57 protein-coding genes and 1 tRNA gene (2 of these 58 only partly in view) are annotated in these 54,807 nt (G+C 68.5%); 33 read left to right on the plus strand and 25 right to left on the minus strand.

The annotated features are described in order from the left end of the window. Positions 1-1,750: the 5' portion of a phosphoenolpyruvate carboxylase gene (locus tag MRBLWO12_RS02625; RefSeq protein ID WP_363552416.1), read on the minus strand. Its footprint begins 986 nt before the window's first position; 1,750 of the gene's 2,736 nt are visible here — the first part of the coding sequence; the start codon lies at positions 1,748-1,750; its stop codon lies off the left edge, out of view. Positions 1,751-1,891: 141 nt separating this feature from the next. Between MRBLWO12_RS02625 and MRBLWO12_RS02630 the strand changes: the two genes are divergently transcribed. The 4 genes from MRBLWO12_RS02630 (at position 1,892) to MRBLWO12_RS02645 (ending at position 6,166) form a co-directional block, all read left to right on the plus strand. Continuing rightward, complete coding sequence (locus MRBLWO12_RS02630; protein WP_363552418.1) at positions 1,892-3,058, plus strand: Na+/H+ antiporter NhaA; 1,167 nt, start codon at positions 1,892-1,894, stop codon at positions 3,056-3,058. A 134-nt stretch (positions 3,059-3,192) separates the two neighbouring features. Further along, entirely contained in the window at positions 3,193-3,798 is a 606-nt protein-coding gene (locus MRBLWO12_RS02635) for a MazG family protein (RefSeq protein ID WP_363558500.1), read from the plus strand. Between the two features lie 70 nt (positions 3,799-3,868). Beyond that, a complete protein-coding gene (gene hisS, locus MRBLWO12_RS02640; RefSeq protein ID WP_363558502.1) occupies positions 3,869-5,119 on the plus strand; it encodes a histidine--tRNA ligase in 1,251 nt (416 codons plus the stop codon). A 237-nt stretch (positions 5,120-5,356) separates the two neighbouring features. After that, entirely contained in the window at positions 5,357-6,166 is an 810-nt protein-coding gene (locus MRBLWO12_RS02645) for an SGNH/GDSL hydrolase family protein (protein ID WP_363552420.1), read from the plus strand. Here the strand turns inward: MRBLWO12_RS02645 and MRBLWO12_RS02650 are convergent. After that, positions 6,135-6,662, minus strand: a complete 528-nt coding sequence (locus MRBLWO12_RS02650; protein WP_363552422.1) for a VOC family protein — start codon at positions 6,660-6,662, stop codon at positions 6,135-6,137. The genes MRBLWO12_RS02645 and MRBLWO12_RS02650 overlap by 32 nt on opposite strands. Before the next feature lie 105 nt (positions 6,663-6,767). Here MRBLWO12_RS02650 and MRBLWO12_RS02655 point away from each other — a divergent pair, with 105 nt between their 5' ends. Continuing rightward, positions 6,768-7,547, plus strand: coding sequence for an AraC family transcriptional regulator (locus tag MRBLWO12_RS02655; protein ID WP_363552424.1), 780 nt, complete (start codon positions 6,768-6,770; stop codon positions 7,545-7,547). 2 nt (positions 7,548-7,549) lie between these two features. Here the strand turns inward: MRBLWO12_RS02655 and MRBLWO12_RS02660 are convergent, their stop codons facing one another. Next, entirely contained in the window at positions 7,550-8,785 is a 1,236-nt protein-coding gene (locus tag MRBLWO12_RS02660; RefSeq protein ID WP_363552426.1) for an APC family permease, read from the minus strand. Between the two features lie 37 nt (positions 8,786-8,822). Continuing rightward, entirely contained in the window at positions 8,823-9,293 is a 471-nt protein-coding gene (locus MRBLWO12_RS02665; RefSeq protein WP_363552428.1) for a PaaI family thioesterase, read from the minus strand. Between the two features lie 100 nt (positions 9,294-9,393). Here MRBLWO12_RS02665 and MRBLWO12_RS02670 point away from each other — a divergent pair, with 100 nt between their 5' ends. From MRBLWO12_RS02670 to MRBLWO12_RS02720, 11 genes are all read left to right on the plus strand, one after another. Further along, on the plus strand, positions 9,394-9,744 hold the full coding sequence (locus MRBLWO12_RS02670; protein WP_363552430.1) for a GntR family transcriptional regulator: 351 nt from the start codon (positions 9,394-9,396) through the stop codon (positions 9,742-9,744). Further along, positions 9,741-10,766, plus strand: a complete 1,026-nt coding sequence (locus tag MRBLWO12_RS02675) for a DUF1648 domain-containing protein (protein WP_363552432.1) — start codon at positions 9,741-9,743, stop codon at positions 10,764-10,766. The genes MRBLWO12_RS02670 and MRBLWO12_RS02675 overlap by 4 nt, the downstream gene beginning before the upstream one ends. 3 nt (positions 10,767-10,769) lie before the next feature. Continuing rightward, the gene (locus MRBLWO12_RS02680) at positions 10,770-11,723 is read left to right on the plus strand and encodes a CPBP family intramembrane glutamic endopeptidase (protein ID WP_363552434.1); all 954 of its coding nucleotides are present in this window, start codon (positions 10,770-10,772) and stop codon (positions 11,721-11,723) included. Positions 11,724-11,777: 54 nt separating this feature from the next. Beyond that, entirely contained in the window at positions 11,778-12,437 is a 660-nt protein-coding gene (locus MRBLWO12_RS02685) for an O-methyltransferase (RefSeq protein WP_363552436.1), read from the plus strand. Between the two features lie 195 nt (positions 12,438-12,632). Beyond that, complete coding sequence (gene eno, locus MRBLWO12_RS02690; protein WP_363552438.1) at positions 12,633-13,913, plus strand: phosphopyruvate hydratase; 1,281 nt, start codon at positions 12,633-12,635, stop codon at positions 13,911-13,913. Between the two features lie 151 nt (positions 13,914-14,064). After that, entirely contained in the window at positions 14,065-14,577 is a 513-nt protein-coding gene (locus MRBLWO12_RS02695) for an FtsB family cell division protein (RefSeq protein ID WP_363552440.1), read from the plus strand. A 47-nt stretch (positions 14,578-14,624) separates the two neighbouring features. Beyond that, positions 14,625-15,161, plus strand: coding sequence for a DUF501 domain-containing protein (locus MRBLWO12_RS02700; protein WP_363552442.1), 537 nt, complete (start codon positions 14,625-14,627; stop codon positions 15,159-15,161). Next, positions 15,158-16,453 (plus strand): S8 family peptidase, encoded by a 1,296-nt coding sequence (locus MRBLWO12_RS02705; RefSeq protein WP_363552444.1) that lies wholly within the window; start codon positions 15,158-15,160, stop codon positions 16,451-16,453. The genes MRBLWO12_RS02700 and MRBLWO12_RS02705 overlap by 4 nt, the downstream gene beginning before the upstream one ends. Before the next feature lie 20 nt (positions 16,454-16,473). Continuing rightward, on the plus strand, positions 16,474-17,994 hold the full coding sequence (locus MRBLWO12_RS02710; protein WP_363552446.1) for an NAD(P)/FAD-dependent oxidoreductase: 1,521 nt from the start codon (positions 16,474-16,476) through the stop codon (positions 17,992-17,994). Positions 17,995-18,286: 292 nt separating this feature from the next. After that, on the plus strand, positions 18,287-19,150 hold the full coding sequence (locus MRBLWO12_RS02715) for a cation-transporting ATPase (RefSeq protein ID WP_363552448.1): 864 nt from the start codon (positions 18,287-18,289) through the stop codon (positions 19,148-19,150). 68 nt (positions 19,151-19,218) lie between these two features. Further along, positions 19,219-19,920 (plus strand): DedA family protein, encoded by a 702-nt coding sequence (locus MRBLWO12_RS02720; protein WP_363552450.1) that lies wholly within the window; start codon positions 19,219-19,221, stop codon positions 19,918-19,920. Between the two features lie 2 nt (positions 19,921-19,922). Here the strand turns inward: MRBLWO12_RS02720 and MRBLWO12_RS02725 are convergent. Continuing rightward, positions 19,923-19,995 (minus strand) — tRNA-Leu (locus MRBLWO12_RS02725). A 91-nt stretch (positions 19,996-20,086) separates the two neighbouring features. Between MRBLWO12_RS02725 and MRBLWO12_RS02730 the strand changes: the two genes are divergently transcribed. From MRBLWO12_RS02730 to MRBLWO12_RS02740, 3 genes are all read left to right on the plus strand, one after another. Beyond that, on the plus strand, positions 20,087-21,334 hold the full coding sequence (locus MRBLWO12_RS02730) for an amino acid deaminase/aldolase (protein ID WP_363552452.1): 1,248 nt from the start codon (positions 20,087-20,089) through the stop codon (positions 21,332-21,334). Further along, entirely contained in the window at positions 21,331-22,644 is a 1,314-nt protein-coding gene (locus tag MRBLWO12_RS02735) for a D-arabinono-1,4-lactone oxidase (protein ID WP_363552454.1), read from the plus strand. The genes MRBLWO12_RS02730 and MRBLWO12_RS02735 overlap by 4 nt, the downstream gene beginning before the upstream one ends. 91 nt (positions 22,645-22,735) lie before the next feature. Continuing rightward, the gene (locus tag MRBLWO12_RS02740) at positions 22,736-23,302 is read left to right on the plus strand and encodes a LemA family protein (protein ID WP_141872626.1); all 567 of its coding nucleotides are present in this window, start codon (positions 22,736-22,738) and stop codon (positions 23,300-23,302) included. A 15-nt stretch (positions 23,303-23,317) separates the two neighbouring features. Here the strand turns inward: MRBLWO12_RS02740 and MRBLWO12_RS02745 are convergent, their stop codons facing one another. Both MRBLWO12_RS02745 and MRBLWO12_RS02750 read right to left on the minus strand, forming a co-directional pair. Continuing rightward, positions 23,318-24,220 (minus strand): hypothetical protein, encoded by a 903-nt coding sequence (locus tag MRBLWO12_RS02745; protein WP_363552456.1) that lies wholly within the window; start codon positions 24,218-24,220, stop codon positions 23,318-23,320. Continuing rightward, positions 24,217-25,476, minus strand: a complete 1,260-nt coding sequence (locus tag MRBLWO12_RS02750) for a winged helix-turn-helix domain-containing protein (RefSeq protein WP_363552458.1) — start codon at positions 25,474-25,476, stop codon at positions 24,217-24,219. Before MRBLWO12_RS02750 ends, MRBLWO12_RS02745 begins: the two co-directional genes overlap by 4 nt. A 76-nt stretch (positions 25,477-25,552) precedes the next feature. On the opposite strand from MRBLWO12_RS02750, the gene MRBLWO12_RS02755 reads away from it, so the two are divergent. Both MRBLWO12_RS02755 and ilvA read left to right on the plus strand, forming a co-directional pair. After that, entirely contained in the window at positions 25,553-26,749 is a 1,197-nt protein-coding gene (locus tag MRBLWO12_RS02755; RefSeq protein WP_363552460.1) for an AI-2E family transporter, read from the plus strand. Beyond that, complete coding sequence (gene ilvA / locus MRBLWO12_RS02760) at positions 26,746-27,975, plus strand: threonine ammonia-lyase (RefSeq protein WP_363552462.1); 1,230 nt, start codon at positions 26,746-26,748, stop codon at positions 27,973-27,975. The genes MRBLWO12_RS02755 and ilvA overlap by 4 nt, the downstream gene beginning before the upstream one ends. Positions 27,976-28,050: 75 nt before the next feature. Here ilvA and greA read toward each other — a convergent pair whose 3' ends face one another. Beyond that, positions 28,051-28,539 (minus strand): transcription elongation factor GreA, encoded by a 489-nt coding sequence (greA, locus tag MRBLWO12_RS02765; RefSeq protein ID WP_363552464.1) that lies wholly within the window; start codon positions 28,537-28,539, stop codon positions 28,051-28,053. A gap of 96 nt (positions 28,540-28,635) precedes the next feature. Beyond that, complete coding sequence (locus MRBLWO12_RS02770; RefSeq protein WP_363552466.1) at positions 28,636-29,022, minus strand: DUF4307 domain-containing protein; 387 nt, start codon at positions 29,020-29,022, stop codon at positions 28,636-28,638. Between the two features lie 68 nt (positions 29,023-29,090). Here MRBLWO12_RS02770 and MRBLWO12_RS02775 point away from each other — a divergent pair, with 68 nt between their 5' ends. Then, on the plus strand, positions 29,091-29,375 hold the full coding sequence (locus tag MRBLWO12_RS02775) for a hypothetical protein (RefSeq protein ID WP_363552468.1): 285 nt from the start codon (positions 29,091-29,093) through the stop codon (positions 29,373-29,375). A 25-nt stretch (positions 29,376-29,400) separates the two neighbouring features. Here MRBLWO12_RS02775 and MRBLWO12_RS02780 read toward each other — a convergent pair whose 3' ends face one another. The 8 genes from MRBLWO12_RS02780 to trhA form a co-directional block, all read right to left on the minus strand. After that, positions 29,401-30,198, minus strand: coding sequence for an SDR family NAD(P)-dependent oxidoreductase (locus tag MRBLWO12_RS02780; RefSeq protein WP_363552470.1), 798 nt, complete (start codon positions 30,196-30,198; stop codon positions 29,401-29,403). Beyond that, positions 30,173-30,646 (minus strand): S-ribosylhomocysteine lyase, encoded by a 474-nt coding sequence (locus tag MRBLWO12_RS02785; protein WP_363552472.1) that lies wholly within the window; start codon positions 30,644-30,646, stop codon positions 30,173-30,175. Before MRBLWO12_RS02785 ends, MRBLWO12_RS02780 begins: the two co-directional genes overlap by 26 nt. A gap of 12 nt (positions 30,647-30,658) precedes the next feature. After that, a complete protein-coding gene (locus MRBLWO12_RS02790; RefSeq protein ID WP_363552474.1) occupies positions 30,659-31,789 on the minus strand; it encodes an iron-containing alcohol dehydrogenase family protein in 1,131 nt (376 codons plus the stop codon). Beyond that, positions 31,786-32,946: an aminotransferase class I/II-fold pyridoxal phosphate-dependent enzyme gene (locus tag MRBLWO12_RS02795; protein ID WP_363552476.1), complete on the minus strand. Its 1,161-nt coding sequence runs from the start codon at positions 32,944-32,946 to the stop codon at positions 31,786-31,788. The genes MRBLWO12_RS02790 and MRBLWO12_RS02795 overlap by 4 nt, the downstream gene beginning before the upstream one ends. Beyond that, positions 32,943-33,602: a methionine ABC transporter permease gene (locus tag MRBLWO12_RS02800; RefSeq protein WP_363552478.1), complete on the minus strand. Its 660-nt coding sequence runs from the start codon at positions 33,600-33,602 to the stop codon at positions 32,943-32,945. The genes MRBLWO12_RS02795 and MRBLWO12_RS02800 overlap by 4 nt, the downstream gene beginning before the upstream one ends. Then, positions 33,599-34,663, minus strand: coding sequence for a methionine ABC transporter ATP-binding protein (locus MRBLWO12_RS02805; protein ID WP_363552480.1), 1,065 nt, complete (start codon positions 34,661-34,663; stop codon positions 33,599-33,601). The genes MRBLWO12_RS02800 and MRBLWO12_RS02805 overlap by 4 nt, the downstream gene beginning before the upstream one ends. Beyond that, positions 34,663-35,520, minus strand: a complete 858-nt coding sequence (locus tag MRBLWO12_RS02810) for a MetQ/NlpA family ABC transporter substrate-binding protein (protein WP_363552482.1) — start codon at positions 35,518-35,520, stop codon at positions 34,663-34,665. Before MRBLWO12_RS02810 ends, MRBLWO12_RS02805 begins: the two co-directional genes overlap by 1 nt. Before the next feature lie 128 nt (positions 35,521-35,648). After that, on the minus strand, positions 35,649-36,386 hold the full coding sequence (gene trhA / locus MRBLWO12_RS02815) for a PAQR family membrane homeostasis protein TrhA (RefSeq protein WP_363552484.1): 738 nt from the start codon (positions 36,384-36,386) through the stop codon (positions 35,649-35,651). Between the two features lie 84 nt (positions 36,387-36,470). On the opposite strand from trhA, the gene MRBLWO12_RS02820 reads away from it, so the two are divergent. The 4 genes from MRBLWO12_RS02820 (at position 36,471) to MRBLWO12_RS02835 (ending at position 40,919) form a co-directional block, all read left to right on the plus strand. Next, positions 36,471-37,250: an isoprenyl transferase gene (locus MRBLWO12_RS02820; protein ID WP_363558504.1), complete on the plus strand. Its 780-nt coding sequence runs from the start codon at positions 36,471-36,473 to the stop codon at positions 37,248-37,250. Between the two features lie 51 nt (positions 37,251-37,301). Next, positions 37,302-38,432, plus strand: coding sequence for an aminotransferase class V-fold PLP-dependent enzyme (locus tag MRBLWO12_RS02825; RefSeq protein WP_363552486.1), 1,131 nt, complete (start codon positions 37,302-37,304; stop codon positions 38,430-38,432). Positions 38,433-38,592: 160 nt separating this feature from the next. Continuing rightward, positions 38,593-39,978 carry a PhoH family protein gene (locus tag MRBLWO12_RS02830; protein ID WP_414685436.1) on the plus strand — a complete coding sequence of 462 codons (1,386 nt, stop codon included), beginning with the start codon at positions 38,593-38,595 and terminating at the stop codon, positions 39,976-39,978. 326 nt (positions 39,979-40,304) lie between these two features. Further along, the gene (locus tag MRBLWO12_RS02835; protein ID WP_363552488.1) at positions 40,305-40,919 is read left to right on the plus strand and encodes a hypothetical protein; all 615 of its coding nucleotides are present in this window, start codon (positions 40,305-40,307) and stop codon (positions 40,917-40,919) included. Positions 40,920-41,161: 242 nt separating this feature from the next. Here the strand turns inward: MRBLWO12_RS02835 and MRBLWO12_RS02840 are convergent, their stop codons facing one another. The 5 genes from MRBLWO12_RS02840 to xseA all read right to left on the minus strand — a co-directional run bounded on the left by MRBLWO12_RS02840 (position 41,162) and on the right by xseA (position 45,443). Further along, positions 41,162-42,580: a class II fumarate hydratase gene (locus tag MRBLWO12_RS02840; protein ID WP_363552490.1), complete on the minus strand. Its 1,419-nt coding sequence runs from the start codon at positions 42,578-42,580 to the stop codon at positions 41,162-41,164. After that, complete coding sequence (locus MRBLWO12_RS02845; RefSeq protein WP_363552492.1) at positions 42,577-43,236, minus strand: carbonic anhydrase; 660 nt, start codon at positions 43,234-43,236, stop codon at positions 42,577-42,579. The genes MRBLWO12_RS02840 and MRBLWO12_RS02845 overlap by 4 nt, the downstream gene beginning before the upstream one ends. Beyond that, positions 43,233-43,877 (minus strand): DUF4245 family protein, encoded by a 645-nt coding sequence (locus MRBLWO12_RS02850; RefSeq protein WP_363552494.1) that lies wholly within the window; start codon positions 43,875-43,877, stop codon positions 43,233-43,235. Before MRBLWO12_RS02850 ends, MRBLWO12_RS02845 begins: the two co-directional genes overlap by 4 nt. Further along, positions 43,874-44,104 (minus strand): exodeoxyribonuclease VII small subunit, encoded by a 231-nt coding sequence (locus MRBLWO12_RS02855; protein WP_363552496.1) that lies wholly within the window; start codon positions 44,102-44,104, stop codon positions 43,874-43,876. Before MRBLWO12_RS02855 ends, MRBLWO12_RS02850 begins: the two co-directional genes overlap by 4 nt. A 61-nt stretch (positions 44,105-44,165) precedes the next feature. Beyond that, positions 44,166-45,443, minus strand: a complete 1,278-nt coding sequence (gene xseA / locus MRBLWO12_RS02860) for an exodeoxyribonuclease VII large subunit (RefSeq protein WP_363552498.1) — start codon at positions 45,441-45,443, stop codon at positions 44,166-44,168. Positions 45,444-45,543: 100 nt separating this feature from the next. Here xseA and MRBLWO12_RS02865 point away from each other — a divergent pair, with 100 nt between their 5' ends. The 4 genes from MRBLWO12_RS02865 to MRBLWO12_RS02880 all read left to right on the plus strand — a co-directional run bounded on the left by MRBLWO12_RS02865 (position 45,544) and on the right by MRBLWO12_RS02880 (position 49,462). Next, a complete protein-coding gene (locus MRBLWO12_RS02865) occupies positions 45,544-46,623 on the plus strand; it encodes a 4-hydroxy-3-methylbut-2-enyl diphosphate reductase (protein WP_363552500.1) in 1,080 nt (359 codons plus the stop codon). Positions 46,624-46,625: 2 nt separating this feature from the next. Beyond that, complete coding sequence (locus tag MRBLWO12_RS02870) at positions 46,626-47,417, plus strand: IclR family transcriptional regulator (protein ID WP_363552502.1); 792 nt, start codon at positions 46,626-46,628, stop codon at positions 47,415-47,417. Positions 47,418-47,654: 237 nt separating this feature from the next. Further along, on the plus strand, positions 47,655-48,173 hold the full coding sequence (locus tag MRBLWO12_RS02875; protein ID WP_363552504.1) for a DUF6264 family protein: 519 nt from the start codon (positions 47,655-47,657) through the stop codon (positions 48,171-48,173). A 29-nt stretch (positions 48,174-48,202) separates the two neighbouring features. Next, positions 48,203-49,462 carry a hypothetical protein gene (locus MRBLWO12_RS02880; protein WP_363552506.1) on the plus strand — a complete coding sequence of 420 codons (1,260 nt, stop codon included), beginning with the start codon at positions 48,203-48,205 and terminating at the stop codon, positions 49,460-49,462. Between the two features lie 89 nt (positions 49,463-49,551). Here MRBLWO12_RS02880 and fbaA read toward each other — a convergent pair whose 3' ends face one another. Beyond that, complete coding sequence (gene fbaA, locus MRBLWO12_RS02885) at positions 49,552-50,580, minus strand: class II fructose-bisphosphate aldolase (protein WP_363552508.1); 1,029 nt, start codon at positions 50,578-50,580, stop codon at positions 49,552-49,554. Positions 50,581-50,764: 184 nt separating this feature from the next. Between fbaA and glpX the strand changes: the two genes are divergently transcribed. Further along, on the plus strand, positions 50,765-51,751 hold the full coding sequence (gene glpX / locus MRBLWO12_RS02890; protein WP_141872599.1) for a class II fructose-bisphosphatase: 987 nt from the start codon (positions 50,765-50,767) through the stop codon (positions 51,749-51,751). A gap of 225 nt (positions 51,752-51,976) precedes the next feature. Further along, entirely contained in the window at positions 51,977-52,270 is a 294-nt protein-coding gene (locus tag MRBLWO12_RS02895) for a hypothetical protein (protein WP_363552510.1), read from the plus strand. A gap of 50 nt (positions 52,271-52,320) precedes the next feature. On the opposite strand, the gene MRBLWO12_RS02900 is transcribed toward MRBLWO12_RS02895, so the two are convergent. Both MRBLWO12_RS02900 and MRBLWO12_RS02905 read right to left on the minus strand, forming a co-directional pair. Then, positions 52,321-53,574: a DNA recombination protein RmuC gene (locus MRBLWO12_RS02900; RefSeq protein ID WP_363552512.1), complete on the minus strand. Its 1,254-nt coding sequence runs from the start codon at positions 53,572-53,574 to the stop codon at positions 52,321-52,323. Positions 53,575-53,633: 59 nt separating this feature from the next. After that, the gene (locus MRBLWO12_RS02905; protein WP_363552514.1) at positions 53,634-54,227 is read right to left on the minus strand and encodes a 3'-5' exonuclease; all 594 of its coding nucleotides are present in this window, start codon (positions 54,225-54,227) and stop codon (positions 53,634-53,636) included. 60 nt (positions 54,228-54,287) lie between these two features. Between MRBLWO12_RS02905 and MRBLWO12_RS02910 the strand changes: the two genes are divergently transcribed. Further along, on the plus strand, positions 54,288-54,807 hold the 5' portion of the coding sequence (locus tag MRBLWO12_RS02910) for a class I SAM-dependent methyltransferase (protein WP_363552516.1). 221 nt of this gene lie beyond the right edge of the window; only the first 520 of its 741 coding nucleotides appear in the window; it begins with the start codon at positions 54,288-54,290; its stop codon lies off the right edge, out of view.

Below are 54,807 nucleotides of genomic sequence, written 5' to 3' on the forward strand. Positions count from 1 at the left end.
GCGCGAGGTTCGCGGCGACCGGGCCGACGTCCTTCGACGAGTCGGAGTATCCGAGCATGACTTCGAGCTTGTTGCCGGTCTCGGCCATGCGAGCCCGGAACTCGGGGAACGTCACGGCCTCGGCCAGGATCTCCGGCGCCGCCTGCAGGTCCGCGAAGGTCTCGAACAGCGGGACGACGTCGAGCACGGGTGCGTCGTCGCCCAGCGCGTACTTCGCGAGGCGGTGCACGTTGGCCAGGTCGGAGGCCGCCTGCGTGAACGACACCACATAGCGTCCGGCGGCGCGCAGGCCGCGCTCGCGCTGGATGTCGGCGATCACGCGGAAGACCTCCAGCACCTCCTCGGTCTGCGCGCTGATCGCCGCACCCGCATCGAGCTCGGCGAGAGCCTTCGCGTGCACCTGGGAGTGCTGGCGCACCTCGAGCTCGGTGAGGTGGAAACCGTAGGTCTCGACCTGCCAGATGAGGTGCTGCACGCCGCCGAAGGCATGACGCTTCGCGCCGCCGGCCGCGAGCGACGACTGCACGCTCCGCAGATCGGACAGCAGCTCCTCCGGGCGTGTGTAGCGCAGTTCTCCTTCGCCGTGCCTGGTCGCGGCGACGCGGCGCGCGAGCACGAGGAGCACGCGGCGGTGCGGTTCGTCGGGGGAGCGGGTGGCGAGTTCTCCGGCGACGCCCGGCTCTGCGGCGGCGAAGCGCTCCCACAGGGCGATCACCTCGGGGCTCGGAGGCGTGCCTTCCGCGTCGAGCGTCAGCGTGCGGCCGATGCGCTCGAGTGCACGCTCGAGTCCACGGAGCACGTGGTCGGCCGCGATGTCCGACGCCTCGCGGGTCACCGACGCCGTCACGAACGGGTTTCCGTCACGATCGCCGCCGACCCAGGAACCGACGCGCACGAACGCCGGGACGATCGGTGCGCTGGAGCCGGAGTCGTCACCGCGGAGTGCGTCGTCGATGCGGCGGTACACGTGGGGGACGGTGGTGAAGAGCGTCTCGTCGAAGACACCCATGACGGTACGCACCTCATCCGTCGGAGACGGCTTCTGAGAGCGCAGCGGGGCGGTGCGCCAGAGCGTGTCGATCTCCTCGAGCATGCGGCGGTGGGCGCGGTGCGCCTCGGCTCCACCCGTGCTCGCCGCGTCATGCTGGGTCAGCAGCTCTGACAGGCGGCGGATGCTCGACGAGACCGCACGACGGCGGGCCTCGGTCGGGTGTGCGGTGAAGACCGGGTGGAAGCGGAGGCCCTCGAGGCGACGGCGCGCCTCGTCTTCTCCGACCTCGCTCTTCAGCTGGGCGTATGCGGTGGCGACGGTGTCTGCCATCCGGCCGGGGACGTCTGGCCGGCCCTGGGCCCCTGAGCCTGTCGAAGGGTCCGGCTGCCCCGCCCGCTCGCGAAGCACCCGCACCCGCTGGTGCTCCTCGGCGAGGTTGACCAGGTGGAAGTAGCACGTGAAGGCGCGGGCGACCTCGTCTGCCCGTGCGACGGTGAACGACTCCGCGATCGCCGCAGCCCGGTCGAAGGCGTCGGGCGTCTCTTCGTCGTAGGCCTGGATCGTCGCGAGGCGCAGGCGCTCGACGTCTTCGAACAGGGCGTCGCCGCCGGCTTCGCGCAGCACCTGTCCGAGCAGGACGCCGAGCATCCTGACGTCATTGCGCATCGCATCGGGAATGCCGCGGCCGGCCTCGAAGCGGCCGATCACGCGGATGGCCTCGGTGTTCGTGGGCTCGGGGAAGGTGTGTTCGGGGGTCACGATTCGAGCGTATCCCGGCTCGGAAGCATGGATGACACGCATGACAGGACGTGACGCGGGGCGACCGGCCTCCGGCACCGCGCGGTGCGCGAATCGCCAGGGGCCGCCCGTGCCGACGTCCACCGACCTAGCATGGAGGCGATGCGCATCTCAGCGAACCCTCTTCGCGGGCAACAGTTCCCCGCCGTCCTCCTGCTCGTGGCAGCGGGGCTCGGCCTCCTGCTCGCCAACCTGCCGACGCACGATGCGGTCGCTGCCGTCCTCGACTTCCACATCGCGGTGCCGGGCACCGGGCTCGACCTCTCGATCGCGCACTGGGTCTCGGATGGGCTCCTCGCCCTCTTCTTCCTCATGGTGGCGATCGAGCTGCGGCACGAACTGACGCACGGCGAGCTCGATTCCGTGCGGAAGGCCGTGCAACCGGCGATCGCGGCGGCGGGCGGTGTGATCGCGCCTATCATCGTGTATCTGCTGATCGCGGGCGACGGCGCCACGGCAACCGGCTGGCCGATCCCGACAGCGACGGACATCGCCTTCGCGTTGGGCGTGCTCGCGATGTTCGGGCGCGGGTTGCCCTCGACCGTGCGCGTCTTCCTCTTGGCGCTCGCGATCCTCGACGACATCATCGGGATCGTCTTCATCGCCGTGCTCTTCGCCAACGATGTCCAGTGGTTGCTCATCGGCATCGCAGGCGTCGGCGTGGTGGTCTTCTGGTTCCTCAGCAGGATGCTTCATGAGCGAGGCCACGTACTGATCGCCGTTGCGATGGTCGTGGTGGGGGTCACCACCTGGGGTGTGGTCGCGGCATCGGGTATTCACGCCACGATCGCCGGAGTGCTGCTGGGCCTGGTGATGTCGCCTGTGCCCGCCGGTCGTGCGCGGCACGCACTGGAACCGACGGTGAACGGAGCGGTGCTTCCGCTGTTCGCTTTCGTGGCGGCGTTCGTGATGATCCCTGCCGTGTCTCCCTCGCAGCTCTCCCCGGCGTTCTGGGCCATCGTCGTGGCTCTGCCCGTCGGAAAGATCATCGGTATCTCACTCTTCGGTTTCATCGCGATGCGCATCCGCCCTCGTGGCGCCGCCCCCGCCCTGCCGTTCTTGGACATCCTGGCCGCCGGTGCCTTGGGCGGCATCGGCTTCACGGTTTCGCTGCTGCTCGCCAACCTCGCATTCGCCGCCGATGACGTCGTCCGCGACCAGGCCATCCTGGGCGTGTTGGTCGGTTCGTTGATCGCACTCGTCCTGTCCGGGGTCCTCGTCTCGTTGCGCGCGCGCTGGTACCGTCGGGTCGCGTCCGCGTCGTCGTGAGCCCGCCTCTCCGCGAGGACGACAGCGTCGACGAGTTCTCGGCCGGCGATCTCTGATCAAGCGAAGGAACAACCGTGAGCACTGGCGACACCGCCCGCGAAGAACATGATCCGCTGCGTGCGGCGGCCGAGACCATGCAGGCCGTGCGAGAGCGGTGCGTGTGGTCGCAGCGCATCACCCACCGCGACCTGGTGCCCTACCTGATCGAGGAATCCCACGAGGTGATCGACGCTGTCGAGAGCGGCACGCGCGCCGATCTGCGGGAGGAGCTCGGCGACCTGCTCTGGCAGGTGCTGTTCCATTCCGCGATCGCCGCGCAGGACCCGGATGACCCTTTCGACATCGACGACGTGGCCCGCACACTGACCGAGAAGATGGTGCGGCGGCACCCGCACGTCTTCGCGGATGCCGTGGCGCGCACTCCGGAGGAGGTGCTGGTGCACTGGAACGCCGCGAAGGCGGCCGAGAAGCGCATGCGCAACAGCGTCCTCGACGGCGTGCCGCGGGGGATGCCTGCCCTCGCTCTCGCGCAGAAGCTCGTCGGGCGCGCCGCCGGCGTGGGCGTGGTCGTGCCCGTTTCCGCGGCGATGGATGCGCCGAAGACCGAAGCCGAGCTCGGCGATGCGCTGCTCGCGTTGGTCGATGGCGCTCGGGCGAACGGCTGGGATGCCGAGCGCGCCCTGCGTGAACGGCTGCGCGTCGTGGAAGCCGATGTGCGCGCGGCGGAGTCCGGCACCTGACCGCACGACACGGTGGTGCCGACAGACCTGGGAAGATGGTTCCGTGGCTACTGTGAACCCGCCGCGCGGCATGCGCGACATCCTCCCCGCCGACAAGGCCCGCCGCGAGCGTGTGCTCTCCGTCATCCGTGAGCGCTACCTCGCCCATGGCTTCGACGAGATCGAGACTCCGGTCGTCGAGGAGTACAGCCGTCTGCACGCCGGGATCGGCGGCGACAACGAGAAGCTCGCCTACAACGTGCTGCGTCGCGGGCTCGATGCCGAGGCGATCCGGAATGCCGCCGATGACCCCGCCGCGCTCTCCGATCTCGGGCTGCGCTACGACCTGACTGTTCCACTCGCCCGCTTCTACGCCAGCAACCGCGGACAGCTGCCTGCGGTGTTCCGCTCGATCCAGATCGGACCCGTGTGGCGGGCCGAGCGTCCGCAGAAGGGCCGCTACCGCCAGTTCGTGCAGTGCGACATCGACATCATGGGCGACGACTCCTCACGCGCCGAGGCCGAGCTCATGGTCGCCTCTCTCGATGCGGTCGACGCGCTCGGGCTCGAAGGTGCGACGGTGCGGATCAACGACAGGCGCGTGCTGGACTGGATGCTCGACAGCTTCGGCTTCGCTGCCGAGGAGCGGCCCGGCGTGCTCATCACGATCGACAAGCTCGACAAGATCGGACCGGACGGCGTGGCTGCCGAACTGCGCGAGCGGGGTGCCGCGGCATCCGCCGTCGACGCGTTCGAGGCCTTCCTCCGCCGCCCCCAGACCATGGAGTACAACCCGTTCGGGGAACGCCAGATCCGCAAGGCTCTGCCCGAGGACGCGCCGGACGTGATCGTCTCGCACCTGGTCGGCATCGGCGAGGCCGTCGCAGCGGGCCGCGCGCAGTCCGACATCCCGCTGGTCTTCGACCCGTTCCTCGTGCGCGGCATGGGCTACTACACCGGCACGATCTTCGAGCTCGCGCACCCTTCCGTCGACTACTCGCTCGGTGGTGGCGGGCGCTACGACGGCATGATCGGCCGGTTCCTCGGGCAGCAGGTTCCCGCGGTCGGGTTCTCGCTCGGCTTCGAACGGCTGGTCGACCTGGTCACCGCGGGCGCGGATGCCGAGGCGCAGGCGATCGTGCTGATCCACGACGCCGATGTGCCGGTCGCCGAGCTGCTGGCTCACAAGACGGCGCTGATCGGTACGGGAGCCCGGGTGCGCCTGGAGCGCCGCACCAAGAACCTCAAGGCGCTGCTCGAGCGGGCATCCGCCGAGGGCTACACCGGATTCGCGACCGTCATGGCCGGCGCGACGGAGCTCGAGGTCAAGCTCCTCGGCTGACCGATGCCGGTGCGCGGCTCGTGTGCCGCGCCGAATGCAGGAGATCGTGCGGCCTGCAGGATCATCTGACGGCGTTTCCTCCTGCATTCGGCACTATCTCCTGCACGTCGCGCCGGGTTCCGGATGCAGGGTGCGGGGTGCGGGGTGCGGGGTGCGGGGTGCCGGGTGCCGGGTCCCGGACGCCAGACGAGGGATGCCGTTCACGGCGCGTTCACGCGGACGCGATCGAATCGGGGCATGGGTCGAACGCGCCTCGTGGTCGCCGGAGCGGTCGCCGCGGTCTCCGGGCTGCTGGTCGGTGGGCGGATGCTGCTCACCCGACAGGCGGCGATCGCACGCCGCAGGATCGGGAAGCCGCTCGGTGAGGACTCGCTCGACGCCGACCGGGTGTGGCGTGGCTCTCTCGAGGGCGAGCCGGTCGAGCTGCTGCTGCTCGGCGATTCACTGGCCGCGGGACTCGGGGCTGCGAGGCGCAAGGAGACGCTCGGCGGCCGCCTCGCCAAGGGGCTCGGCCAGCGGATGCATCGCCCCGTGCGGCTGCGTACCGTCGCGGTCGTCGGCTCCGAGTCGCCTGACCTCGACGGCCAGATCGACGCGCTCGCTGCGCAGGCCCGCGTCCACGTCGCTGTGATCGTGGTCGGCGGCAACGACGTGACGCACCGGCTGCCCGTCTCGGTCTCGGCGAGTCATCTGCACACCGCGATCGGTCGGCTGCGGGAACGCGGCGCGCAGGTCGTGGTCGGCACCTGTCCCGATCTCGGAGCGCTGCGGGCGGTGCCGCAACCGCTGCGGCGCCTGGCGTCGAGCCTGTCCCGGCGTCTGGCCGGCGTTCAGGCAGAGACGGCCCGGCAGGCAGGCGCGGAAGCGGTCGATCTGCGCCGGGCCGTGGGACCCCTCTTCTTCGACGAACCGGAGGAGATGTTCAGCATGGACCGGTTCCACCCGAGCCCGCTCGGCTACCGGCGCACCGCCGAGGCGCTGCTCCCGGCGGTGCACCGTGCGGCACAGGCGGCGCTCAGCTCGTCGCGTCAGACGGAGCAGAGCTGAACGAGGCCGCCCACTCGGCGACGCGTCTGGCGCTCTCCTCGGCGGACAGGTCCTCGACGCGGGTCATGATCGACCAGCGCACCCCGAACGGGTCGCGGATACTCGCGTAGCGGTCGCCCGAGACGAAGTGCGATGGTGCTTCACGCACGGTCGCACCGGCCTGGACCGCCCGATCCACTACCGCGTCGACATCCGAGACATACAGCCCCATCGAGTAGCAGTCGTCGTCGCCCGGGGGAGAGGGCACGAGGTGGTACTGCGGATTCGGTTCGCCGAGTTGCAGCATGCCGCTGCCGAAGTCGAGGTCGGCGTGGGCGACGACGCCACCGAACTCGGTCACATCCACGACGCGGGCGCCGAACACGTCGCGGTAGAACTCGATGGCGCGGGCTGCGTCGGGGATCGCGAGGAACGGCGTCAGCGACGTGGCGCTGTGCGGGCGTCCTGCGGTCGTGTGGGTGCCGGTGACTCCGGTGGTGGGGATCTCGTCGGTCATGAGCCCACGGTAGGTCGGTGAGGACGGCGGTGGCTTGAAGATCCGCGACAGGCTTCGCTCGCCTGTATGTGAGGCGATGTCGTCGGGGAACTCTACGCTGAGCGCATGGTGGACTCGTCGGGCGGTGTGCTGTATCCGGCACGCTTGCCGGAGTTCCACCGTCTTCCTGCGACCGGTGCCGCTGCGGATCTCGCGGCGTGGTTCTGGATCCCGGAGTGGGACATCGCGCCTGGCTGCTCCTCCCGGCAGGAGATCGTCGGCTACCCCGCGCTCAATCTGGTGGTCGAGCAGAGCGGCGTCACCGTGTCGGGGCCGACCACGCGGGCTTCGCACCGCGACCTCCGCGGCCGAGGCTGGGCGGTCGGTGCTCTCCTGCGCCCCGCGGCGGTGGCGGCTCTGGTCGACGACCCCGCCGCGCTGGTCGATACGGTGCGCACGCTGGCGGAGCCGTCGCTCCAGGCCGAGGTGGCGGCGGCGATGGCGTCGGGCGCGGGGCATCGGGACCGTGCGGTCGAGACGTTCTCGCGATGGCTCGTCGAGCGCGTCGGTCCTCTCGACGAGTCCGCCCATCAGGCGAATGCGCTCGTCGAGGTTCTCGGGGGAGCGGGGGCCGCGCTCACACCGGTCGAAGCGGCGTCGAGACTGGCCGTGTCGGTGCGCACGCTGCAGCGCATGGCGCATCGCTATGTCGGTGTCTCTCCGGCCGCGATGATCCGACGGCGGCGCCTCCAGGAGGCGGCACAGCTGGTGCGTGAGGATCCGGGGGCCGACCTCGCGGCGATCGCCGCCGAGCTCGGCTACGCCGACCACGCGCACCTCACCCGCGACTTCCAGGCGGTACTGGGCCTGGCGCCGCGCACCTACCGCGCCGGACTGAGCGGGTGAGGTCAGGAGTGGGGGCGCTGCATGCGGATCCGGACGAGACGGTACGCGACTCCGACGGCGAGCACCGCGGCGCCGACGAGTGAGGCGACGACGGGCAGCGTGTTCACCAGCAGCAGGCACCCGAGCGCGCCGACCACCTGCATCATGCGCGGGTACCTGCGGGCCGCGCCCTCCTGCCGGAAGGCTGCCGCGTTCGCGATCAGGTAGTACGTGAGCACGCCGAATGAGGAGAACCCGATGGCTCCCCGCAGATCCGCCACCAGAACGATGGCGACCACGATCAGCGCGATGGTGATCTCCGCGCGACGCGGCACCTGCCAGCGTTCGTCGACCTTCGCGAAGAACGTCGGTACGTCGCGCTCTCGCGCCATCGCGAGGGTCGTGCGTCCGATCCCCGTGAGCAGGGCGAGCAGCGCACCGAGCGAGGCAGCAGCGGCCGACACCCGCACGAGAGGTTCGAGCGGCGCCCATCCCACCGCGGCGACGACGTCGGCCAGCGGAGCAGTGCTTGTGGCGGCGCTTTCGCCGAGCACTGTCACGACGGTGATCCCGACCAGCGCGTAGACGACCACGGCGCCCGTGAGCGCAAGGGTGATCGCCCGCGGGATGGTCCTCGCCGGATCGACGACCTCCTCGCCCATCGTGGCGATGCGGGCGTATCCGGCGAACGCGAAGAACAGCAGTCCCGCGCCCTGCAGCACGCCGTACGCCGTGGCGCTCTGCAGGCTGATCGGCGTCGTGACGGGCGAGCCCGCGAGGCCGAACGCGACGACGACCGCGAGCCCGAGCAGGGAGCCAGTGACGAGGATGCGGGTGAGCAGAGCCGTTCGTGTGACTCCGAAGCAGTTCACCGCGGCGAGCGCCGCGACGGCCGCCACGGCGACGGTGGGCTGCCACTCGGCGGGCGCGGCGTACGCGGCGAACGTCATGGCCATTGCGGCGCAGCTCGCGATCTTGCCGATCACGAAGCTCCACCCCGCGATGAATCCCCACCACGGTCCGATCTCCGCTCTGGCATACGCGTAGGTGCCGCCCGCGACCGGATATGCGGCGGCGAGCTGGGCTGATGCGGTGGCGTTGCAGTAGGCGACCACTGCGGCGATGGCGAGAGCGATCAGCACGCCGCTGCCCGCCACGCCGATCGCCGGCGCCCACACGGAGAAGACCCCGGCGCCGATCATCGACCCGAGTCCGATGGCGACCGCATCACCGGTCTTCAATCGTCGCGCGAGGGGCATCCCGCTATCGTGGCACGCGCCGGTGAACGGGAGATGATCAGCTCCGTGCGGCGGTGACGCGTTTCTTCTCGCGGATGTAGACCTCGCGTCGCACCTTCGCGACGACGTCGCCGTCGCGGTCGGTGATCACGGTCTCGAACCATTCGAGTACCTTGGCTCCGCCGCGTGCGCGCTCGCGGATCTCCGCGGCCTTCTCCTTCGTCACCTCGAACTCCGCCGTGAGTACTCCGCGTCCCGGCTTGAGGAACTCGATCTCTCCTCGCGTGTCCCACACCACATGGTCCCGCCCGAGCTGGTGCATCACGAGCATGAAGAAGTACGGGTCGGTCATGGCCGACATCGACCCGCCGAATGCGGTCTTGACGTAGTTGCGGGTGAACACGTTCACGTGCAGCTCGACGGTCGCGTGCGTCCAGTCCTCGCTGAAACGGCGGACCCGGATGCCGCTGAACAGGTTCGGGATCCACAGGCTCATGCCCATGGCGAGGCGGCGAGGAGTGATGCGCATGGCGCCAGTGTGGCCGAACGTATCGCCGTCACGTAGTCGGATGGAGAATTGCGACAATAATTCTAGTTTCACTAGAATTAAGCCAACTAGTGGAGGACGCATGCTGATCAAGGTCGACATGAGCAGTGGGGCCCCGCTCTACGAGCAGGTCGCTGCATCTGTGCGGGCTGACATCGTGGCAGGACGCGTCGCTCCCGGCGATCGCCTCCCGTCTGCGCGTGATCTCTCCGACGCCTTGGAGATCAACCTGCACACGGTTCTCCGCGCCTATCAGCAGCTCCGCGACGAGAGCCTGATCGACCTGCGTCGCGGTCGGGGTGCGGTGATCTCCGCATCCGCCGCCCCGCTGGCGGAGTTGTCGCAGGACATCTCCGCACTCGTCGCACGTGCCGCAGCCCTCGGGCTTTCCTCCGCCACCCTCGCCGCCCTGATCAAGGAGACCGCAGTATGAACGCCGACATCCGCCGTGCCCGTCGCGCCTTCTGGTGGGTGGGCGTGATCGTCCCTTCTGCCATGATCGCCCTGTCGGCCGTCGTCGTCCTGGCCTGGCTGCCGGAGATCCCGGATCCGTCGGCCATCCACTGGGGGTCCGACGGCGTCAACGGCTACGGCCCGCGCTGGATCCACCTGGTCATCCTCATCGGCATCGGCGGCGGAATGGTCGCCCTGTTCGCATTCATCGCCCTGCTCGCGCACAAGATGCCGCGGGGCGGTGGAGAGCCGGCGCCGGATGGTCCGCAGTGGTCGGCGACCGCGCGATTCCTCGGTGCGGCGAACCTCGCCACCGCCGGCTTGATGTCGCTCACCGCGCTGGTCTCTGTCGGTGTGCAGCGGGGGCTCGCGGATGCCGCGGATGCTCCCGACATCACTGCGTGGGTCTTCCTCGGTTTCGTCGTCATGATCGCGCTGGGGGTCCTGGGATGGTTCCTCCAGCCGCTGTTCGCTCCGTCCGCTGGTCCGTCCGACGCTCCGGCGACGCCCATGCCGCTGGCGGATCATGAGCGCGCGGTGTGGATCAAGAGCGTGACGATCGCGCGCTCCGGCCAGATCGTCCTGGGCGTCGGCGTCTTCATCAGCATCGCCATGGCCGTGTTGTTGCTGGCTCAGGGTATCCCCGCGTGGTGGATCACCGCGGCGGTGGCCCTGTTGCTGGTGGGTGCAGTCGTGACCACGCTGAGCTTCCGGGTCCGTGCGAGCACGACCGGGCTGCAGGTGCGATCCGCTGTGGGCTGGCCGAAGATCGAGATCCCCGCGACGAGCATCTCGAGCGCGCGGGCGATCCAGATCGACCCCTTCGCCGAGTTCGGCGGCTGGGGATACCGCATCAGTGCCGACGGCCGCCGTGGGGTCGTGCTCCGGGGTGGGTCCGCCCTCGAGGTGACCCGCACGGACGGACGTCGATTCGTGGTCACCGTCGACGACGCAGAGACAGCGGCCGCGGTCCTCGCGACCGCGGCCCGGAAGGAAGGCTGACGCATGACCGATTCCCCCGAGAACGCCACTCGCCGTGTCCCCTGGCTGGCCGTGATCGCGTTCGTCGTGCTCGCGTGCGGTCTCGCCTGGCTCGTCGCGCTTCCGCTCTGGCTCGGGAACGGGCTGGCTGAGCCCTTCACCGCCGTGCTGCTTCCGGTCATGATGTGGACTCCGGCGGTCGCCGCACTCATCGTCACTTTCGCGATGCGCGTTCCTGCGCGGGGCGACCGGGTGCGGTTCCTGGGCCTCTGGCCCTTGCGTCCGGCCAAGCGCGTCGTCTGGATGCTCGTGCTCGCGTGGCTCGTGCCCCCACTGCTGGTCGGCGCGAGCATCCTGGTGGCTGCGGCGCTCGGCTTCGTGACGCTCGACCCCACGTTCGTGGGTCTGTCTGCCCAGCTGGCGCAGGCGCTTCCCGAGGGGACTCCGATGCCGCCCATCGAGGTCGTCGTGGTCGCGCAGCTTGCGATCATCCCCGTCGGCGCACTCTTCAACAGCATCTTCGCCTTCGGTGAGGAGCTGGGGTGGCGCGGATGGCTCGTTCCGGCGCTGCGACCCCTCGGCACTTGGCCGACGCTGCTCCTCAGCGGAGCGATCTGGGGCTTCTGGCACAGCCCGGTGATCCTCCTCGGCTACAACTTCGGCCGCACCGACATCACGGGCGTGCTGTTCATGATCGGCGGCTGCGTGGCCTGGGGCATCCTGCTCGGCTGGCTGCGTCTGCGCTCGGCATCCGTCTGGCCTGCGGTCATCGCCCATGGATCTCTGAATGCGGCCGGGGGGCTCGTCCTGCTCTTCGCGGCGTCGCAGCCCGATCTCGCCCTCGCCGGACCGCTCGGCGTCGCCGCATGGATCGTGATCGCGGTCGTCGTCGTGGTGCTGGTGCTGACCGGTCAGTTCCGCCAGCAGCCCGAACTCGCGGGGACCCGCGGCCGTCTGCTGTCGCCGCCGCGCTCCTGACCGCGCCGTGGGAGGGGCCTTGACGCCCCTCCCACGGCGGGGTTTGCTGGGCAGATGGAACCCACCGCTGAAGCCTGGTCCCTCACCGACGCCTATCTGACCGAAGTCCTGGTCGGTCATGATCCCGCCCTCGAGGCCGCGCTCGCCGCGCAGCGCAACGCGGGGATGCCCGCCATCGAAGTCGCGCCGGTCGCCGGAAAACTGCTGCAGCTGCTCGCGCGCATCAGCGGTGCGCGCCGTGTGCTCGAGATCGGCACCCTCGGCGGATACTCGACGATCTGGCTCGCCCGCGCAGTGGGGCCGGGAGGGAAGGTCGTGACGGTCGAGGCGGAGGCCGCCAACGCCGCTGTCGCGCGGGCGAGCATCGATGCGGCCGGCGTCGGTGATCGCGTCGACATCCGCATCGGACGAGGAGCCGACGTCCTGCCCACACTGGTCGGCGGATTCGACCTGGTCTTCATCGACGCCGACAAGGAATCCAACACGATCTACCTCGACTGGGCGGCGAAGCTCGGACACCCCGGGACCGTGGTCGTGCTCGACAACATCGGCAGGGAAGGAGAGATCGTGCGCGACGACTCCGACGATTCGAAGGTGATCGGCACGAGGGACGGCCTGCGGATGCTGGGGGAGGACCCGCGCTTCGACGCCACCGCCCTGCAGACCGTCGGTGCGAAGGGATGGGACGGCGTCGCGCTCGCCGTCGTCCTCTGAGTACCCGATCGCTGCGGTGCAGGCCCCTCGCTTCCCCGGATAGGTCCGTCGCCTCCCCGGATGGGTCCGTCGCCTCCCCGGACGGGTCCGTCGCCTCCCCGGGATGGGTCCCTGAGCCTGTCGAAGGGTCGGGCTAGACTGGGCGCGGATCGACGACGCTCCACACAACGTTTTCCCTGAGCAAGGAGCACATCAGTGGCATTGATCGAGGCTGTAGGCGCACGCGAGATTCTGGACTCGCGCGGCAACCCGACCGTTGAGGTGGAGGTGCTCCTCGACGATGGCATCGTCCAGCGGGCGGCCGTCCCGTCCGGCGCGTCCACGGGCGCGTTCGAGGCGTACGAGCTGCGCGACGGCGACAAGAGCCGTTACGGCGGCAAGGGCGTGCTCAAGGCCGTCGAGGCCGTCATCGACGAGCTCGGCCCGGCACTCGAGGGCGTCGAGGCGAGCGAGCAGCGCATCGTCGACGAGATCCTCAACGAGGTCGATGGCACGGAGAACAAGAAGCGCGTCGGCGCCAACGCGATCCTCGGCGTCAGCCTCGCGGTTGCCAAGGCCGCTGCGGACTCCGCCGACCTGCCGCTGTTCCGCTACCTCGGTGGCCCGAACGCCCACGTGCTGCCCGTTCCGCTGTTCAACGTCATCAACGGTGGCGAGCACGCCGACAACGGCATCGACATGCAGGAGTTCTTCCTCGCCCCGATCGGCGCGGAGACCTACTCCGAGGCCCTGCGCTGGGGCGTCGAGACGTACCACGTGCTGCGTGCGGAGCTCAAGGCGGCCGGCTACGCGACCGGCCTCGGCGACGAGGGTGGATTCGCCCCCGACCTGCCCAGCAACCGCGAGGGTCTCGACTTCCTCGTCAAGGCGATCGAGAAGGCGGGCTTCACGCCCGGTACCGACATCGCACTGGGTCTCGACGTCGCCGCCACCGAGTTCTTCAAGGACGGCGTCTACCGCCTCGACAACAAGGACTGGGACGCCGCGGCGCTCACCGAGTACTACGTCGGCCTGGTCAACGACTTCCCGATCGTCACGATCGAGGATGCACTGGCCGAGGACGACTGGGACAGCTGGAAGCTGCTCACCGATGCCCTGGGCTCCAAGGTGCAGCTGGTCGGTGACGACCTGTTCGTCACCAACCCGCAGCGTCTCGCCGACGGAATCAAGCGCGGCGTGGCCAACTCGCTGCTGGTGAAGGTCAACCAGATCGGCACCCTGACCGAGACGTTCGACGCGGTCAGCCTTGCGCAGCGTTCGGGCTACACGGCGATGCTCTCGCACCGTTCGGGTGAGACCGAGGACACCACGATCGCCGATCTGGCCGTCGCCACGAACGCGGGTCAGATCAAGGCGGGTGCGCCGGCACGCAGCGAGCGCGTCGCGAAGTACAACCAGCTTCTGCGTATCGAGGAAGAGCTCGGCGACGCCGCGGTCTTCGCCGGTCGCTCGGCGTTCCCGCGCTCCCAGGCCTGAGCGCAGCTGAGACAGAAGTAGCCGCGCAGCGGCTTGACCGAGTCGCCCCACGGGCGACGTGACCAAGCCGCCAGCGCAGCGGCAGAACGAAGGAGGGGCCGTGGCACGACGACCGGCTCCTCCTTCGTCGTCTCCGGCGAAAGCGTCTCCGGTGAAGACTCCCGCGGCGAAACCTGCCTCCTCGTCATCGCCACGGAGGTCCCGGCCGGCCGGCAAGGGGGCAGAGAGTCCCCGCGTCGATGTACGCGAATGGGCGTCCGGCATCCGCCTCTCGGCGTTCTCGGTCATCATGCTCTCGTTGGTCGTTCTGGGCGCGTGGGTGCTCGTGCCGACGCTGGGCACGTTCATCGACCAGCGTCAGAAGATAGCTGCCCTCGAGGCGTCCGTGCAGGTGAGCGAAAGTCAGATCGCTGCTCTCGAGCAGGAGCGCGAACGGTGGCAGGATCCGGCCTACATCACCACTCAGGCGCGTGAGCGGCTGTACTACGTCAAGCCTGGCGAGGTCGTCTACCTCATCGACAACGACCTCGACCCCGCAGCTCTCCCGCGGGAGCAGGATCCGGTGAGTGACACGCTCGAGGAGAAGCCCGCCGACTGGATGCCCCAGTTGCTGCGCACCCTCACCTCTGCGGGGCTCAGCGAGACCGCCGCGGTCGCGCCCTGACCGCGCGCTCGGAGCATCCTCTCGGCAGCCTCCCCTACGCTGGAGGGGTGACCACGCCGCCTTTCCCTGCCCCGACCTCCGCCGAGCTCGCCGTCGTCTCCGCTCAGCTCGGACGCACGGCCCGTGGCGTCGTCGGGATCGCCGCGCGATGCGTGTGCGGTAATCCGACCGTGGTCGCGACCACCCCGCGGCTGCCTGACGGCACGCCGTTCCCCACGTTCTACTATCTGACGCACCCGGCGGCCACTGCGGCGATGTCGACGCTCGAGGCGACGCAGATCATGCCAGAGCTCGCCGCGCTCCTCGCTGAGGATGAGTCGGTCGCGGCCGCATACCTCGCCGCGCACCAGGCGTATCTCGCCGACCGCGCGCAGTTCGGCGACGTCTCCGAGATCGACGGCATCTCCGCGGGCGGCATGCCGACCCGCGTGAAGTGCCTGCACGCACTCGCCGGCCACGCCCTTGCGGCAGGTCCCGGAGTGAACCCGATCGGCGATGAGGCGCTTGCGCGCGCATCCTGGTCGCCCGAACGCTGCGGGTGCGACGACCCCGGTGCGGCCACGCGCGACGAGCCGGACGCATGATCCGGCGGCGGATGCTGCGCAGCGTCGTCGCCATCGCGGCGGTGACGGCATCCGTCCTGCTGCTCGGGGCGACGGCGACACCGGGACCCGTCGCGGATGATCCGACCGACCCCGTGCGCGCGTCGGAGTACTGGCTCGACGGCGCTCGCATCCGAGAGGCCTGGCAGACCACGCGCGGCGAGGGTGTCACGATTGCCGTCATCGACACCGGCATCGGAATCGTCCCCTCGACATTCGGCGACGCTGTGGTCGGCGGAACCGATGTCTCGGGAGCCGGAACGCCGGATGGCCGTACCCCGCTCGGAGCGATCGACGGCAACCATGGCTCCTGGGTGGCGTCCCTCGCTGCCGGACGCGGTGCAGCGGACGGCACCGGCATGATCGGTGTGGCACCGGAGGCGAACCTGCTCTCCATCTCGGTCGGTTTCGGCTCGGCTGCTGCCGTCCCCTTCACCGAGCAGGTCGCCAAGGGTATGCGCTGGGCCGTGGACAACGGCGCCGACGTCATCAACCTCTCCTTCACCACGAACACGCTCGACTGGGATGAGAGCTGGGACGACGCGTTCCTCTACGCCTTCGAGCATGACGTCGTGGTGGTCGTCGCGGCGGGGAACCGGGGGAGCGGTACGAGCATCATCGGCGCCCCGGCCACGATCCCCGGTGTGCTCACGGTCGCCGGCGTCGACCAGACGGGGACGGCGAGCATCGAAGCGTCGACCCAGGGCATCGCGATCGGGATCTCCGCGCCCAGCGAAGGGTTGCTGGGGGTGTCCGCCGACGGCAAGCTGGCCTCGTGGAGCGGCACCAGTGGTGCGGCTCCGATCGTCGCGGGTATTGCGGCGCTCATCCGCTCCGCGCACCCCGACATCAAGGCCATCGACGTCATCAATCGCATCATCAAGACGGCGATCCCGGTGGACGGTGCCGAGAAGCCCAGCGATCCGCTCTACGGCTACGGGCTGGTGGACGCGGCAGCCGCGATCGACGCGAACCTTCCCGCCGTCGACAAGAACCCGATGGGCGACCTCGCCGAATGGGTGCGGCTCTTCCGTCGCGCCGAGGCCGAGCCGCTGCCGGAACAGACCATCGCGCCGGTGCAGATACCGCCTCTGCCGGATGCCGATGCGCCGACCGAAGCCGGTTCACCGCTGCTTCCCAGTGCTGATTCACTGCGCTACGGTACCCTGCCGCTCGTCGCGCTCACAGTCCCTGGTATCCTGATAGCGCTTGGCGTCACCGCTGCTGCCCGGCGCATCCGATCGGCGCGCTCTCTTCGCACGCCAAAACCCTGACTCCAAGGAGTTGTCCCCCTGTGCCCAAGATTCTGATTGTCGGTGGCGGCTACGCCGGTTTCTACACCGCATGGAAGCTCGAGAAGCACCTCCGCAAGGGTGAGGCCGAGGTCACCATGGTCGACCCGCTGCCGTACATGACGTACCAGCCCTTCCTGCCTGAGGTCGCCGCCGGTTCGATCGAAGCCCGCCACTCCGTGGTCGCGCACCGTCGTCACCTGAAGCGCACCAACGTGCTCACGGCGAAGGTGACGAACATCAATCACGCCGAGAAGACGGCGACGATCACGCCGCCGGTGGGGGACCCGTACGAGTTCTCGTACGACCAGATCGTCGTGACCGCCGGTGCGGTCTCGCGCACGTTCCCGATCCCGGGCATCGCCGACAACGCGATCGGCCTGAAGACGATCGAAGAGGCCGTCGCGATCCGCGACCGCGTCATGTCGAACTTCGACAAGGCGGCGTCGCTGCCGGCCGGTCCGGAGCGCGACCGTCTGCTCACCGTCGTCGTCGTCGGCGGTGGCTTCGCCGGCATCGAGGTGTTCGCCGAGCTCCGCTCGCTGGCCTCCGCGCTGGTGGGTAAGTACCCGCAGCTGCGCTTCGAGGACACGCACTTCCACCTGATCGAGGCCATGGGGCGCATCATGCCCGAGGTCTCGCTGCAGACGAGCGAGTGGGTCCTCAAGGACCTCGCCAAGCGGGGCGCCAATGTGCACCTCGACACGCAGCTGACCAGCGCGGTCGACGGCAACGTCGAGCTCTCGACGGGCGAGGTCATCCCGACCGACGTCATCGTCTGGACTGCGGGTGTCATGGCCAACCCGACCGTCGTGCGCGGCGGAGATCTGCCGGTCGAAGAGCGTGGTCGCATCCAGACCCGCGCCGACCTGCGCGTCGGAACGCCTGAGGCCTTCGTCGAGGGCGCCTGGGCCGCCGGTGACGTCTCGGCCGTCCCTGACCTGTCGGGTGGTGGCGTCGGCGGCTTCTGCGTGCCGAACGCCCAGCACGCCGTGCGTCAGGCGAAGCTGCTCGCGAAGAACATCGTCGCTGTGCTCCGTGGAGAGAACCCCAAGGAGTACTTCCACAAGAACATGGGCGCTGTCGCCGGTCTCGGCCTGTACAACGGCGTCTTCCAGTCCGGCAAGATCGCGCTCAAGGGCTTCGTCGCCTGGGTCGCGCACCGTGGTTACCACGGTCTCGCGATGCCGACGTGGGAGCGCAAGTTCCGCGTGATCTGGGGCTGGTGGAACAACCTGTGGCTCGGCCGCGATCTCGTGAACCTCGAGACCGTGCAGAACCCGCGTTACGTCTTCGAGGAGTTCGCCGCCCGTCCGCGTCCGGCCGCTGACGCAGCGCCCGCCGCCGCACCGGCTGCCGCGAAGGCTCCGGCCGCCGCGAAGAAGGCTCCCGCGAAGGCCTCCGCTGCCGACAAGGCTGCCGCCGACACGGCCGAGGTCGCTGAGAAGGCGCCGGCCAAGAAGGCTCCGGCGAAGAAGGCTCCGGCCAAGAAGCCCGTCGCGGAGAAGGCTGCCGCCAAGTAATCTCCTGCGCTTCACATCGAAAGGCCCTTCCCGCTCGGGGAGGGCCTTTCGTGTTCCCTGGCGTGCTCGGAGGAGATGCATAACTCTGACCGATAGTCTCGGCCGAGCAAGGGGAGTACTCCCGTCTGCGGCGCAGTCGTCACTACGGACATGTCATCGTGTCCCGGCCCGCCGGCCCGAGAGGGTGGAGGAGACCTTGGCGTCCGCCTCGCGGACCGCCGTGGTCACCCCTGCCGTCGTGCCGACGTGGAGGCTCCCCGCTGGTCCGCTTCGCTCCACGAAGGGATCACCCATGGGAAAGCTCTCCCGCCTCCTCGGCCTGGCCACAGAGGCCCTCGACAAGACCACCGGTTCGACGCGTGCTCAGGGCGGTGGGGCATCGCGCTCGACCGATTGGGGCGACCTGGGACGTCGGGCGGCCGACGTCGTGCGGGGTTCCTCCGAGACGCCTCCCGGTCGGGACGCGACTCAGGGAGTGCGTCCGATGGCGGCCGACCCGTACGCGCCCCCGCCCGCCGCCGGTGCGCCTGCGACCGTGAGCCGGGTGAGCGCGGGTGCATCGGTGTCAGAGGCGGACCGCGCGGCGATCGCGCGCTACGACTACCTTCTCCGCACGGCCGATCCTGCACAGGTCGAGCGGATCCATCGTGATGCCTTCGCGCGGTTGACTCCGCAGCAGCGCGAGCACATCGCGGCCAGGATGCGTGAGGAACTCGCACCGGGCGAGCGTCCGCCCTCCTCGTCGTCGGAGGATCTGGCGCGTGCCGCCGGGCGTTCGGAAGCCATGAACCCCGGGCGCATGCGCGGGCTCCTCTCACGTGTCCGTGGTGGGGGCGCCGGCGGTGCGATGCTCGCGGGAGGCGCCGCCGTCGGAGTGCTCGGCGCGGTCGCCGGTGGGGCTGCGCTCAGCGCCGTCGCCGCTCCGCTCCTGGAGCAGGCGGCGGGCTTCGGAGTCGACTTCGAATCGCTCGCCGCCGGAGTGGATGTCGAGGCGCTGGCCGGCGGAATCGATGTCGAGTCCCTCGCAGGCGGAGCGGAGGGACTGGCCGGATCCGTCGGGGATACCGTGACAAGTCTCGGCGAGACCGCCTCCGGCTGGGGCGAGCAGCTGGGGAACCTCGGGATTCCCGGGATCGGCGACCTGTTCGGCAGGTGAATGCTGAGCCGGTGACTCAGCCGAGTCTTTTACCATGTCCCCACAGCCCCTGACAGAGACGAGCCCTCATGAGCCCCGCCGCTGCCATCGCGACAGCCACCGAACACGGTTTCACCGGTCTGACCGGTTTCGCCGCCGATGTCCTCACCGCCCTCGGAGACATCGGCGTCGGCGTGCTGGTGTTCATCGAGGTGCTGATCCCGCCCATCCCGAGCGAGGTGATCCTGCCGTTCGCGGGGTACCTGAGCCAGAGCGGCGAGCTGCACCTCGGCTGGCTCATCTTCTGGAGCACCCTCGCCTCGTGGATCGGCGCGCTGCTGCTCTACGGCCTGGGACGCGCCATCGGGATGGAACGGGCGGTGCGGTTTCTCGCGGCCACACGACTGGTGAGCAGGTCTGATCTCGACCGCGGTGCGCACTGGTTCGCGCGCAGCGGCGGCTGGACGGTGCTGGTCGGTCGCATGGTCCCCGGCGTCCGGAGCCTGATCTCGATACCGGCCGGCGCATCGCGCATGGGGCTGGTGCGCTTCAGCATCTACACCATCGTCGGCAGCGGCCTCTGGAACGCGATGCTCATCGGTGTCGGAGCCGCCCTCGGCACCCAGCACGAGAAGCTCGAGAGCTACCTCGGCTATCTCGACTACGTCGTGTACACGGCGATCGCCGTGGCGCTCGTCGTGCTGGTCATCCGCCGCATCCGCGAAGCGACCACACCACGTTCGCTTGCGGCCCGTGCCGACGCGGCCGCGATCGACGCCGCGGGAGAGTGAAGTACCCCCGGTCGGACTCGAACCGACACTGAAGCGATTTTAAGTCGCCTGCCTCTGCCATTGGGCTACGGGGGCGTCGTCCTCGCCAGCCTATCGGGGCAGCGTCCGCTGCGACGGGGTGTCGTGAGACGTGATCCCGGGTACGGTCAGGCCGTAGGGTGGGGGAGTGCTCGATCTCACCGATGAACTGAGCCCCGTCGAGGGCACCCTCGCTGTCGCCCCGGAGTGGGAGGATCCCGCCCGCTATTGGCCGCGACTCTCCGCCGCGACCGGCCATCTTCCCGCCCCGGTGGCGGTGATCGATCGGGAGGCGCTGCGCTATAACGCGATGGATCTGCTCGTCCGATCGGGTGGCCTTCCCATCCGTGTCGCATCCAAGTCGGTGCGCGTGCGCGCCGTGCTGGATGCGGTGCTGCGGCTGCCGGGATACCGCGGCATCCTCGCCTTCACCCTCGCTGAGGCACTCTGGCTCTCCGAGGACCATGACGACATCATGCTGGGCTACCCCACGGTCGACCGTGCCGGCCTCGAACAGCTCTTCGCTGATGAGCGTGCCGCACAGCGGATCACCCTCATGATCGACGACCCCGTGCATCTCGACTTCATCGACAGCGTGGCAGGACCGGGGGAGCGCCCGGAGATCCGCGTCGCGATCGATGTGGACGCCTCCTGGCGGTCGGCCGTCCTCGGCCATATCGGCGTGCGCCGCTCCGCACTGTTCAGCGCGGGCGAGGTCGTCGCCTTCGCGCGCAAGGTCGTGGCACGACCCGGGTTCCGTCTCGTCGGCCTCCAGATGTACGACGCGCAGATCGCCGGCCAGGGCGATGATGCCGGCCCGGATGCGCCCCTGATCCGTCTCGTGCAGGCGCGGTCGCGTGCGGAGCTGCGAGAGCGGCGCGCGGCCATCGTCGATGCGGTGAGCGGTGTCGCGGCGCTGGAGATCATCAACGGCGGCGGCACGGGTTCGCTCGAGTTCACCGGCAGCGACGAGTCGTTGACCGAAGCCAGCGCCGGGAGCGGTCTACTCGGTGGCCATCTGTTCGACGGCTACCGCTCATTCCAGCCGGCACCCGCGTCGGCCTTCGCGTTCGATGTCGTCAGACGCCCGGCCGCAGACATCGCAACCGTGCTCGGCGGCGGCTGGATCGCCTCGGGTCCTCCCGTCGCGTCGCGCCAGCCGCTCCCGGCGTGGCCGCAGGGATTGCACACCCTTCCGCGAGAGGCGGCGGGCGAGGTGCAGACTCCGCTCCAGGGCAAGGCCGCGTCGAGCCTGGGGGTGGGCGATCGCGTCTGGTTCCGGCACTCCAAGAGCGGTGAGCCGGCCGAGCGCGTCGAGCAGTATCACCTGGTGTCCGGGGACGAGGTCATCGACGAACTGCCCACATACCGCGGCGAGGGAAAGGCGTTCCTGTGACGAGGATCGGCGGCACGTGGCAGAACTGGGGACGGTCGGCGTCGGTCCGGCCGGTGAGGGTGGAACGCCCGAGAAGCCCGGAGGGGGTCCAGCGGGCCGTTCAGGCCGCGGCGTCTCAGGGCCTCGCCATCAAGGCGGTCGGTGCCGGACACAGCTTCACAGGGATCGCGGTCGCGCCCGGAGTCCTGCTCGAGCTCGACGACCTGCAGGGCCTGGTCGCGGCGGATGCCGTCACCGGTCGGGTCACTCTCCTCGCCGGCACGAGGCTGCACCGCATCCCCGCGCTGCTGGCGCGCTACGGCCTGGCGATGCAGAACCTCGGCGACATCGACCGGCAGTCGATCTCGGGCGCCATCTCCACGGGAACGCATGGGACCGGCACCGGATTCGGGGGCCTCGCGACACAGGTCGTCGGTATCACCCTGGTCACCGCGGCGGGTGAGTTCCTGCGCATCGATGAGGAGCAGAACAGCGAGCTGCTGCCGGCCGTCGCTCTCGGCCTCGGCGCGTTGGGCATCATCGTGGAGGTGACGCTGCAGTGCGTGCCCGCATTCGTCATGCACGCGATCGACGAGCCCGCACCTCTGGAAGACGTGCTGGCGACGCTCGGCGAGCGGGCAGCGGCATCCGATCATTTCGAGTTCTACTGGTTCCCCCACACCGAGGTCGCCCTCACCAAGCGTCAGACACGGATGCCGGAGTCCACGGTGCGCCGGCCGCTCCCCGTCATCGGCAGGTGGATCGACGAGACGCTGCTCTCCAACGGCGTGTACCGGGTGGTCTGCGCAGCCGGACAGGTGGTTCCTGCAGTGACGCCGCCGTTCAGCCGTCTGGCGGTGAAGCTCACGGGGAACCGCGAGTACACCGATCTATCGAACCGCGTGCTGACCCAGAGCCGAACGGTGCGCTTCCGGGAGATGGAGTACGCGCTGCCTGCCGAGAACGTCGTGTCGGCCTTCCGGGCCGTGCAGGCGCTGATCACGCAGCGCGGCTGGCGGATCGAGTTCCCGATCGAGGTACGTTTCGCCGCAGAGGACGACAGGTGGCTGTCGACCGCGCACGGACGAGCGACGGGCTACATCGCCGTTCACCGCTACTGGCGTGCCGACCCCACGGCGTACTTCGAAGCCGTGGAGGAGATCATGCTGGCGCACGGTGGTCGTCCGCACTGGGGCAAGCTCCACACGCTCGACGCGGAGAGGCTCCGAGAGCGGTACCCGCGCTTCGATGACTTCCTGGCATTGCGGGACCGATTGGACCCGGAGCGTCGTTTCGGCAACCGTTATCTCGAGCGCGTGCTCGGAGCCTGAGGCGGATTCACAGCCGCGGCGGGCGCCGTGCCCAGTACACGTGCAGACAGCGCCGATAGGATGAGACAAAACGAGGAAGGGTGGGCCTCTGATGGAATGGCTTGTGCCAGTACTGATCGTCGTAGGCGTGATTCTGCTGGTCGGGATCTATCTGTGGGCGACGTACAACTCGCTGGTGCAGCTGAACGTCAGAGTCGACGAAGCGTGGAGCGGCATCACGGTGCAGCTCAAGCGACGAGCCGATCTCATCCCCAACCTCATCGAGACCGTCAAGGGCTATGCCTCGCACGAAAAGGCGGTCTTCGAGAACGTCACTCGTGCGCGCGCCGAGACGCTGAACGCCGGCAGTCCCGGTGCGGCCGGTATCGCTGAAGGACATCTACAGCAGGCCCTGCGCAGTCTGTTCGCGGTCGCTGAGGCGTACCCGCAGCTGCAGGCCAGCCAGAACTTCCTCCAGGTGCAGCAGGCCCTGGTCGACACCGAGGACAAGATCCAGGCGGCGCGTCGTTTCTACAACGGCGGCGTGCGGGAGCTGAACACCAAGATCAAGGTGTTCCCGAACAACCTCTTCGCCAAGGGGCTCGGTTTCACGGAGCGCGAGTTCTTCGAGGTCGCCGACAGCGGTGCCATCTCGGAGCCTCCGCGCGTTCAGTTCTGACGTCGGCCTTCGCCGTCACCAGACCGAGAGTTCCACTCCCGTCTCTGTGAAGGCGATGTCGCCGCGGAGATTCCAGGACTCGGTCCGATAGGTCGTGGTGCGGGTGACGCCGTCCTGCCCTGTGCCGGTGACGGTCGCGACCAACACGCCTTTCGCGGCGTCGAATCCGGTCGCGTTCAGCGTGAGCACGGGTGACGAGTCGACGCGATAACGGATGTCGCTGACCTCCCGGAACTCCGTGCCCCAGGGAATGCGGATGCCGCACCCGGACGGGATGACGTCCCCGCCCTCCGTGCATTGGGCGAGGTGCTCGTCCAATGCGGACTGCGCGGCCTCCGTCGCCGCCGGGAGGAGCGTCACGTCGAGTGCGGCCCGCACCGATTCTCCCGGGAGCACGATCGCGTCGGTCTCGCCGTCGAGCAACCCCCTCGGCGCGACCGTGATCGAGTAGACGGCGGGGAAGAGGGCGATCTCCTCGCCGAGTGCGAAGGTCGCGTCGCCGATAGCGACGAAGCCGCCCGCTGAGGCCTCGGCACGCACGCTGCCGAGACCGGACGCGTCCACTCTCCAGCGTCCACCGGTGTGCGACAGCGACAGCGACGCGGCGTGCTGCTCGCCGCCGAGCACGAACAAGACCTCAGCAGTCGCGGTGTCCCCGCTCTGGTCCACGGAGGTCAGCGCAACCTCCTGGATGCGTGCGTCCGCCGCCGCGAACGCGGTGAGGGCGGCCTTCGACGCCGCCGCGCTCACCGCGGTGAGTGCTTCGGCGTCGCCGGACTCGAGCGCGTGCAGGTAGGCGAGCGCCGTGTCCTCCGTCGATGCGGGCCGACTCGTGGAGTGCCAGATCCACAGACCCGCCCCGACGATCAGCACCAGCGCGACGGCGCCGGCGAGCAGCCACACCGCGCGGCGTGTCATCCGGAATGCTCCCTGGCATGAGTATGGCGGCGCACGGATGCCGCAGCGTCGCCGCGGAGGGCGCCGTGGATCGCATCGGCGGCGTCGCCCCAGCCCGATACGGAGACGTGCTCCAACCCCTGCCAGGTCGCTGCGAGGGCGATCTCGCAGGCGATCCGCTCCGCATCCTCCGGTTTCGCCTGCGGCTCCCACCAGGCCGACTGCACCTGAAGGGTCGATGCGGGACGGTCGGCCTTGAGGTCGACGCGGGCGACGATGCGGTCGCCGACGAGCACGGGGAGCGAGTAGTAGCCGTAGCGACGCTTCTCGGCCGGTACGTAGATCTCGATGCGGTAGTCGAGGTGGAAGGCGCGCAGCGCCCGGTCGCGGAACCAGACGACCGGGTCGAAAGGCGTGAGAACAGCTGCCGCGTCGACACGGCGGGGGAGGACGGCATCACGGTGGCGCCAGGCGGGCAGCGGACGTCCGCCACGCTCCCACCCGCGTACCTGCACGGGAAGCAGCTCGCCGGAATCGGTGAGGTCCGCGATCGCCTGAGTGACTGCTGCGCGATCGCGGATCCGGTAGTAGTCGGCCAGATCGGACTGCGTGGCGACACCGGAGGAGCGTGCTGCGCGGGCGACCAACGTGCGGATGGCCTCGCTTCGGGGAATCTCCTGCCGCCGGATGTGCTCCGGGATCACCTGCGCTGCGAGCGCGTACGTGCGCTCGAACCCCTTGCGCCCACTGATCGCCACATCACCCGTGCGCCACAGGTGCTCGAGCGCGAGCTTGACGTCATCCCAGTCCCACCAGGTGCCGCGTTCGCGCGGGGCATCGGCGCGGAGATCGGCGGGTCGGAGCGGTCCACGTGTGCGCAGCTCGTCCTGCACCCACTGCAGCGTGCGGGCGTTGCTGCTCGCCCAGGAGTCCTCGGCCGACCACCGGCGGCGGAAGTCGTCCATCCTGAACTGCCAGAGCGGCCAGTCCTCGATCGGGATGAAGGTGGCCTCGTGCGCCAGGTACTCCACATAGTGCGTCGTCCGCGACAGGAAGACCTTGTCGAGCAGCGCAGGATCGTAGGCTCCGAGCCGCGACAGCAGCGGGAGGTAGTGCGAGCGGGCGAACACATTCACCGAGTCGATCTGCAGCACTCCGATGCGGTCCATCACGCGATGGATGTGCGCGGCAGAGACCGACACCGGACGCGCGCGGGTGAACCCCTGAGCGGCCAGTGCCATCCGTCGCGCCTGAGCGGGGCTGAGAGTGTCTGTCACGCCGTCAGCGTATCGTCGGCCGACGACATCCGACTCGCGGCATCGTGCGCTCCCGTGATCGCCGTAGACTTGGGCGATGAGCGACGAGCAGCGGCCCAGGCTGAGGGATCTCTTCCGTCCGCGCCCGGTCACGACAGACCGCACGGTGACGACAGAAGCTGACGAGGCGGTGCCGCTCACTCTGCGTGTCGCCGCGGGTTACGCCTGGCGGCTGCTGCTGCTCGCCGCGGCGATCGGCGTGTTCATCTGGCTGGTCATGCTGCTCAAGCTGCTCGTGATCCCGCTGATGGTGGGAATCCTCATCACGGCTCTGCTGTGGCCGGCATTCGACTGGATGCTGCGCCACCGGTTCCCGCGGTGGCTGGCCATCCTCATCGCGTTGCTGGGAACCGCCGCCATCGTCGGTGGGCTGCTCTGGCTCGTCATCTGGCAGGTGCGCGTCGAGCTGCCCGATGTGCAGAAGAGGTCGGCAGAGGCCTTCGACCAGTTCCAGGTGTGGCTCCACGACGGACCGCTCAACCTGTCGGACACGCAGATCGCGAACTACCTCCAGCAGGGCCTCGACATGCTCAATGAGCAGGCGCAGGTGCTGTGGACGGGTGCGCTCGCGATCGGCACCACCGTCGGCCACGTCGCCACGGGCGCCGTGCTCTCCCTGTTCATCCTCATCTGCCTGCTCGCCGACGGCGCCGGCATCTGGCGCTGGACGCTCAAGCTGTTCCCGCGCAACGGACGTCAGGCTGTCGACGGTGCCGCACACAATGGCTGGAAGACCATCGTCAACTACGCGCGGACACAGCTCTTCGTCGCCACGATCGATGCCGTCGGCATCGGTCTCGGAGCCTTCCTGTTGCAGGTTCCACTGGCACTGCCCGTCGCAGTGCTGGTGTTCCTCGGTTCCTTCATCCCGATCGTCGGTGCCGTCGTCACCGGCGCCGTCGCCGTGTTCCTCGCCCTCGTCTACAACGGTCCCTGGATCGCGCTGTGGATGCTCCTCGTCGTGCTCGCAGTGCAGCAGCTCGAAGGACACATCCTGCAGCCGATCCTGATGGGATCCGCCGTGAAGGTCCATCCGCTGGCCGTCGTCCTCGTCGTCGCGGGTGGCGCCATGATCGCCGGCATCCCCGGTGCACTCTTCGCGGTGCCGTTGGCGGCGTTCGTCAACGTCGCCGCGGTGACCCTGAGCACCGGGTCGTGGCGCACCGGCGTCGACCCGAGCGGAGACCTGATCTGGAGCACAGTACCGCGTGAGCGGAGACGGAGGAATCAATGAGCGAAGTCCCCAGCCTGGCCGAGTTCGAGTATGCAGCTCAGAGTCTGGCTGAGGTGATCTCGCACACGCCGACGCTGCCGTCGCGAGCCCTCTCCGACATCCTCGGGGTTCCCGTCGTGCTGAAGATGGAGAATCTGCAGCGCACCGGGTCCTTCAAGATCCGCGGTGCCGCATACCGGCTGTCCCGCCTGAGCGCTGAGGAGCGCGCACGCGGCGTCGTGGCGGCGTCCGCCGGCAACCACGCGCAGGGTGTCGCACTCGCCGCCCAGGAGCTCGGTATCGCGGCCACGATCTTCATGCCGCTGGGTGTTCCGGTACCCAAGCTGCTCGCCACACGGGGCTACGGTGCCGACGTGGTGCTCGAGGGCGAGACGGTCGCCACGTCGCTCCGGCTCGCCGCCGAGTTCGCCGAGCGTACGGGCGCGGTGCTCATCCCACCATTCGACCACCGCGATGTGGTGATCGGCCAGGGCACGCTCGGCCTCGAACTGCTCGAGGACGCCCCCGACGTCGAGACGATCGTGCTCGGCATCGGCGGCGGAGGTCTCATCGCCGGCGTCGCTGCCGCGGTGAAGGCTCGCGCCGCGCAACTGGGCCGCACGGTCCGCATCATCGGTGTGCAGGCGGAGAATGCCGCTGCCGTGCCGCCGTCTCTCGCGGCCGGCCACCCCGTCGACATCGTCACGCGCCCGACCATCGCCGACGGCATCCTGGTCGCGCGCCCCGGCGCCATCCCCTTCGACATCATCAAGGACCACGTCGATGAGGTCGTCACCGTCTCTGACGATGATCTCGCCCGCGCCATCCTGGTGCTTCTCGAGCAGGCCAAGGTGGTCGTCGAACCCGCCGGCGCCGCCGCGGTCGCCGCGATCCTCGCCGGCAAGGTGCCCGCGACGGGCAAGACCCTGGCGGTGCTCTCCGGAGGCAACATCGACCCGCTCCTGCTGCAGCGGGTCGTCTCCCACGGGCTCGCGGCTTCCGGTCGCTACCTCACGATCCGCATCCCGCTTCCCGACCGTCCCGGACAGTTGGCGCGCGTGTCCGAGCTGATCGCACACGCCGGGGCCAACGTGATCGAGGCGATGCACACGCGTCACGGTCACGGTCTGCAGATCAGTGAGGTCATCCTCGAGCTCAGCGTCGAGACTCGCGGTCCTGAGCATTCCGAGCACACTCTCGACACGCTCCGCGCTGCCGGATTCGAGCCGATCCTCGTCCCGGATTGAGCGCCATCGCGCGACGGAACGCAGAGCGCCCCTCCTGCTACGGCAGAAGGGGCGCTCTCGTGTCTCGGGGACGGATCAGCCGGTGTACGTCTCGACGTTCACGATCTCGACCGCGATCGAGCGGCCGTTCGGCGCCTCGTACGACGACTTCTCGCCGACCTTGAGTCCGAGGATGGCCTGGCCGAGCGGGCTCGCCTCGCTGTAGACGTCGAGGTCGCTACCTGCGGCGATCTCGCGGCTGCCGAGCAGGAAGACCTCTTCGCCCCCGGCGACGATGGCGGTGACGACCGTACCGGGCTCGACGATGCCACGGCTGGCGGGAGCCTCGCCGACCTTCGCGGTCTTCAGCAGACCCTCGAGGGTGCGGATGCGGGCCTCCTGCTTGCCCTGTTCATCCTTCGCAGCGTGGTAGCCGCCGTTCTCCTTGAGGTCGCCTTCTTCGCGGGCGGCCTCGATGCGCTTGGCGATCTCGTCGCGACCGAAGGTCGACAGGTGCTCCAGCTCGGCGACGAGTCGGTCATACGCTTCCTGCGTGAGGAAGGGAACCTGAGCGTCGGTGGACATGACGAAGCTCCTTCTTTCGGTATCCCGGCGCGTACTGCGGGGGATATGCCAAGACGCCCCGGCACGGTGCCAGGGCGTCGTCTGTCTGCGATGAGTCTAAGCGACCCAACAGGTGTTCACCAAACCTGTGGTGGCCGCAGCAACGGTCGGAACAGTGGCGGACACCGCCGTCGAATGGCTCTCTCCTGCGGCGATGTCGACGAGCTTCCAGCCGACGACGCCGAACTCCTCGTCGAGGGCCTCGACGATGCAGATGACATCCTTGCCCTGCACCCCGGTCACCTGGAACCGGACCTCCACGGAGTGCTCGTCGACCAGATCGAAGCCCAGATCGTCGGCGTCCACGGAGGACATGGACTGCGTCACGGTCATCCAGCTGAACGCCCCGACCACGAGTGCGGCGATGACGATTCCCACGATCCAGGGTCCCCGACGCTTCCGCGTGCGGCCGTATCGGTCGTCGAGCTGTGCTGCTGTCGTCACGGGAGGGGTCTTCCGGTCGTTAGGCTGGTACTTCCAGGTTATGCGACCTGCGCACGAAAGGCAGACACATGCTCGCTCTGACCGAGACCCCGATGCCGACGCCCACCATGACGGTGGCGCCGGAGGCTGTCACTCCGGGCTTCGTGGGCTTCGCGGTGATCGTCATCATCGTGATCGCGGTCATCCTGCTGATCTGGGACATGAACCGCCGTATCCGCCGAGTGCGCTACCGCGAAGAGGTGCGCGAGGAGCTCGACGCAGAAGAAGCCGCACGTGCCGCCGACGAGGCCACCGAGACGGATGCCGACCTGCCGATCGTCCGCGAGGGCGACGAGGGCGACACCCGCACGTGAGGCGAGTGGGCGTGACGGTGAGAGCTCAGTGCATCGTCATGCCGCCGGTGACGTTGAGGCCCTGCCCCGTCATGTAGCCGGCGAGATCGCTTGCCAGGAACAGAGCGACTCCCGCGACGTCACTCGGCGTCCCCGTCCGTCCGAGCGGTACCTGGGAACGATCCTCTGCGGCGATCTCCTCGGCCGACATCCCCCGAATGGCACCCCCTTCGATGCGCTCGCGGTGCTTCATGGGCGTCTCGATGATCCCCGGGCAGATCGCGTTCACGAGGATGCCGTGCGGAGCCAGCTCGACCGCCATGCTCTTCGTCACCCCGAGCACGGCGTGCTTCGACGCCACGTATGCGGTCATTCCGCGATACCCGTTCTTACCGGCCTGCGAGGCGATGAAGATGATCCGCCCCTTCCGTCCGGCGGACACGAGGCGCTTCGCCACATGTTTGGCCACCAGGAACGAACCCTTCGCGTTGACGTCGAGGTTGCGATCCCACTGCTGCTCGGTGGTCTCGGTCGCGAACGCCAGCGTCGAGGTTCCGGCGGCCATCACGACGACGTCGACCGGCCCCACCTGCTCCTCGATCGCCTCCAGCGCGGTGTCGACGGCGTTCTCGTCCGACACGTCGAGATGCAGCGACCATTCCCGCTCCCGGCCCTCGCGCAGCCCTCCCTCCGGAGTGCTGAGGTCCGCTCCGACGACGGTCGACCCCGCTGCGAGGAAGGCATCGACGATGCCTGCGCCGATGCCGCTGGCCCCGCCCGTGACCAGGACCACTCGCCCGTGCAGCTCCTCGAACACGTCAGACGCCCACGCGGGAGAATGCATCCAGGCTGATCCCCTGAGCGAGGATCCGCTTCGACCATTCGCGAGCGCTGTGCAGGCTGTGGTCACGGTAGTTCCCGCAGCTGACCTCATCGACTCCGGGGACCTGTTCCCACGTGATGTCGGTGGCGATCGCGGTGAGGCTCTCGCGCACGGCATGTGCGACGTCTGCGACGGCGGGTTCGCCCCAGGTGATCAGATGGAACCCTGTTCTGCAGCCGAACGGGGAGATGTCGATCACGCCGTCCAGGTGGTCGCGCAGCAGGCTCGCCAGCAGATGCTCGATGGTGTGCAGGCCGGCAGTCGGGATCTCGCCCTCGTTGGGCTGCACGAAACGGACGTCGAAGTTGGAGATCGCATCGCCATGCGGACCCTGCTCCACCGCGATGAGGCGAATATAGGGCGCGAGGACCGCGGTGTGGTCGAGGGTGAAGCTTTCGACTTCTGCCATGGGATGTTCCTTTCAGGAGACGGTGGGGACGGAATGGTGAGCGAGCGCGACGCGGTCGAGTCGGGACTGACGGTCTTCGAGGGCGTGCATGGTGGCGATGAGCTCGGCGGCGGACGGCGACGGATCGAGGAGATGCACGCTCGAGTGCTCTCCTGTCGCGATCTCGGCGATCGTGCCGAGCGTTGCGGGGTCCTGTGCCGAGAGGCCGAGGTCCGCCAGCGAGCGGGGGAGGCCCAGAGCCGCGTACAGCTCGTTCATGCGGTCGATCTCCTCCCATCGGCGTTCATATGCGAGCTGCACAAGGATGCCATATGCGACCTTCACTCCGTGCAGGAGGTCGCGCGTCTGCACGAAGGCACTGAGCGCGTCACCGATCGGATGCGCGGCAGTGGCACTGCCGGCTTCGGCGCCGAGCGCCCCGACGAGGCCCGCGGTGATCACGCACGCTTCGGCGAGGATGGCCCACGCCTCGCTGCGGACGCCTCGGCGCATGTCGTCGACTGCCGCGATTCCGTGGCTGGAGACCAGCTCTCCGCAGCGTGCAGCGGCCAGTCCGCCGAACGCCGTCAACGTGTCTGCGGTGTCGGCCCGGTCGAATGCGGCGCGGGTCTCGACGTGCTTGGCGATGGTGTCCGCGATGCCGGAGACGAAGAGCGCGACGGGCGAGTCGAACACGATCCGCGGATCCAGCAGCAGTCCTCGAGTCGGTGTGTCCCAGATCTCATGGCCGAGGTGACGGTGCTCGTCGTCGTAGTAGACACTGACGGCGGACCACCCCGAGCAGGTGCTGACGAGCGTCGGAGCGAGGTACACGGGCAAGGCGAGCGGATGCCCGACCGCTTTGGCGGTGTCGAGCACCTTTCCGCCGCCGAGCCCCAGTACCGCGTCTGCGCCTCTGCTCGTGGCGAGATCCTGAAGGCGGGTGATCTCGGCGGGACTGCACTCGCTCGTGAATCCGGCGTCGATGATCTCGACGGCGCTCAGATCGGGGAGAAACGGTGCGGCGGCGCGAAGCGAGTGGGCGCCGTGCACCCACAGCACCCTGGTGATGCGGTCTCTGTGCAGGAGTCCCGGCAGTTCGTCGATCGCGCCGATGCCGGAGTGCACGATCGCGGGCCCCGGCCGCACGCGCGTCCGCGTCATCGCTGCGCCCCCTTCGCGACGGCGAGCCGCTCGACGAGCTCGTGGAGACGCTCCAGCGGATGCACGAGGCTGATGCGGATGAACCCCGCCCCACCGGCGCCGAAGCCGCTTCCCGGGGCGACGGCGACGCCGTGCTCGGCGAGCAGACGTTCCGCGAAGGCGACATCGTCGTCTCCGCGGAGCCCCACCCACACGAAGAAGGTCCCGGAGGGCGCGACCACATCCCACCCCTGGGCGCGGAGCGCATCCACGACGAGGTCGCGGCGGGCGAGGTATGTCGCCAGGAGGTCGTGTGCGACCTCCTGGTCCCCGGCGAGAGCCGCGGCCGCCGCATCCTGCGTCGCCCCGAAGATGGTGCTGAACGCGTGCGCCTGGTAGCTCCGCATCGCCGCGATGAGCGGGGCAGCGCCGGCAGCGAAGCCGATCCGCCATCCGGCCATGTTGTAGGTCTTGGAGAGCGTGGAGACCTCGACCGTCCTGCTCGTGTCGACCGTCAGCGCGGAGAGGGGGCGTGCGTCGTATCCGAGAGACGAATAGGCGAAGTCGTTGATGACGGCCGCCTCGAGTCGTGTGCTCTCCGCGACCGCATCGTCGAACGTCGAAACGGTGGCGACTGCTCCGGTGGGGTTGTGGGGGTAGTTGAGCAGGATCGCCGCAGCGTCGTCGAGATCGCGCAGCGTGGCGAAGTCCGGCTGGTACCCGCGTGCTCGATCCAGCGGGAGGGTGCGCAGCTCGGCGCCCGCGAGCTCTGCCGCTGTCGCGTAGGCGGGGTAGCCGGGATCAGGTACCACGAGCGTCCGTCCCTCGTCGACGAGCCCGAGAATCGCGGCCATCAGTGCCTCATGCGAGCCGTGGAACGCGGCGATCTGGGTGTCGGGATCGAGCACCACGCCGTGATCCTCCTGGTACCGCGCGGCGATCGCGTGCGAGAGCGCAGGCCGCACCCGGTACGCGGGGTATCCGTGGTTGACAGGATCAGCCACCGCGGCCTGCATCGTCGCGACGATGTGCGCCGGCGTCGGGAGATCGGGGTTGCCCTTGGACACGTCGATGACGTCCAGGCCCGCCGCGCGCGCCTGCGCGACGGCGCGGTCGAGAGCACCGAAGAAGTTCGGCGGGAGGTTCTCGACCCGTGCCGCAGCGCGCAGCGCCGTCATCGACGTCGCAGCTTCCGGGCGAGGCGGGTGCCGAACAGCTGGATGAGCTGCACGATGACGACGAGCGTCACCACGGTGACGAGCATCGTCACCCCATCGAACCGCTGATAGCCGTAGGAGATGGCGAGGTCGCCGATGCCCCCGGCTCCCACTGTTCCGGCCATGGCGGTCGCATCCAGAAGGCCGATCGTCGCGGTCGTGAGCGCGAGCACGAGAGATCCCCGTGCCTCGGGCAGGAGGAACCGTACGAAGATCTGCACGGGGGTCGCTCCCATCGACTTCGCGGCTTCCACGATGCCCTCGGGAACCTCCAGGAGGGAGTTCTCGACGAGCCGGCCGATGTAAGGCGCGACCATGAGGATGAGCGGAACCAGTGCCCCGTTCACTCCGATGGAGGTGCCGACGATCAGCCGGGTGAACGGGAGGATCGCGACGAGCAGGATGATGAACGGGAGTGACCGCACGACGTTGATGAACGCATTGAGCACGAAGGAGATCACCGCATTGGGCAGCACCCCAGCGGGTCGGGTCACGACCACGGCGATGCCGAGCAGGATGCCGAGGAGCGACCCGAAGAAGAGGGAGATCCCCAGCATGTAGAGCGTCTCGCCGAGCGCTTCGAGGAAGAGCTCGGGAGTGAGCAGAGTGTCGATCACAGGATGACCTCCTCGACGCTGACGATCCGGTCGGTCAAGTAGCTGAACGCGGCCTTCCGTTGGCTGTCATCGCCTTCGACCTGGACGACCATGTGGCCGACCGTGCGGTCCTGGATATCGGTCATGTCGGCGTGCAGGATGTTGACGCGCAGGCCGAAGTCGGAGATGAGAGCGCCGACGATCGGACTCGTCACCTCCTCGTCGATGAACCTCAGCCGCCACAGGGGGTGCCCGCCGACGGCACGACGCACCCGCTCCGGAAGCTCGTGCGGGATGACGGTTCCGACGAATGCCTGCGCGATGGCCGTCTGCGGTCGCACGAAGACGTCCATCACCGTGCCCTGCTCGACGATGCGCCCGCCCTCCATCACCGCGACGGAGTGACAGAGGTTCTTGATCACGTCCATCTCGTGCGTGACGACGAGGATCGTCGTTCCGTACTCTCGGTTCACCCTTCTGAGCAGGTCGATGATCTGGAGAGTCGTCGAAGGATCCAGGGCGCTCGTCGCCTCGTCGCACAGCAGCACCGCAGGATTGCGGATGATGGCGCGTGCGATGCCGACGCGCTGCTTCTGTCCGCCGGAGAGCTGGCCCGGGTACGCGCCGAGCCGCGAACCCAGCCCCACGAATTCCAGCGCCTCCGTGGCGCGCTCACGGGACTCGCGCCGTCCGATGCCGTCGAGTCTCAGGGGCAGCGCCACGTTGTCCAGGACCGTGACCGTGTCCAGCAGCTGGAACTGCTGGAAGATCATGGCGGTGTGCTTGCGTGCCGCTCGCAGCTCCGCCGTCGACAGCGAGGCGAGATCGACGCCGTCCACCTGGACGATCCCGGACGTCGGTGCCTCCAGGGCGTTGACCATTCTGATCAGGGTGCTCTTGCCTGCGCCGCTGTGCCCGATGACGCCGAAGATGTCCCCGCGGCGAACGGCGACGGTGACATCGTCGAGGGCGGTGAGCTGTTCACCGCCGCGACCGTACCGACGGGTCACACCCTCCAGCCGGACGGCTGTCGTCGTCAGATCGGACGCCGCGGCGCCGAGTCCCTGACTCGACGCCGTCATCAGCGCTCCAGGGCGGCCGGGAGGTGGTAGCCGTCGTACTGCTCGTTCGATGCGATGTAGTCGGCGAAGGCGTCTGATTCGTACGCCGCCTCGATCGCCTTCGCCCACTCGCTGTCGAGGTTCTTCTCATCGACGGCGACGACGACGGAGAATTCGTCCGTCAGATCCTCGAGCTGCAGCGCGTCGGTGAGCTTCAGCCCTCCGGACACGACGAAGTTGCCCTGGATCACGCTGTAGTCGACGTCCGCGAGAGCAGGGACCTGCTGCGCGTTCTCCATCTCCACGAATGCGAGATCGTGCGGGTTGTCGACGACGTCGGCCAACGAGGTCGTGGCCGGGTCGATGTCGTCGGAGAGGGTCACCCAGCCGACGGACTCGAGCACCTTGAGTGCACGGTACTCGTTCGCAGGCTGGTTCGGCACGGCGACGGTTGACCCCTTCTCGACCTCGTCCAGGGTGGACTTCTTTCCGCCGAACAGCGCCATCGGCGGACCCGGCACCTGGACGAGCGCCGCGTTGGAGAGGCCCTCCTGCTGGTTGATCGCCTCGAGATAGACAGGGTGCTGCATGATGTTCGCGTCGATCTCTCCGTCGCTGAGCGCGACATTGACGATGACGCCGTCGGTGAAGTCCTTGGTCTCCACCGTGTAGCCCTCCTCTTCGAGGATCGGTTCGATGCCCGCGGTGAACATCTCGAGGTAGGGCCCGGGGGTGAAGCCGATCGTGATCGTCTTCTTGGCTGACGCGCTCGAGCCGTCGTCCGCGGAGGTCGACGGCGCTGACGAGCAGCCGGACGCGAGGACGGCGACGAGGGCGGTGGATGCGGACAGGGCGATGACGCGACTGATTCGACGCATGAGGACACTCCGGAGAACGAGGATGGGCGGGTTTCTCGAACCTAACGGCCGAGAGAACCTCCTCCGTCATCCTGTTACGAACCGTGTCGAAACGATCCGCTCCGATGGGGCCCGGAGTCCTCAGCCCCTCAGAGGGGAACGCCCAGCGAGGGGGAGAGCGGCGCGAGCGCGATGAGCAGGCATGCGGTCCAGTGGCAGAGGAATGCCAGGACCGTGCAGACGTGGAAGATCTCGTGGAAGCCGAATCGGCCCGGCCACGGGTTGGGCTTCTTGAGCGCGTAGATGATGGCGCCGCCGGTGTAGAGCAGCCCGCCGACGATCACGAGGATCATCATGGCGACGTTGGCCGCGAACAGGTCGGCCATGAACATCACTGCCGCCCATCCCATGAGCAGATAGAGGGCCACGTAGAGCCAGCGGGGCGCGTGGATCCAGAAGACGCGGAACAGGATGCCGACGACGGTGCCACCCCACACGAGACTCAGCAGCAGCGTGCCCTTCTCCGGAGGGAGCGCCAGCGTGGCGAGCGGCGTGTAGGTTCCCGCGATCAGCAGGAAGATGTTGGCGTGGTCGATCCGCTTCAGGATCAGCTTGACACGGGGCTTCCAGTCGAAGCGGTGGTACAGAGCGGAGTTGCCGAACAGGAGCAGCGAGCTCGCCATGAAGACGGCGGCCGACCACTTCGCCGCACCGCCCTGGGCGACGATGATCAGCACGATACCGGCGACGATGGCAACCGGGAAGGTGCCGGCGTGGATCCAACCGCGCCACGTCGGGCGGATCTCGGCCACCGCTTCATCGACGGCGGCAGCGTCGAGGAGGGGTAGCTGAGGAAGATCTTCGCCGGTGGATTCGGGAGTGCTCACAGCCTCACTCTAGGCGCGCCCGCATGCCGGTGGCCGTACATATCCTCAGCTTCCTGGCGGCGAGCACGGTAGCGTAGGGAGGTGATTTCACGCGAGAGCCAGGGGCGAGGGCCGCTGTATCGGCTCTACAGCAATCGGCTGCGCCGCCAGCTGGATTCCGCCTCGGTACCGCACCACGTCGCCATGATGATCGACGGCAACAGGCGGTGGGCCCGACAGCTCGGCTACACCACCCCGGCAGAGGGGCATCGGGCCGGTGCGCTCAAGATGCACGAGTTCCTCGGATGGTGCGATGAGCTCGGCGTGCGCGTGGTCTCGCTGTATCTGCTCTCGAGTGACAACCTGCGCAAACGTGACTCCGCAGAGCTTGCCGACCTGATCGAGATCATCGCCGAGCTCGCCGAGGCACTGTCCCGAGAGGGCAACTGGCGTGTCCAGCACGTGGGGCGCGCCGACATCCTTCCGCCCGAGTTGGCGCGCGTCCTCGCCGACGCGGAGCAGCGAACCAAGGGACACACCGGACTCCACGTCAACCTGGCCGTCGGCTACGGCGGGCGCAACGAGATCGTCGACGCCGTGCGCAGCATCATCGTCGCGCACGAGGCATCGGGCGGCACGCTGGAGGATCTGGCGGCGCATCTCACACCGGAGATGATCGGGGAGCACCTGTACACCGGCGGACAGCCCGATCCCGATCTCGTCATCCGCACGAGCGGCGAGCAGCGGCTCAGCGACTTCCTGCTCTGGCAGAGCGCCCACAGCGAGTTCTACTTCGTCGAGGCTCTCGGCCCGGACCTGCGCCAGGTCGATTTCCTGCGGGCGATCAGAGACTACGCGGACCGGGATCGGCGCTTCGGGCGCTGAGCAGGCGCGGGCGGGCCAGTGGCGGCGTCGGCGACGTGTCACAATGACGCGGTGAGCGCTTTCGACGACTACCTCGGCACTTTCGACAGTGAACCGGGCTACCTGAACTGGGCGGCGTTCGGGCCGCTGTCGCCCTCGGTGCGCGAGGAGATCTTCGCGGACGCCGACCTGCTCGGCAGCGGGCGACCGTCGTCGCTCGCGCTGGTCGCAGAGCGCTTGGGCCAGGCCCAGGAGATCGTCGCCGAACTCCTGGGCGCCGACGCCGCAGATGTCACGCTGCAGCCGTCATCCACTCAGGGGCTCGCACACGCGCTGTATGGGATGACGGGCACGGTGGTCGCCTCCAGTGCGGAGTTCCCCAGCGTCAGTCTGACCCTGGAGCGGGCGGGCGCCGCGTCGCATGGCGCACTGGTGCCTCGCTGGATCACGCCCGATGACGGCCGGGTCACCGCCGACGCCGTCGCAGAGGCACTGGATGACGACGTCACGGCGCTCGCGGTGAGCCATGTCGACTTCCGCACCGGGTTCCGCTCCGATCTCGATGCGCTGCGTGAGCTCATCGGCCCCGATCGACTGCTCATCGTCGATGCGGTGCAGTCGTTCGGGATGATCGACGTCGACTACTCCGTCGCCGACGTGGTCGTCGGGCACGGCTACAAGTGGCTGCGCGCCGGGCGGGGCACGGCCTTCGCCTGGTTCTCGCCTCGGGCCAGAGAGCGGATCACCCCGGTGTTGAGTGGCATCACCGGAACGGTGGGCTCCGGCCTCGCCGTCGACGAGCGTCCGGGACCTGCGGCTGACGCGCGCGCGTACACCGTGAGCGGGCCGGACACTCTTGCCGCCGGACGACTTGCGATCGGCGCGCGTGATGTGCGCGACGCCGGTGTCGGGGCGATCGAGAACAGGCTCGCCGAACAGGTCGATCTGGTGCTGGAGATCGCCGATCGGCACGGGATCACGGTCAGCTCGCCCCGTGAGCGTGATCGGCGGGCCGGGATCGTGGCGCTGACGCCGCAGGAGCCTGCACGGTTGGCCGCCGCACTCGCCAACGCGGGCGTCGTGGTCACCGCGCGGGGAGCATCCGTGCGTCTCGCACCGCACGCCGGCACGGACCAGGCCACCATCGCGCTTCTCGATGAGGCACTGGCGGCATTCGGCAACGAGACGTTCATCAGCGCGTAACGAATCACTGGCGTGTCTACGCACGGTTATGTCGGTGAGTGGTCGTACCTTCTAGGCATCGGGCAAGGAGCCCGGTCGGGTCGGCCTTCAGGTTAGCGACTCGTGGCCCCTGGTCGACTCTTTCGAATAGCCGGGAATTCTCCCGGGTCGGGAGTGGGTCGTGACCTCACGTACAGCGCAGCAGTCCACCAGCACCGCGCAGCAGTCCACCCGTCAGACGACGGCCAGGCGAGCAGCCTCCGCAGACCCTGACCAGGACCTGCGGACGTATGTCCTCGATACGTCCGTCCTGTTGAGCGATCCGCAGGCGTTCTTCCGTTTCGCCGAGCATTCCGTCGTGCTCCCGGTCGTCGTGATCTCGGAGCTCGAGGGCAAGCGCCACGATCCGGAGATCGGCTACTTCGCGCGGCAGGCGTTGCGGCACCTCGACGACCTGCGCATCGAGCACGGCAGACTGGACTTCCCGGTCGAGGTCGGAGAAGGCGGCACGCTGCGCGTCGAGCTCGCGAACACGGACTCCTCGGTCCTCCCCGCCGGCATCCGGCTCAGCGACAACGACACGCGCATCCTCTCGGTCGCGATGCACCTCGCCCAGGACGGTCAGGACGTCACGATCGTCTCGAAGGACCTGCCCATGCGTGTGAAGGCGGCCTCGCTCGGTCTGCGGGCGGAGGAGTACCTCGCCGAGCAGGCGGTGGACTCCGGCTGGACCGGGATCACCACTCTCGACCTCTCCGGCGACGAGATCAGCGACCTCTACGAGAGCGAGGTCGGGCTCAGCGAGGATGCGCGCGGCCTGCCGATCAACACCGGGCTCATCATCCATTCGGAGCGCGGCTCGGCACTCGGACGTGTGACGGGAGACGGCGAGTACCGCCTGGTGCGCGGTGACCGCGACATCTTCGGGATGCACGGCCGTTCCGCCGAACAGCGGATCGCCATCGACCTGCTCCTCGACCAGGAGGTCGGGATCGTGTCGCTCGGCGGTCGCGCCGGCACCGGCAAGTCGGCGCTGGCACTGTGCGCCGGGCTGGAAGCGGTGTTGGAGCGGCAACAGCAGAAGAAGATCATCGTGTTCCGCCCACTCTTCGCTGTGGGCGGTCAGGAGCTCGGCTATCTCCCCGGCGATCAGGGCGAGAAGATGGGGCCGTGGGGACAGGCGGTGTTCGACACTCTGGGCTCGGTGGTCTCCGGGAACGTCGTCGAGGAGGTCATCGAACGAGGCCTGCTCGAGGTGCTCCCGCTGACGCACATCCGCGGACGTTCTCTCCACGACGCCTTCGTGATCGTTGACGAGGCGCAGTCGCTGGAGCGCAACGTGCTCCTGACGGTCCTGAGCCGCATGGGGCAGAACTCCCGTGTGATCCTCACGCATGACGTCGGCCAGCGCGACAACCTGCGCGTCGGCCGTCATGACGGCATCGCCAGCGTGATCGAGACCCTCAAGGGACACGATCTGTTCGGACATGTGACGCTGATGCGCTCGGAGCGCTCGGCGATCGCGGCCCTCGTCACCGAGCTGCTGGAGGGCGGAGAGCTCAGCTGACGTCGGAGAGCGGAACAGCGGATGCCGTGCACTCGGCATCCGCTGTTCTGTGCCGGGGCGCTGCGTGCACGACGCACGCACAGATGCACGGTGGATTGGAGCATGTGATCGTGCATCCGTGCCCCGAGCGTGCATCCGTGCCCTGGCCGTGCAGGAGAGGTCGGCTCAGACGCGGCTGCGAAGGCGCGCGAGGGCGGCGATGACTGCCGCCTGGACCGAGGGCCAGTCATGGACGACCGGGCATAGTCGAAATGCAGGGTCTCGTAGCCGAGAGCGGATGCCGCGGCATCCCGTACCAGGTCCTTGTGGCGGTTCGATGGTCCGTCGTGGTTGTCCTTGCCGTCCGCTTCGAGGATGAGCAGTCCTCCCACCACGAAGTCGACGCGTCCGACACCATCGATGCGCACCTGGCAGTCCAGACGGATGCCGAGGATGTGCTGCCGAAGTCGCAGCAGCGATTCCAAACCGCTCTGCGCGTCTCCGCGGGCGAGGTCGACGAGCCAGCGAGCGCTCGCAGGCACACGCGTGCGGATATACGCGCGAGCCGCACGAGAGAGCAAGCCCTTGTTCCACGAGGATTCGAAGGCAGCGAAAAAGGCCTCCTCTCCTCCACAGTTGTGGAGATGCACGAGCGCTGTGGCGACGTCGACGGCGCCGAAACGAGTCTTGCCCCGGAAGTTGTGCGCGATGCATGTGCATCCGGGGTGCGGATGCCTGCGGCCGTTCTCGCCGAGCCAGACATGCAATCCGCCATCGTCCAGCGTCCAGATGCCGTGTCGCCGCAGCGCCGATCCGCAGGTCAGGGCGCCACCGTGCGCGGCTGCGGTGCGGACCTCGGCATCCGCTCGTGGCACGGCGAAGACACCGGCGCGAACGCGTTCGATGCGCTGGGACCGAACGTCGCCGGCGAGGCGTTTGCGAGCTATGCCGTGACGCTGTAGCTGAGTTCCCCGGGCGACGCCTCCGAGGCGCGTGATGACGGTGGCAGGATCGAGCATGCAGTCGACTCTGGCGTATCCGCGCCTCAGGTCTCGGGAACTGGTGAGATCTTCGCGGCATCAGATCCTGTGGACGAGAAGTCTCCCGGAACAGAGGCACGCCTCGGGCGCATATGCACGGGCCGAATCGATGATTCGATCGTGCAGATGCGCCCGAGGCGTGCAAATGAGCCTGGCGTCGAGGATCAACCCGGGTGGGTCATCGACAGCAGGTCGAGCTTCTCGTCGAGCTGCTCGAGCGTCAGGTCGCCGCGCTCGACGTAGCCGAGGTCGATCACGGCGTCGCGCACCGTGATGCCCTTGGCGACGGAGTGCTTCGCGATCTTCGCCGCAGCCTCGTATCCGATGAGCTTGTTGAGCGGGGTCACGATCGAGGGGCTCATTCCGGCGAATGCCGCGGCGCGCTCGAGGTTGGCCTGCAGGCCGTCGATGGTCTTGTCGGCGAGAACGCGCGAGGCGTTCGAGAGCAGACGGATCGACTCGAGCAGAGCGGTGCCCATCACGGGGATCGCGACGTTCAGCTCGAAGGAACCGGAGGCACCGGCCCACGCGACCGTCGCGTCGTTGCCGATGACCCGGGCGCACACCATGAGGACGGCCTCGGGCACGACCGGGTTGACCTTGCCGGGCATGATCGAGGAGCCGGGCTGCAGGTCGGGGATGTGGAGCTCGCCCAGACCGGTGTTAGGGCCGGAGCCCATCCAGCGCAGGTCGTTGTTGATCTTCGTCAGCGACACCGCGATCGTGCGCAGAGCGCCGGAGGCCTCGACGAGACCGTCACGGTTCGCCTGCGCCTCGAAGTGGTCCTTCGCCTCGGTGATCGGCAGCTCGGTCTCGGCGGCGAGCAGAGCGATGACCTTCTGCGGGAAGCCGAGGGGCGTGTTGATTCCGGTGCCGACCGCGGTGCCGCCCAGCGGAACCTCGGCGACGCGGGGGAGGGCGGACTGCACGCGCTCGATGCCGAGACGGATCTGGCGGGCGTAGCCGCCGAACTCCTGACCGAGGGTCACCGGGGTGGCGTCCATCAGGTGGGTGCGGCCGGACTTCACAGCGTCCTTCCACAGCTCCGCCTTCGCCTCGAGTGCCACGGCGAGGTGGTCGAGTGCCGGGATGAGCGTGTCGATGAGGGCCTGCGTGACGGCGATGTGCACGGAGGTCGGGAACACGTCGTTCGACGACTGCGAGGCGTTCACGTGGTCGTTGGGGTGCACGTTCGCGCCGAGGATGCGCGTCGCGAGCGTCGCCAGCACCTCGTTCATGTTCATGTTCGACGACGTGCCCGAACCGGTCTGGTACGTGTCGACCGGGAACTCCCCGTCGTGGGCGCCGGAGGCGACCAGATCGGCGGCCTGTGCGATCGCATCGGCGATGGCGCCGTCGAGCGTGCCGAGCTCCTTGTTCGCGAGCGCAGCGGCCTTCTTGATGCGGGCGAGGGCGGCGATCTGCGTTGACTCCAGCCCCTTGCCCGAGATCGGGAAGTTCTCCACGGCGCGCTGCGTCTGCGCTCCGTACAGCGCGTTCACGGGCACATGCACTTCACCCATGGTGTCGTGCTCGATGCGGTACTGCGCCGCATCGCCGCTGCGCTGATGTGTGTCGGTCATTCCGATTCCTCCTGAGATTCGGGGTCGATCCCCACAGTGATGACGGGCACGGCCGTGCCCTCGGCCAGACGGTAGTTGGCGCCGACGATGCCGAGACGGCCCTCGGCGACGGCGTTGCTGATCAGTTCAGATGACTGGAGCAGATCAGCCACGGTGTTGCGCAGGTGCTCCTGGCCGACGAGCTCGGCATCGATCTCGGCGACCGTGGTGCCGCCGTTCTCGGCCAGCACCTTACGTGCGGCGGGGACGATCGGCGAGATCAGCTTCCAGATGTGCGGAGGGAGCGGCGTCGCGTCGATGGCGGTGCCGTCGATCGCCGCGCGTACGGCGCCGCACGAGTCGTGGGCGAGCACGACGATCAGCGGGACGTTCAGCACGGCTACCGCGTACTCGAGGCTCGCGACGATCGACTCGCCGATCACCTGGCCGGCGTTGCGGACGACGAAGAGGTCTCCGAGGCCCAGGTCGAAGATGATCTCGGCCGCCAGACGCGAGTCCGAGCAGCCGAACAGCGTCGCCACCGGATTCTGCGCTGCGGCGAGATCCTTGCGGCGGGCGACGTCCTGGTTCGGATGACGCGGCTCATCCGCGACGAACCGACGGTTGCCGTCCCGCATCTGCTTCCACGCGGCTGCGGGAGTGAGGTCGTGTGTCATTGTGCCTCCGAGAGTGCGCGGATCTGCGGAACGAGGGATTCGGCGAGGTCGGCGGTCGACGCCGCGGACCGAGCGCCGTAGAGCAGCACGTAGTCGTCTCCGGCCTGCGTCCCGATGGCGTAGGTGATGTTCTGCTCCGCCCCGGCGCCGCCGGGCTGGTAGACATCCCAGTCCAGGCCGTCGATACGGACGGTGTCGGTTGGCGCGATGCCGTTCAACCGCTGGGGAGCCCAGCTCGAGTCTGCGTCGAAAGCCTGAGCGAGGCGGATGTAGCCCCGCTCGTCTTCGTCGGCGGGTGCCAGGGTGACGTCCCACACGACGGTCGCCCCACTCGTGAGTCCCGCGGCATTGACGCGCCAGAAGTCACCCAGATCCGGGACGATGACCGGGCTTTCCATGGTCGACTCGACGTTCGCTGCGATGCCGACGAGGTCGATCTTCTTGGCGGTCGTCGGCTCGCCGCGCGGCACGGCGAAGATGATCACGGCGACGACGGCGACGGTGACCAGAAGCGCGGCGATCAGGCTTCTCATCGTCTGGCTCGAGCGATACGCCTTGCTGGATGCGGCCTTGCGGGCTGCGGTCTCTTCCGGAGTCTCCGGGCGGCCGAGCTCGGCGACGATGGGCGCGGGTTTGTTCATGACTCGTCCTCGTCGGATGCGGCGGCGCGGGCGGCGTCGAGGCGGCGCTTCGCACCCAGGAGCCACTCCTCGCAGCGCGCGGCGAGGGCTTCGCCGCGCTCCCAGAGGGCGAGGGACTGCTCGAGCGTCGGAGCCCCTTGTTCGAGTTCGGCGACGACCTTGACCAACTCGTCACGGGCTGCCTCGAACGACAGCGTCTCCAGAGGGGTGTCGTTCAGAGCGCTCACTCCTCCATCCTACGGCGTGCGGCTGACAGCGACGATGGAGCAAGGGGGGAACGCACCGAGGTCAGGTCTCCTCGGCGATCTCGCCCTCCGAGCGCGCGGCCACGGATCCTCGGTCGAGCGTGATCGTCAGGGCGCTGCCAGCCGGAGCCTGTGCGGCATCGCGCAGGATCACGCCACCGTCGAGGTGCGCGATCGCGTAGCCGCGCGCCAACGTCGCCGCGGGGGAAAGCGCTCGCAACGACGCGCGGAGCTCGCTCGTGCGGCGGCCGGCGGAGTCGAAATGCCTGGTCATGGTCTCGCGTCCCCGAGAGAGGAGGAGCCACAGCTCTTGAGCGCGCGCGTCGATGATGGGAGCGGGGGAGCGCAGCACCGGACGCGAGCGCAACTGTTCCAGCTGCGCGATGTCGTGCGACAGGCGCTGTGTGATGCGAGTGGTCGACCGCGAGCGCAGCTGGGCGATCAACGCGCGTTGTTCACCCACGTCCGGGACGACCCGCTTCGCTGCGTCCGTCGGCGTGGACGCTCGCAGATCGGCGACATCATCGAGCAGGGGATGGTCGTTCTCGTGGCCGATCGCACTGACGATCGGAGTGGATGCCGCGGCGACCGCTCGAACCAGGCGTTCGTCGCTGAAGCCGAGCAGAGTCTGCGGGTCGCCTCCGCCGCGGGCGATGATGATCACGTCGACCTCGGGGTCTGCATCGAGGCGGGCCAGCGCGGCGAGGGTGTCGGGGACGCAGCGGTCACCCTGCACAGCCGCATATTCGGTGCGGAAGCGCACCTGGGGCCAGCGCAGCTCGGCGTTGCGATGCACGTCCTTCTCGGCGTCGGATCGCTCGCCGGTGATCAGTCCGATGACGTGCGGGAGGAAGGGCAGGCGCTTCTTGCGCGCGAGGTCGAACAACCCCTCCTGGCGGAGCTGTGCGCGCAGCTTCTCGAGCCGCTCGAGCTGGTCGCCGAGACCGACGTGCTTCATGGCGGACACGGTGAAGCTGAAGTCGCCGGCCTTGACGAAGTAGTCCGCCTTGACGGCGGCAACGACGTGATCGCCGATGCCGAGATCGGAGGGGATGCGTCCGCGCACGCTCGACCACACGCGGATCGAGATCTGCGCGTCGGACTGTGTGTCCTTCAGGCGGGCGAAGATGTTGCCGCCGCGCACGTTCCACGAGGTGATCTCGCCCTCGACCCAGACCGTGTTCCAGCGTGCGATGAAGTCGCGGATCGTCCCGTTGAGGCGGGCGACGGAGGTGGGGGCCTCCGCCGTGGAATCGCGTGGAGCGACCGCATCCGCCGGGGGAGCTTCCCCCGCACCCTGTGCGGCTTCGAAGACTGTCATGCGCTGCCTGTTCTCCTGCCGCTGATCATGGTGTCGGTGGTTCCGGGGGACTGAGGGCGCGCCCAGGCCTTTCCAGGTGAAGCGCCGGTAGAATCGAAGCGTGACCTCGACTGTCGTTCATCTCCCTGCCCCGCGCATCCCACGAGTGCGTGCGTCGTCCGGGCGGCTTCAGGATAACCCGGTCGTCGGACAGAAGCGGGTCCTGCTCGCTGCGCCGCGCGGATACTGCGCCGGCGTCGACCGCGCCGTGGTCGCCGTCGAGAAGGCGCTCGAGCGCTACGGGGCTCCGGTGTACGTGCGCAAGCAGATCGTGCACAACATCCACGTCGTCACCGAGCTCGAGGCGAAGGGCGCGATCTTCGTCGAAGAGGTCGACGAGGTGCCCGAGGGTGCGCACGTCGTCTTCAGCGCGCATGGCGTCTCGCCGGCCGTGGTGACGGCGGCGTCTGACCGCGGCCTGCACGCGATCGACGCGACCTGCCCACTGGTCACCAAGGTGCATCGCGAGGCCGTGCGGTTCGCCCGCGACGACTTCGAGATCCTGCTGATCGGTCACGAAGGGCATGAGGAGGTCGAGGGGACGGCAGGAGAGGCCCCGAACCACGTCACCATCGTGAACTCGCCGGACGAGGCCGACACCGTGCAGGTGAAGGACCCTTCGAAGGTCGTCTGGCTCTCGCAGACCACGCTCTCGGTCGACGAGACCATGGAGACAGTGAACCGTCTGCGCACGCGCTTCCCCGAACTGCACAATCCGCCGTCGGACGACATCTGCTACGCGACCCAGAACCGCCAGGTCGCGATCAAGAAGGTCGCCGCTGCGGCAGATCTCGTGATCGTCGTCGGCTCGTCGAACTCCTCGAACAGCGTTCGGCTCGTCGAGGTCGCGCTCGAGTACGGCGCGAAGGCGGCGTACCGCGTCGACTACGCCGAAGAGGTTCAGCAGGAATGGCTCGACGGCGTCGAGACGGTCGGCGTGACCAGCGGTGCATCCGTGCCCGAGGTTCTGGTGCGCGAGGTCCTCGATGCTCTCGATGACGCCGGGTACCGTGACGTCGAAGAGGTCAAGACAGCTGAGGAGGACCTGATGTTCTCCCTGCCGAAGGAGCTGCGTCACGACGCCTCCGGCCAGCGTGATGATCGTGCGCTCGGGGGACGCGCGACCGGAGGAGGCGCGTAGCGTTGAGCGCCGCGGAAGCGGAGCCGACCCTCATCGGGTCAGTGCAGCGTGCGCTTCGTCTCGTCGACATCGTCGCGAACTCGCCACGACCGCTTCCCGTCAAGATGCTGGCGGCCATCACAGGTCTCACGCCGGGCACGACCTACAATCTCGTCCGGACGCTGATCCATGAGGGCTACCTCGCGTCGGAGCCGGACGGATTGGTGCTCGGGAGTCGATTCCCGGCGTTCCAGCACGAGACCGATGCGCGCGGGGTCTTCCTCGCCCGGGTGCGCGCCGCACTGCGTGATGTCACCGACGAGCTGGGGGCCACCGCGTACCTGTCGCGTTTCGACGACGGTGAGATGCATCTGGTCGACATCGTCGACGCCGTGCACAACCCTCGTGTCGAGCTCTGGGTGGGGTTGCAGTCCAGTGCACACGCGACAGCGTTGGGCAAGCAGATCCTCGCGGATCTCCCCGGCGACGATCGCCTCGACTACCTCTCGCGACACCGGCTGGAAGAGCTCACCCCGCGGACCATCAAGGATCGGCGGATCCTGCTCACCCAGCTGGAGCATTCGCCCGGGTGGACAGTCGACCGAGAGGAGTATGTGATCGGCGCCACTTGCGTCGCGGTCCCGGTGATCGCCCCGAACGTCACGGCCTCGCTGGCCATCTCGCTGCCGGCCGATCGGGCGATCGTCGATCGAGCGCTGGTCTCACGGCTGCAGAGCACGGCGCGCCGTTTGTCGTTGCAGCTCGGCGCTGACTCCTTGGACGGCTCGAGCCCCGGGGGCGAGTTCACTATCTGAAGAAACCGACCTGGTGTTAAGCGAATCGCTTTCCTATGATCGGACGAGTAGTCGTCTGTGCAAACGGCACTACGGGTCGGCGGATTGTCCCCAGCTCTCCGAGACCCAATTGGATGTGGAGCGTCCCCAGCGTTCCTCGTCCGCGGCCCCGAGAGTCCCCAATTCTTCGGGGCCGCCATCGTTTTCGGACCTGCCGACTGGCAGCCCGCTCACACACGCGGCGATTAGCATGGCGGGATGAGCGATACACGGCCCCAGTACGGCGAACTCGCAACCCCGGAAGAGCAGCGGCTGGCCGCCGGTCTTCCGCCGCTCACCGAAGTGCAGCCCGCTGTCGTGGCTCCTGAGCCGGCCCCGCAGGCCGTGGTGGCAGAGCCCGCCCGACGGCGACCGGTGGATCGTTTCGCGACCATCGCGTTGCTCGCCTACGGCCTCGTCAACGTCGTCATGACGGCGATGTCGTATCTCGACCTGCCCGCGTCGATGAACCAGACGATGAAGATGATGGGGATCGACGGCGAGTTCACGAACTTCGCGCAAGGGCGCCTCTGGGGGACCATCGCGGCGATCGTTCTCGTGATCGGCTGGTGCGTCACGGCCGCACTGTCCGTTCGGCGTCTGCGCCGCGGAAAGCTGTCGTGGTGGGTGCCGATCGTGGGTGCCGTAGTGACCCTCCTCGTCACGTCGATCTGTATCGCGGTGCCGATGATGGGCGACCCCGCCTTCATGGAGTATGTGACCTCCTTCGGTCAGTAGTCCCGCGCCGCGGTCGGTACTGTCGAAAGGTGCTCCAGAACAGTTTCGGCGTCCATGTCTCCTACGCGTCCGTGGATCGTGGTGACGGATCCGACCCGAGGACCGTTGCGACCGACATCCTCGCCCGTCTGCGCGTGCCGGCGGGCCTGCGTGATGCGACCGGTGAGTGGGGTGATCGGCAGGAGGCGGTGCTCGCCATCCCGGTGACCGATGACGGTCACGTGCTGACCCTCAGCGGGGACGACCGGGTCGAGTCGACGCTGACAGCCGCCGACCTGCGCGTCGCGTTCCAGCAGCAGCAGCTCACGCTCTGGCTCGACGTGGATGGGGATCTCGACCTCGCGTTCGACGCCGATTCCGAGCACGAAGAGGATTCGCAGGCTGCGGAAGAGTCGATTCCGCCGATGGGTGCCGAGCGGGACGCCCCGCTCGAGGCGGACGCGTTCGATCCGCCGACCGTGCGGGTGTCGACGTTCTCGCACCGAGGTCCAGCCGTCGCGCGGATCCTCGCGACGGCGCTCGGGGCGACCGTCGACCACCGTGAATCCGGCGACTGGTCGCTGCAGCGGCTCGAAACCTCCGACGCGACCGGCTACTGGGTTACCTCCCGGGCCGACCTGCCTCTGGTCGAGTTGAACCGCGCCGACTCCGCCAGCTGGTTCGAGGTGACGGTGGGCGGGGGCGGCGTCGTCCCGTTCTGGACCGATGCCGAGCGTGACACGCAGGCCGTGCTCGACATCGACGCCATCACCGTGCCCGAGACCGCGGAGATCTATCGCCGCCTGCTGACCGAAGGTGATGGCAGCAGGGACGAGCTCCTCGAGGTCGCGGCCCGGGTGGCGCTCGACGTCGACGCGGCGCACCGTGCGCTGATCCCGGAGTCGCTCGGCGGAGTGGCGGGGGAGCGGGCGCGGCAGCGGGCCTTCATCGCGGCGTTCGGCGTGCCGTCCGACCTCATCGACGCAGCGTTCGACGATTCCGCAGAGCCTGTGGGGCGACGTTTCGTTCCGGTGGGCTGGTGGATCGCGGCACGTGAAACGGCGATCGCCGGAATCGGAGAGGTCACCTCACTCACCCGTCGACAGCGGCCGCTCGCCCGACTGGCCGATGCGGTGCGCCGTCGCCCTGTCTGCGGGCTCCTGGTGTCGCTCGGCGAACTCGGGGCTGGCATGTGGGTGATGTCCCGCTCGCGCGGAGCGGTGAAGAGCGTGGGCGTGTTCCTCGTGATCGACGCGATGATCGACACCGCGATCTGGCTCACCCGCATCTGCAGGCGTCGTCGCGGATAACGTCACGCCGTCGCGTGCAGCACGCGCCGCACACGAGAGATGCCCCGACCATTCGGCCGGGGCATCTCTCGTGTGCAGAGGTGAGTTCGTCAGCTCTGCGACTTGCCGTGCGAGCCCAGCTGACGGGTCGACTCGACCACGCGGGCGGCCATGGCCGTCTCGGCGACCTTGCCCCAGGCGCGGGGGTCGTAGAGCTTCTTGTTGCCGACCTCGCCGTCGACCTTCAGGACGCCGTCGTAGTTCTTGAACATGTAGTCGGCGATCGCCCGCGTGTACGCGTACTGCGTGTCGGTGTCGATGTTCATCTTGATGACGCCGTTGGCGACCGCGAGGGCGATCTCCTCGTCCGTCGAGCCCGATCCACCGTGGAAGACGAGGTCGAGGGGCTTTGCGCCCGTGTTGTACTTGGCGGCGACCTGTGCCTGGATCTCTCCGAGGAGCTCCGGACGCAGCTTCACGCCGCCGGGCTTGTAGACACCGTGCACATTGCCGAAGGTCAGCGCGGCGATGTAGCGGCCCTGCTCGCCCAGTCCCAGCGCCTGCACGGCCTGGTCGACATCGGAGAAGGTCGTGTAGAGCGCCTCGTTCGAGCCTTCGTGCGCGACGCCGTCCTCTTCGCCGCCGACGACGCCGATCTCGACCTCGAGGATGGCGTTGATCGCCTTCATGCGGGGGAGGAGGTCCTTTGCGATCTCGATGTTCTCCGCGAGCGGCACGGCGGAGCCGTCCCACATGTGCGACTGGAAGATCGGGTTGCGACCGGCCTTGACCTCTTCTTCGGAGGCGGCGATCAGCGGCTCGACGAAACCGGCGAGGGCGTCCTTCGGGCAGTGGTCGGTGTGCAGAGCCACCGTGATCGGGTAGTTCTTCGCGACCTCGGTCGCGTAGCGCGCGAAGGCGAGTGCGCCGGTGGCGCGGGCCTTGACGGTGTGGCCGGCGAAGTAGTCGGCGCCACCCGTGGTGACCTGGATGATGCCGTCGGAGCCGGCTTCGGTGAGGCCCTGCAGGACCGAGTTGATCGTCTGCGAGCTGGAGACGTTGAATGCGGGGTACGCGAAGCCGCCGGCCTTCGCGCGGTCGAGCATTTCAGCGTACTGATCCGGGGTGGCGACGGGCATGAGAACTCCTGCGATTGGTGAGCCGGGACAGCAGTCACTCTATCGGGGCGCGCAGGCGGATGCCGAAGGCGGGAGGAGCCGCGGGTGCCTGCGCATCTGCCGTTCTGTTAAGAATCACGTTTCCTTCGTCGTTGTAGACCCGAAAGCAGGCGATTCTGCGCATGTCGATGACTAGGCTGACCGCATGGTGAGTCTGACTGCTGATCTGAGCCCGCTTCGTCCCGACCGCAACCTGGCGATGGAGTTGGTGCGCGCCACGGAGGCGGCGGCGATCCGCGCCGTACCGTTCATCGGTCGCGGGGCGAAGGAAGCAGCCGACGGGGCGGCTGTCGACGCGATGCGCGCGTTCCTCGGAACGGTCGACTTCCAGGGTCGCGTCGTGATCGGCGAGGGCGAGAAGGACAATGCGCCGATGCTCTTCAACGGCGAGGTCGTGGGCACGGGGCGTGGCCCGCTGTGCGACATCGCCGTGGACCCGATCGACGGAACCTCGCTGACCGCGGCGGGACGCCAGAACGCTCTCTCCGTGATCGCGGTGTCCGACCGGGGCACGATGCTCGACGCCTCCACCGTCTTCTACATGGACAAGCTCGTCACCGGGCCTGCTGGCGTCGGCGTGGTCGACATCCGGCTGCCGATCGGCGAGAACATCCGTAAGCTCGCCGGTGCGTTGGGCAAGCCCGTCGACGAGATCGTCGTCTCGGTGCTCAACCGTCCGCGCCACGAGAAGCTGATCCAGGACATCCGCGATGCCGGCGCCGGTACTCGCCTGATGAGCGACGGCGATGTGGCCGGCGGTATCAACGCGGCGCGGCATGACGCCCGCACCGACATGTGCGTCGGAGTCGGCGGCAGCCCCGAGGGGATCGTCACGGCGTGTGCCATCAAGGCCCTGGGCGGACACATCCAGGGGCAGCTGTGGCCACGCGATGACGACGAGCGTCAGCGCGGGATCGATGCCGGTCTCGAGATGGACCGCGTGTACGAAGCCGACGATCTCGTGCAGGGCAGCAACACCATCTTCGTCGCGACGGGCGTCACCGATGGCCAGCTCGTCGCCGGCGTGCGTCGCGAGCGCGGCTACGTGTACACCGAGAGCGTCGTCCTGCGCGGCGCGTCCGGAACCCTGCGCCGTATCGCCTCAGAGCACCTCGTCTCCAAGTGGCTGTGAGCGTTGCGGCGGCCTCTCGCGCTGGCTCTGCATAGGGCCTGAGCCGCGCGGAGTGCCCTTCCCGCACGCGCTTGCGGATGACGTCGCGTTCGCCATCGTTACCGACCCGGTACCGCTCTTCGTGTCGCTGGTCCCCTGATTGCAGGGGCAGCGTGTCACAATTGTCACTGGGTTTGTCGCCGTCGACGGAGCCGCCAGGCACCGCAGGCACAGGAGGGCGAGCACATGGCAATTCAGCAGCACAACGGCCCCACGGCCGCAGCAACGAAGATCGTCACGACGAACACGGGTCGTATCCTGCGTGTGAGCGCGGATGTCGAAGCTGGCGGAGCAGTGGCCCCGGCCGCGCCCGTCGCTCCCGGTCCCGTCGCGATCGACCCGGCACGTCGGGCGGACGTTCTCTTCCGCAAGCGTCGTGACGAGGGTCACGAACTCAGCTCCTGGTGGATGATCGGCGCTTTCCTCGCGACCAGTGGACTCGTCATTCTGCTGCTGAGTGGTGTTCCCGGCGCTGCCTGACCTTCACCGCCGCTCGATCCCAGAGGCTGTTGGCCTCAGGGGCTGTTAGCTCACGGACGGTCTTCGTGCAGGCGCGCACGGACTTCGCCGACATCGGCTCGCAGCGCAACTGCATCTGGCTCGTCATCGGTCCCGACCAGTTCCGGTGCGGTGAACCGTCGCGCTGACGCGGTGACGACCTGCGGGGCAGCGTCGAGCGTCGAGGCATCGATGCCGGGGAACTGCCGCGCCGTCACCAGCACGCGATTCTCGAGTGAGCCGGCGAACTTGTTGTAGCTGTCGACCGTTCGCTCGAGGGCCCTCCTCAGATCGTCGGCGTGACCGGCGAGCACGCCCAGACGGTCGTACAGCTGCGTGCCGAGGTTGAGCAGGCTCCTGGCCTCGGTCGAGACCTCCTGCTGCGTCCAGGTGTAGGCCACGGTCTTCAGGACGGCCCAGAGATTCACCGGAGAGGCGAGCGCGACCCGCTTGCTGAACGCATAGTCGAGCAGCGTCGGGTCTTCGTCGATCGCGGCGGCGAGCAACGACTCGCTGGGCAGGAAGCAGATCACGAACTCGGGACTGGCATCGAGCCCCGACCAGTAGGCCTTCTTCGCGAGCGCGTCGATGTGCGCGCGCACCGCCTTGACGTGCTTCTGCATGTACGCACGGCGCCGCGGTTCGTGGGCGTCGCCCCCGGGCAACGCTGAGGCCTCGAGGTAGGCATCGAGGGGCACCTTGGCATCGACGGGGATCGACGTTCCGCCGGCGAGCCGGATGACCATGTCGGGGCGGCCCTGCCCGCGGTCCGAGGAGATCGTCGTCTGCAGGTCGAAGTCCACATGACGGGTGAGGCCCGCCGCTTCCACGACACGGCGCAACTGCGTCTCGCCCCAGACGCCGCGCGTGGCGGTGGATCGGAGCGCTCCGGCCAGGGACTCGGTCGTGGCGCGCAGCGCCTCATCGGACTCCTGTGCACGTCGCAGCTGCTCGGCGAGCGTGCCGAACTGCGCCTGCCGCTCCTGCTCGATCGCGGCGACCTTGCTCTGCATCTGCTGCAGGCTCTCGCGCACCGGTGCGAGCGCAGTCAGCACGGCGTTCTGCTGCTGCACGCGCTGGGCCTCGGCACGTTGTTCGGTGCGGGCGTGCTCGACCGCGTCGCGATACAGGTCGTACTGGCGGTCGCGGTCATCCCGCGCCGCCGCGAGTTCAGCTTCGGCGCGGGCGAGGGCGGCGGCACCGCGGCCGGTGTGGAGCGCCCATCCCAGCGCGCCGCCGGTCACGAGCGCCGCGAGGACGAGAAGAACGATCAGCGGAGCATCCATAGCCTCATGGTGCCGCAGGGGTCAGACATTGCGGCGCAGCGCGCCACGAGCACCAGAGCTCAGGCGACCGCGCGTTCTGGAACGGCGACCGCCGGGGTGGTGACACGGAGGCCGAGGGAGTCGGCCAGGGCGTGCACATCCGCAGCTCCGGCGCGCCACGCGGAATCGATCACGATCTGTGCGCACGCACGGGCATCCGCGAGGGCGTCGTGGTGTGAGAACTCTGCGAAACCGGCCGCGGCCGCCGCCACAGGCAGTCGGTAGGAGTCGAGCTGATAGGTCTTGCGAGCGACCTGCAGGCTGCACAGCGAGCGATAGGGCGGGCACACCGCGCCGGTGGCCTCGGAGGCGCGACGCAGCACGTTGAGGTCGAAGCCGGCGTTGTGCGCGACCAGTACATCGGCACCGGCGAAGTCGCACAGGCGGTCGAACTGCTCGGGCCAGGTGTCTGCGGAGTGCACGTCCTCCGGCCGGATGCCGTGGATGCGCACGTTCCACTCCTGGAACTCGTCGTGGCCGGCGGGCGGCTGAATCAGCCAACCGGCAGTGGCGACGACCTCGCCGTCACGCACGCGGACGAGTCCGACGGAGCAGGCTGAGGCGGGGCTGGAATTCGCCGTCTCGAAGTCGATAGCGGTGAAGTCCAGGGGCACGTCATCCACTCTCTCCCGATGGGTCGGCGGTGCTCGGAGGACTCGCCGTAGGCTGGTCACATGGCTGATGAGCGCGCGACATCCTTCGGTGCACAGGCAGGCAACTACGAGGTCGGCAGGCCCGAGTACCCGTTCGACGCGGTCGCATGGATGCTCGAGCGGATGCCCGACGGGTCTCGGCGCATCGCAGACGTCGGGGCGGGCACGGGCAAGCTCACGCGCGCGCTCGTCGCCGCGCCCGATGCCGAGGTCGTCGCGCTGGATCCTGATCCGGCCATGCTCGCCGCGCTGCGCGACGCGATCCCGGGGGTGCCGACGTTCGTCGGGTCTGCGGAGCGGCTGCCCCTCCCTGAGGCGAGTCTCGACGCGGTCGTGCTCGGTCAGGCGTGGCACTGGGTCGAGCCTGTCGCGGCGTCGGCCGAGATCGGCCGCGTCGTCCGCTCCGGGGGAGTGCTGGGGCTGATCTGGAACATTCGTGACGAACGTCAGGAGTGGGTGCGCCGGCTCACGGCGATCATGCACGGCAGCGCCGCGGAGGAGATGCTGGCCGCGGGCGACCCCGTCGTGCACGCCCCGTTCG

Source organism: Microbacterium sp. LWO12-1.2, from assembly GCF_040675875.1.
Lineage (GTDB): Bacteria > Actinomycetota > Actinomycetes > Actinomycetales > Microbacteriaceae > Microbacterium.

Excerpts from the sequence above, each read along its gene's own strand:
- MRBLWO12_RS02660 (WP_363552426.1), bottom strand. The coding sequence starts at position 8,785 with ATGCCCCTCGCGCGACGATTGAAGACCGGTGATGCGGTCGCCATCGGA.
- MRBLWO12_RS02705 (WP_363552444.1), top strand. The coding sequence starts at position 15,158 with ATGATCCGGCGGCGGATGCTGCGCAGCGTCGTCGCCATCGCGGCGGTG.
- MRBLWO12_RS02785 (WP_363552472.1), bottom strand. The coding sequence starts at position 30,646 with ATGGCAGAAGTCGAAAGCTTCACCCTCGACCACACCGCGGTCCTCGCG.
- MRBLWO12_RS02680 (WP_363552434.1), top strand. The coding sequence starts at position 10,770 with ATGACCGATTCCCCCGAGAACGCCACTCGCCGTGTCCCCTGGCTGGCC.
- glpX (WP_141872599.1), top strand. The coding sequence starts at position 50,765 with ATGGTGAGTCTGACTGCTGATCTGAGCCCGCTTCGTCCCGACCGCAAC.
- MRBLWO12_RS02805 (WP_363552480.1), bottom strand. The coding sequence starts at position 34,663 with ATGACGGCGTCGAGTCAGGGACTCGGCGCCGCGGCGTCCGATCTGACG.
- MRBLWO12_RS02685 (WP_363552436.1), top strand. The coding sequence starts at position 11,778 with ATGGAACCCACCGCTGAAGCCTGGTCCCTCACCGACGCCTATCTGACC.
- MRBLWO12_RS02900 (WP_363552512.1), bottom strand. The coding sequence starts at position 53,574 with ATGGATGCTCCGCTGATCGTTCTTCTCGTCCTCGCGGCGCTCGTGACC.
- xseA (WP_363552498.1), bottom strand. The coding sequence starts at position 45,443 with ATGACAGTCTTCGAAGCCGCACAGGGTGCGGGGGAAGCTCCCCCGGCG.
- MRBLWO12_RS02740 (WP_141872626.1), top strand. The coding sequence starts at position 22,736 with ATGGAATGGCTTGTGCCAGTACTGATCGTCGTAGGCGTGATTCTGCTG.
- MRBLWO12_RS02790 (WP_363552474.1), bottom strand. The coding sequence starts at position 31,789 with ATGACGCGGACGCGCGTGCGGCCGGGGCCCGCGATCGTGCACTCCGGC.
- MRBLWO12_RS02675 (WP_363552432.1), top strand. The coding sequence starts at position 9,741 with ATGAACGCCGACATCCGCCGTGCCCGTCGCGCCTTCTGGTGGGTGGGC.
- MRBLWO12_RS02840 (WP_363552490.1), bottom strand. The coding sequence starts at position 42,580 with ATGACCGACACACATCAGCGCAGCGGCGATGCGGCGCAGTACCGCATC.
- MRBLWO12_RS02845 (WP_363552492.1), bottom strand. The coding sequence starts at position 43,236 with ATGACACACGACCTCACTCCCGCAGCCGCGTGGAAGCAGATGCGGGAC.
- MRBLWO12_RS02755 (WP_363552460.1), top strand. The coding sequence starts at position 25,553 with ATGAGCGACGAGCAGCGGCCCAGGCTGAGGGATCTCTTCCGTCCGCGC.
- MRBLWO12_RS02720 (WP_363552450.1), top strand. The coding sequence starts at position 19,219 with ATGAGCCCCGCCGCTGCCATCGCGACAGCCACCGAACACGGTTTCACC.
- MRBLWO12_RS02665 (WP_363552428.1), bottom strand. The coding sequence starts at position 9,293 with ATGCGCATCACTCCTCGCCGCCTCGCCATGGGCATGAGCCTGTGGATC.
- MRBLWO12_RS02895 (WP_363552510.1), top strand. The coding sequence starts at position 51,977 with ATGGCAATTCAGCAGCACAACGGCCCCACGGCCGCAGCAACGAAGATC.
- MRBLWO12_RS02635 (WP_363558500.1), top strand. The coding sequence starts at position 3,193 with ATGCAGGCCGTGCGAGAGCGGTGCGTGTGGTCGCAGCGCATCACCCAC.
- MRBLWO12_RS02650 (WP_363552422.1), bottom strand. The coding sequence starts at position 6,662 with ATGACCGACGAGATCCCCACCACCGGAGTCACCGGCACCCACACGACC.
- MRBLWO12_RS02810 (WP_363552482.1), bottom strand. The coding sequence starts at position 35,520 with ATGCGTCGAATCAGTCGCGTCATCGCCCTGTCCGCATCCACCGCCCTC.
- MRBLWO12_RS02795 (WP_363552476.1), bottom strand. The coding sequence starts at position 32,946 with ATGACGGCGCTGCGCGCTGCGGCACGGGTCGAGAACCTCCCGCCGAAC.
- MRBLWO12_RS02630 (WP_363552418.1), top strand. The coding sequence starts at position 1,892 with ATGCGCATCTCAGCGAACCCTCTTCGCGGGCAACAGTTCCCCGCCGTC.
- MRBLWO12_RS02670 (WP_363552430.1), top strand. The coding sequence starts at position 9,394 with ATGCTGATCAAGGTCGACATGAGCAGTGGGGCCCCGCTCTACGAGCAG.
- MRBLWO12_RS02875 (WP_363552504.1), top strand. The coding sequence starts at position 47,655 with ATGAGCGATACACGGCCCCAGTACGGCGAACTCGCAACCCCGGAAGAG.
- MRBLWO12_RS02645 (WP_363552420.1), top strand. The coding sequence starts at position 5,357 with ATGGGTCGAACGCGCCTCGTGGTCGCCGGAGCGGTCGCCGCGGTCTCC.
- MRBLWO12_RS02780 (WP_363552470.1), bottom strand. The coding sequence starts at position 30,198 with ATGCATTCTCCCGCGTGGGCGTCTGACGTGTTCGAGGAGCTGCACGGG.
- hisS (WP_363558502.1), top strand. The coding sequence starts at position 3,869 with ATGCGCGACATCCTCCCCGCCGACAAGGCCCGCCGCGAGCGTGTGCTC.
- fbaA (WP_363552508.1), bottom strand. The coding sequence starts at position 50,580 with ATGCCCGTCGCCACCCCGGATCAGTACGCTGAAATGCTCGACCGCGCG.
- MRBLWO12_RS02655 (WP_363552424.1), top strand. The coding sequence starts at position 6,768 with ATGGTGGACTCGTCGGGCGGTGTGCTGTATCCGGCACGCTTGCCGGAG.
- MRBLWO12_RS02715 (WP_363552448.1), top strand. The coding sequence starts at position 18,287 with ATGGGAAAGCTCTCCCGCCTCCTCGGCCTGGCCACAGAGGCCCTCGAC.
- MRBLWO12_RS02850 (WP_363552494.1), bottom strand. The coding sequence starts at position 43,877 with ATGAACAAACCCGCGCCCATCGTCGCCGAGCTCGGCCGCCCGGAGACT.
- ilvA (WP_363552462.1), top strand. The coding sequence starts at position 26,746 with ATGAGCGAAGTCCCCAGCCTGGCCGAGTTCGAGTATGCAGCTCAGAGT.
- MRBLWO12_RS02775 (WP_363552468.1), top strand. The coding sequence starts at position 29,091 with ATGCTCGCTCTGACCGAGACCCCGATGCCGACGCCCACCATGACGGTG.
- greA (WP_363552464.1), bottom strand. The coding sequence starts at position 28,539 with ATGTCCACCGACGCTCAGGTTCCCTTCCTCACGCAGGAAGCGTATGAC.
- MRBLWO12_RS02745 (WP_363552456.1), bottom strand. The coding sequence starts at position 24,220 with ATGACACGCCGCGCGGTGTGGCTGCTCGCCGGCGCCGTCGCGCTGGTG.